Annotated in this window: 50 protein-coding genes and 2 tRNA genes (1 of these 52 running past the window's edge); 25 read left to right on the top strand and 27 right to left on the bottom strand. The window is 61.4% G+C overall.

All coding sequences use genetic code 11. The features are described 5' to 3' along the window. The 3 genes in view from pelG to AACZ55_RS00670 are tightly spaced (at most 9 nt apart) and all read right to left on the bottom strand, a layout consistent with a single transcriptional unit that may run on beyond the window. Positions 1–236: the 5' portion of an exopolysaccharide Pel transporter PelG gene (gene pelG / locus AACZ55_RS00680; protein ID WP_338609331.1), read on the bottom strand. The gene continues 1,159 nt to the left of window position 1, outside the view; 236 of the gene's 1,395 nt are visible here — the first part of the coding sequence; the start codon lies at positions 234–236; its stop codon lies beyond the left edge, outside the window. Position 237: 1 nt separating this feature from the next. Next, positions 238–1,770, bottom strand: coding sequence for a GT4 family glycosyltransferase PelF (gene pelF, locus AACZ55_RS00675; protein WP_338609329.1), 1,533 nt, complete (start codon positions 1,768–1,770; stop codon positions 238–240). A gap of 9 nt (positions 1,771–1,779) precedes the next feature. Then, positions 1,780–2,481: a hypothetical protein gene (locus AACZ55_RS00670; protein WP_338609328.1), complete on the bottom strand. Its 702-nt coding sequence runs from the start codon at positions 2,479–2,481 to the stop codon at positions 1,780–1,782. A 172-nt stretch (positions 2,482–2,653) separates the two neighbouring features. On the opposite strand from AACZ55_RS00670, the gene AACZ55_RS00665 reads away from it, so the two are divergent. Genes AACZ55_RS00665 through AACZ55_RS00655 form a run of 3 tightly spaced genes read left to right on the top strand, consistent with a single transcriptional unit; the run spans position 2,654 to position 9,925 of the window. Then, positions 2,654–3,565 (top strand): MJ1477/TM1410 family putative glycoside hydrolase, encoded by a 912-nt coding sequence (locus AACZ55_RS00665; protein ID WP_339641929.1) that lies wholly within the window; start codon positions 2,654–2,656, stop codon positions 3,563–3,565. Further along, positions 3,549–4,226 (top strand): hypothetical protein, encoded by a 678-nt coding sequence (locus AACZ55_RS00660; RefSeq protein WP_338609326.1) that lies wholly within the window; start codon positions 3,549–3,551, stop codon positions 4,224–4,226. Before AACZ55_RS00665 ends, AACZ55_RS00660 begins: the two co-directional genes overlap by 17 nt. Further along, positions 4,223–9,925 (top strand): M10 family metallopeptidase C-terminal domain-containing protein, encoded by a 5,703-nt coding sequence (locus AACZ55_RS00655; protein WP_339641927.1) that lies wholly within the window; start codon positions 4,223–4,225, stop codon positions 9,923–9,925. The genes AACZ55_RS00660 and AACZ55_RS00655 overlap by 4 nt, the downstream gene beginning before the upstream one ends. A gap of 87 nt (positions 9,926–10,012) precedes the next feature. On the opposite strand, the gene AACZ55_RS00650 is transcribed toward AACZ55_RS00655, so the two are convergent. Together AACZ55_RS00650 and AACZ55_RS00645 are read right to left on the bottom strand one after the other, a co-directional pair. Then, positions 10,013–11,329 carry an HlyD family type I secretion periplasmic adaptor subunit gene (locus AACZ55_RS00650; RefSeq protein ID WP_339641924.1) on the bottom strand — a complete coding sequence of 439 codons (1,317 nt, stop codon included), beginning with the start codon at positions 11,327–11,329 and terminating at the stop codon, positions 10,013–10,015. Further along, on the bottom strand, positions 11,326–13,047 hold the full coding sequence (locus tag AACZ55_RS00645) for a type I secretion system permease/ATPase (RefSeq protein ID WP_339641921.1): 1,722 nt from the start codon (positions 13,045–13,047) through the stop codon (positions 11,326–11,328). The genes AACZ55_RS00650 and AACZ55_RS00645 overlap by 4 nt, the downstream gene beginning before the upstream one ends. Before the next feature lie 139 nt (positions 13,048–13,186). Between AACZ55_RS00645 and AACZ55_RS00640 the strand changes: the two genes are divergently transcribed. Beyond that, entirely contained in the window at positions 13,187–13,351 is a 165-nt protein-coding gene (locus tag AACZ55_RS00640; protein WP_339641919.1) for a hypothetical protein, read from the top strand. A 45-nt stretch (positions 13,352–13,396) separates the two neighbouring features. Here the strand turns inward: AACZ55_RS00640 and AACZ55_RS00635 are convergent, their stop codons facing one another. The 12 genes from AACZ55_RS00635 to AACZ55_RS00580 form a co-directional block, all read right to left on the bottom strand. Next, positions 13,397–14,248: a fumarylacetoacetate hydrolase family protein gene (locus AACZ55_RS00635; protein WP_339641916.1), complete on the bottom strand. Its 852-nt coding sequence runs from the start codon at positions 14,246–14,248 to the stop codon at positions 13,397–13,399. Positions 14,249–14,390: 142 nt separating this feature from the next. After that, a complete protein-coding gene (locus AACZ55_RS00630; RefSeq protein ID WP_339641913.1) occupies positions 14,391–15,122 on the bottom strand; it encodes an SDR family oxidoreductase in 732 nt (243 codons plus the stop codon). Between the two features lie 108 nt (positions 15,123–15,230). After that, complete coding sequence (locus AACZ55_RS00625; RefSeq protein ID WP_339641910.1) at positions 15,231–16,172, bottom strand: 2-hydroxyacid dehydrogenase; 942 nt, start codon at positions 16,170–16,172, stop codon at positions 15,231–15,233. Positions 16,173–16,222: 50 nt separating this feature from the next. Beyond that, positions 16,223–16,984, bottom strand: coding sequence for an amino acid ABC transporter ATP-binding protein (locus AACZ55_RS00620; RefSeq protein WP_339641907.1), 762 nt, complete (start codon positions 16,982–16,984; stop codon positions 16,223–16,225). A gap of 23 nt (positions 16,985–17,007) precedes the next feature. Beyond that, entirely contained in the window at positions 17,008–17,805 is a 798-nt protein-coding gene (locus AACZ55_RS00615; protein ID WP_339641904.1) for a transporter substrate-binding domain-containing protein, read from the bottom strand. A 37-nt stretch (positions 17,806–17,842) separates the two neighbouring features. Further along, positions 17,843–18,499, bottom strand: a complete 657-nt coding sequence (locus AACZ55_RS00610) for an amino acid ABC transporter permease (RefSeq protein WP_339641901.1) — start codon at positions 18,497–18,499, stop codon at positions 17,843–17,845. A 9-nt stretch (positions 18,500–18,508) separates the two neighbouring features. Then, on the bottom strand, positions 18,509–19,180 hold the full coding sequence (locus tag AACZ55_RS00605) for an amino acid ABC transporter permease (protein ID WP_338609313.1): 672 nt from the start codon (positions 19,178–19,180) through the stop codon (positions 18,509–18,511). 196 nt (positions 19,181–19,376) lie between these two features. After that, positions 19,377–20,408: a LacI family DNA-binding transcriptional regulator gene (locus AACZ55_RS00600; protein WP_339641897.1), complete on the bottom strand. Its 1,032-nt coding sequence runs from the start codon at positions 20,406–20,408 to the stop codon at positions 19,377–19,379. 322 nt (positions 20,409–20,730) lie between these two features. Next, the gene (locus AACZ55_RS00595; protein WP_339641894.1) at positions 20,731–21,864 is read right to left on the bottom strand and encodes a fumarylacetoacetate hydrolase family protein; all 1,134 of its coding nucleotides are present in this window, start codon (positions 21,862–21,864) and stop codon (positions 20,731–20,733) included. A gap of 161 nt (positions 21,865–22,025) precedes the next feature. Next, the gene (locus AACZ55_RS00590; protein WP_338609309.1) at positions 22,026–22,772 is read right to left on the bottom strand and encodes an SDR family oxidoreductase; all 747 of its coding nucleotides are present in this window, start codon (positions 22,770–22,772) and stop codon (positions 22,026–22,028) included. Continuing rightward, entirely contained in the window at positions 22,769–23,758 is a 990-nt protein-coding gene (gene denD / locus AACZ55_RS00585) for a D-erythronate dehydrogenase (protein ID WP_339641892.1), read from the bottom strand. Before denD ends, AACZ55_RS00590 begins: the two co-directional genes overlap by 4 nt. A gap of 31 nt (positions 23,759–23,789) precedes the next feature. Next, a complete protein-coding gene (locus AACZ55_RS00580; RefSeq protein ID WP_339641889.1) occupies positions 23,790–24,815 on the bottom strand; it encodes a LacI family DNA-binding transcriptional regulator in 1,026 nt (341 codons plus the stop codon). Positions 24,816–25,024: 209 nt separating this feature from the next. On the opposite strand from AACZ55_RS00580, the gene AACZ55_RS00575 reads away from it, so the two are divergent. From AACZ55_RS00575 to AACZ55_RS00545, 7 genes are all read left to right on the top strand, one after another. Next, on the top strand, positions 25,025–25,558 hold the full coding sequence (locus AACZ55_RS00575; protein WP_338609304.1) for a TRAP transporter small permease: 534 nt from the start codon (positions 25,025–25,027) through the stop codon (positions 25,556–25,558). After that, complete coding sequence (locus tag AACZ55_RS00570) at positions 25,555–26,832, top strand: TRAP transporter large permease subunit (RefSeq protein ID WP_339641886.1); 1,278 nt, start codon at positions 25,555–25,557, stop codon at positions 26,830–26,832. Before AACZ55_RS00575 ends, AACZ55_RS00570 begins: the two co-directional genes overlap by 4 nt. Before the next feature lie 38 nt (positions 26,833–26,870). Then, the gene (locus AACZ55_RS00565; RefSeq protein WP_339641883.1) at positions 26,871–27,878 is read left to right on the top strand and encodes a TRAP transporter substrate-binding protein; all 1,008 of its coding nucleotides are present in this window, start codon (positions 26,871–26,873) and stop codon (positions 27,876–27,878) included. A gap of 117 nt (positions 27,879–27,995) precedes the next feature. Then, positions 27,996–29,207, top strand: coding sequence for a mandelate racemase/muconate lactonizing enzyme family protein (locus AACZ55_RS00560; RefSeq protein WP_339641881.1), 1,212 nt, complete (start codon positions 27,996–27,998; stop codon positions 29,205–29,207). Next, positions 29,208–30,134 carry a DMT family transporter gene (locus AACZ55_RS00555; RefSeq protein ID WP_339641878.1) on the top strand — a complete coding sequence of 309 codons (927 nt, stop codon included), beginning with the start codon at positions 29,208–29,210 and terminating at the stop codon, positions 30,132–30,134. It begins immediately after the preceding gene. Continuing rightward, complete coding sequence (locus AACZ55_RS00550) at positions 30,131–31,912, top strand: IlvD/Edd family dehydratase (RefSeq protein WP_339641875.1); 1,782 nt, start codon at positions 30,131–30,133, stop codon at positions 31,910–31,912. The genes AACZ55_RS00555 and AACZ55_RS00550 overlap by 4 nt, the downstream gene beginning before the upstream one ends. 44 nt (positions 31,913–31,956) lie before the next feature. After that, positions 31,957–32,721, top strand: a complete 765-nt coding sequence (locus tag AACZ55_RS00545; RefSeq protein ID WP_338609293.1) for an SDR family oxidoreductase — start codon at positions 31,957–31,959, stop codon at positions 32,719–32,721. A 92-nt stretch (positions 32,722–32,813) separates the two neighbouring features. On the opposite strand, the gene AACZ55_RS00540 is transcribed toward AACZ55_RS00545, so the two are convergent. Next, complete coding sequence (locus AACZ55_RS00540) at positions 32,814–33,488, bottom strand: GntR family transcriptional regulator (protein ID WP_338609292.1); 675 nt, start codon at positions 33,486–33,488, stop codon at positions 32,814–32,816. A 122-nt stretch (positions 33,489–33,610) separates the two neighbouring features. Here AACZ55_RS00540 and AACZ55_RS00535 point away from each other — a divergent pair, with 122 nt between their 5' ends. Genes AACZ55_RS00535 through AACZ55_RS00520 form a run of 4 tightly spaced genes read left to right on the top strand, consistent with a single transcriptional unit; the run spans position 33,611 to position 37,692 of the window. Beyond that, complete coding sequence (locus tag AACZ55_RS00535; RefSeq protein WP_338609291.1) at positions 33,611–34,633, top strand: DctP family TRAP transporter solute-binding subunit; 1,023 nt, start codon at positions 33,611–33,613, stop codon at positions 34,631–34,633. A 57-nt stretch (positions 34,634–34,690) separates the two neighbouring features. Beyond that, the gene (locus AACZ55_RS00530) at positions 34,691–35,182 is read left to right on the top strand and encodes a TRAP transporter small permease (protein ID WP_338609289.1); all 492 of its coding nucleotides are present in this window, start codon (positions 34,691–34,693) and stop codon (positions 35,180–35,182) included. Between the two features lie 34 nt (positions 35,183–35,216). Continuing rightward, positions 35,217–36,488 (top strand): TRAP transporter large permease, encoded by a 1,272-nt coding sequence (locus AACZ55_RS00525; protein ID WP_338609287.1) that lies wholly within the window; start codon positions 35,217–35,219, stop codon positions 36,486–36,488. Between the two features lie 52 nt (positions 36,489–36,540). After that, positions 36,541–37,692: a mandelate racemase/muconate lactonizing enzyme family protein gene (locus AACZ55_RS00520; RefSeq protein WP_339641871.1), complete on the top strand. Its 1,152-nt coding sequence runs from the start codon at positions 36,541–36,543 to the stop codon at positions 37,690–37,692. A gap of 42 nt (positions 37,693–37,734) precedes the next feature. On the opposite strand, the gene AACZ55_RS00515 is transcribed toward AACZ55_RS00520, so the two are convergent. From AACZ55_RS00515 to AACZ55_RS00500, 4 genes are read right to left on the bottom strand one after another with little or no spacing between them, the layout of a single operon-like run. Continuing rightward, a complete protein-coding gene (locus AACZ55_RS00515) occupies positions 37,735–38,547 on the bottom strand; it encodes an alpha/beta hydrolase (RefSeq protein WP_339641868.1) in 813 nt (270 codons plus the stop codon). Continuing rightward, entirely contained in the window at positions 38,547–39,980 is a 1,434-nt protein-coding gene (locus AACZ55_RS00510; protein WP_339641983.1) for an NAD-dependent succinate-semialdehyde dehydrogenase, read from the bottom strand. Before AACZ55_RS00510 ends, AACZ55_RS00515 begins: the two co-directional genes overlap by 1 nt. Before the next feature lie 46 nt (positions 39,981–40,026). Then, on the bottom strand, positions 40,027–41,256 hold the full coding sequence (locus tag AACZ55_RS00505) for an iron-containing alcohol dehydrogenase (RefSeq protein ID WP_339641865.1): 1,230 nt from the start codon (positions 41,254–41,256) through the stop codon (positions 40,027–40,029). Further along, positions 41,243–42,277 (bottom strand): Ldh family oxidoreductase, encoded by a 1,035-nt coding sequence (locus AACZ55_RS00500; RefSeq protein WP_339641862.1) that lies wholly within the window; start codon positions 42,275–42,277, stop codon positions 41,243–41,245. Before AACZ55_RS00500 ends, AACZ55_RS00505 begins: the two co-directional genes overlap by 14 nt. Before the next feature lie 77 nt (positions 42,278–42,354). Here AACZ55_RS00500 and AACZ55_RS00495 point away from each other — a divergent pair, with 77 nt between their 5' ends. From AACZ55_RS00495 to AACZ55_RS00475, 5 genes are all read left to right on the top strand, one after another. After that, positions 42,355–43,059 (top strand): GntR family transcriptional regulator, encoded by a 705-nt coding sequence (locus AACZ55_RS00495; RefSeq protein WP_339641859.1) that lies wholly within the window; start codon positions 42,355–42,357, stop codon positions 43,057–43,059. Next, positions 43,056–44,627 carry a sugar ABC transporter ATP-binding protein gene (locus AACZ55_RS00490; protein ID WP_339641856.1) on the top strand — a complete coding sequence of 524 codons (1,572 nt, stop codon included), beginning with the start codon at positions 43,056–43,058 and terminating at the stop codon, positions 44,625–44,627. Before AACZ55_RS00495 ends, AACZ55_RS00490 begins: the two co-directional genes overlap by 4 nt. 1 nt (position 44,628) lies before the next feature. Continuing rightward, complete coding sequence (locus AACZ55_RS00485) at positions 44,629–45,615, top strand: ABC transporter permease (protein ID WP_339641980.1); 987 nt, start codon at positions 44,629–44,631, stop codon at positions 45,613–45,615. A gap of 56 nt (positions 45,616–45,671) precedes the next feature. After that, on the top strand, positions 45,672–46,625 hold the full coding sequence (locus tag AACZ55_RS00480) for a substrate-binding domain-containing protein (RefSeq protein WP_338609277.1): 954 nt from the start codon (positions 45,672–45,674) through the stop codon (positions 46,623–46,625). 62 nt (positions 46,626–46,687) lie between these two features. Continuing rightward, on the top strand, positions 46,688–47,275 hold the full coding sequence (locus tag AACZ55_RS00475; RefSeq protein ID WP_338609275.1) for a DJ-1/PfpI family protein: 588 nt from the start codon (positions 46,688–46,690) through the stop codon (positions 47,273–47,275). A 185-nt stretch (positions 47,276–47,460) separates the two neighbouring features. Here the strand turns inward: AACZ55_RS00475 and AACZ55_RS00470 are convergent. From AACZ55_RS00470 to AACZ55_RS00460, 3 genes are all read right to left on the bottom strand, one after another. Then, positions 47,461–47,535: transfer RNA gene (locus AACZ55_RS00470), tRNA-Val, on the bottom strand. Between the two features lie 88 nt (positions 47,536–47,623). After that, positions 47,624–47,698: transfer RNA gene (locus tag AACZ55_RS00465), tRNA-Val, on the bottom strand. Positions 47,699–48,058: 360 nt separating this feature from the next. Beyond that, positions 48,059–48,430 carry a response regulator gene (locus AACZ55_RS00460; RefSeq protein ID WP_014131860.1) on the bottom strand — a complete coding sequence of 124 codons (372 nt, stop codon included), beginning with the start codon at positions 48,428–48,430 and terminating at the stop codon, positions 48,059–48,061. A gap of 172 nt (positions 48,431–48,602) precedes the next feature. On the opposite strand from AACZ55_RS00460, the gene AACZ55_RS00455 reads away from it, so the two are divergent. Both AACZ55_RS00455 and hisN read left to right on the top strand, forming a co-directional pair. Then, positions 48,603–49,484 carry an N-formylglutamate amidohydrolase gene (locus tag AACZ55_RS00455; protein ID WP_339641853.1) on the top strand — a complete coding sequence of 294 codons (882 nt, stop codon included), beginning with the start codon at positions 48,603–48,605 and terminating at the stop codon, positions 49,482–49,484. A gap of 314 nt (positions 49,485–49,798) precedes the next feature. After that, a complete protein-coding gene (gene hisN, locus AACZ55_RS00450) occupies positions 49,799–50,620 on the top strand; it encodes a histidinol-phosphatase (protein WP_339641850.1) in 822 nt (273 codons plus the stop codon). 54 nt (positions 50,621–50,674) lie between these two features. Here hisN and AACZ55_RS00445 read toward each other — a convergent pair whose 3' ends face one another. Beyond that, positions 50,675–51,094 carry a GFA family protein gene (locus tag AACZ55_RS00445; protein ID WP_339641847.1) on the bottom strand — a complete coding sequence of 140 codons (420 nt, stop codon included), beginning with the start codon at positions 51,092–51,094 and terminating at the stop codon, positions 50,675–50,677. Beyond that, positions 51,091–52,068, bottom strand: a complete 978-nt coding sequence (locus AACZ55_RS00440; protein WP_339641844.1) for an alpha/beta hydrolase — start codon at positions 52,066–52,068, stop codon at positions 51,091–51,093. The genes AACZ55_RS00445 and AACZ55_RS00440 overlap by 4 nt, the downstream gene beginning before the upstream one ends. A gap of 456 nt (positions 52,069–52,524) precedes the next feature. On the opposite strand from AACZ55_RS00440, the gene AACZ55_RS00435 reads away from it, so the two are divergent. The 3 genes from AACZ55_RS00435 to gltB all read left to right on the top strand — a co-directional run. Beyond that, positions 52,525–52,977 (top strand): Hsp20 family protein, encoded by a 453-nt coding sequence (locus tag AACZ55_RS00435; RefSeq protein ID WP_338609264.1) that lies wholly within the window; start codon positions 52,525–52,527, stop codon positions 52,975–52,977. Positions 52,978–53,104: 127 nt separating this feature from the next. Next, complete coding sequence (gene dps, locus AACZ55_RS00430) at positions 53,105–53,584, top strand: DNA starvation/stationary phase protection protein Dps (RefSeq protein WP_339641840.1); 480 nt, start codon at positions 53,105–53,107, stop codon at positions 53,582–53,584. A gap of 477 nt (positions 53,585–54,061) precedes the next feature. Further along, positions 54,062–57,671 (top strand): glutamate synthase large subunit (gene gltB, locus AACZ55_RS00425; protein ID WP_339641837.1); only part of this gene is annotated, 3,610 nt, incomplete at its 3' end.

Here is a 57,671-nt window from a genome sequence, read left to right as displayed (position 1 = left end):
ATGGGAGCGGTCACGACAAGAGAAAGGGCAAAGCAATAGATGACGAGGACGCGAAACGTCGTCGTCATCTCCACGCCCACCAGCGGCCCCCCGAGCCAGGAAATCAGCGCCAGCCCGATCATGATGACGATCCATGGCCCCGCCGTGATCATGATGGCATGACCGGTCGCGATGGAATGCCCGGCCAGGTTGTTCTGGTTGCGAAGCTTCGATAGGGCAAACCCGATGCCAGCCATCTTAGACCTCACTTTTGGCGGTTGGGGAAAGATGCCGGCCATAGAGCTTGGTATAGGCCGCGGCGATGGTGTCCGAGCGGTACTGGATCCGGACCTTGGACCGCAGCGCCGCGCCCATGCGCTGGCGCGCAATGGGATTGTTGAGCAGATGGACGGCCGCTGAAACCAGTGCCCCCACATCGCCCACCGGGGCGACCATCCCCCCGATCCCCGCGACTGCGGCCTGTCCCGGACTGCCCGGGCATCCCAGGATTTCCCTGCAAGCACCGACATCGGTCGCAATGCACGGAACACCTGCCGCACCCGCTTCGAGAATGACCAGCGGCAGCGCCTCGGAAATCGAGGTGAGCATGAGAACATCTATTTCGGCCATGTAGTCGCGCACATCGACCGGACCGGTAAACGTGATAATATGGTCGAGCCCACGCTCGTTGACCGCATCGATACAACTCTGGGCATAGTCGGGATCCTCATCCATCGGCCCGATCACAAACGCCCGGAAGTCGGCCACTTTCGACGCCACTCTCTCGGCCACATCGATAAATGTCTGGATGTCCTTGATCGGCGTGATGCGGCCGATGAACGCCAGCGTGGGGCGATCTGAAACCCGGTCGGGAAGCGTGCTGAAACGGTCCACATCCACACCGTTGGGAACCACGGTGAGCTTGCGGCTGTCGGCACCCAGTGCCTGCTGAAAGGCGTTATTGTCGCCATAAAGCGCGATAACGTCGTCGGCTGCGCTATAGGCGAGACGCGCAAAGCTCTCGAAAGCATCGGCCCAGAAGTCACGGACATCCTGGCGCTCGTCTGTAAAATCGAGCCCGGTGTCGATGCTGTTGTTGATCCAGTCGGCCATCAGGATTTCGACGCGCCGCTCGTTGGAATAGATCCCGTGTTCGGTAACGATCACCGGACGGCCGGTATCATGGGCGGCACGCGCGGCAACCAGTCCCGCATAGCCCGTGGAAACCGAATGGTAGATCCGGGCCCTGGGCAGCGGGCTGACCAGGGTGCGCAACAACCCGCCGACCAACGCCCGCCACGCCCAAAAGTACGAAATGAACGCCGTTTGCGGCATGCGTCCATAGCCCTCCGAAAGCGCCTGCCAGGCCTGAGGAGAATCGAGCAGCGCCGCCACCGTGGGTCGACGTTTGGTCGGCCCGAGCTTGTCGAGCAGCGCATGAAACGCGCTGGGATCGCCATGATCGAGAATTGCTGAAAGCGTATCGGCGTACCATTGGGGCGTCATTGCCGGCCAGGCGCCGCGCTGCCCCTTGCCCTTGTCGTCAAGATACAGATGATCGATGGCGATCAGATTGGCCGGACGCCCATAGCGCGGCTCGGTCAGGGGTATGCCCGGCAAGATGGCCAGCACCGAAAAGGTCAGATCCGGATGGCTCCTGATGAGCCAGTCGATCCAGGTGGAGACCCCACCCGCCACATAGGGGTAGCACCCCTCGGCGATAAGGCATACATCGGCTTCAGGCTGGGGGTCGCGCCATGCGGGCGCAAACCAGGAGGGCATCTCCATCATCGTCAGCCCCTATGCCGCAGGCGGTGTGGCGTCATTGGCAGCAATGCCAATGCCCGGCCGATGGCGCTGGCCCGCACTGGTGCGGATCTTGGAGCGAAACAGGGCGGAAACGGCAGCAGCCTGGACGCGGACCCGCTGATCGCGGCTGCGCAGCGCCTTTTCGATCAGACTGACACCTTCTGCCGGACCATCCGCGACGATAGAGGCAAAAACCGCCTGCTTTTCGCGCATTGAGCCCGATGTGATCAGCCTGTCGACCGATTTCGGCAGCCGCGCCGCCGGCCGGACGACCTGATCGTCGCGGATCCGGTCAGCCAGGGTCACCGCCTGCTTGAGCGGCGGCGCAATGGTGTCGTACCAGCTTTGAAGATGCTCGGCGCGGACCCGGGAGGAAAGTTGCTCGTCGATCATCGCCGAGGCGGCACCGAACGGGCCGGCCACCAGCACCTGGAGCGCAAAGGACTGCATATCTCCCGAATAGATGCCACTCCGCTCGGCCACCAGGATGGTCACAAGCAGCAAGGCGCAATAGCCCAGATGCAGCAACAATGCGGTCCCCAGTTCCATATGGCCGAGCACGAGCAGGATGATTCCAACCAGCTCGGTCGCAAAAACCAGGATTTTGAGCCCGGCAAACACGGCCCGAACGACCGGACTTTCCGGTGGGGTCGCAGGTTTTGCCAGGGACGAAGTCTTGTTGGTTTGTTCCATGATGGTCACCCTGTTTCGTGTTCGGGATTCCCGAACGTCTTGGGACAGCTGAGCCGATAATGTCGTGTCCCGGCGGGCCACGAGTTGATGAATGTCAACATGGAGAGCGTCTCGCCCGCCTAGTGTCCGGTTCGCCGCGATCGGCAGATCGGGCGTATGGGAGACCTTTGACATGGGGATACGCATGGCCGGACTGGCCGCTGTCCTGGCCGCATTTCCGCTTATGCTTTCGCCGCACGCGATGGGCGGAACGGCTTCGGCACTGGCCGGGGTTCGATCCTGGACATACCAGCTCCAGGGGATCGATCTGCGTGTCCTCGCCGCCACCGATTATGATCTGGTGGTCATCGATTATTCGCGCGACGGGACGGCGGCGGGTGCGTTTTCCGCGTCCGAAATCGCCACCCTCAAGACCAAGCCCGACGGCTCACAGCGCTTCGTCCTCTCCTATCTCTCGATAGGAGAAGCTGAAGATTACCGGTTCTACTGGCAGAACGATTGGGCCCGAAATCGCCCGTCATGGCTGTTCGGCGAAAACCCCGAATGGGAAGGCAATTACGACATCCGTTACTGGGACCCGGCATGGCAGGCGACCATTTTCGGCCAGCCCACGAGCTATCTCGACCGGATCGTCGCCGCCGGCTTCGATGGGGTCTATCTGGACCGCGTCGATGCGTTCGAGCGCGACGATCCCCAACTCGGTGCCGCCGCCCGCAAGGCGGCAATGACCGCTTTCGTCAATAGCCTTGCTGCCTATGCCCGCGCCGGCAGGCCCCGGTTTCTGGTCGTGCCTCAGAATGGCGAAGAGCTCCTCAGCGATCCGTCATACCGTAGCGCCATTGACGGGCTGGCCAAGGAAGACCTGCTGTTTGGTGCCCAAGAGGACCAGCAGCCAAACAGCCTGGGGATGCTGCGCTCATCGTTGCGGCTGATCTCGCGCCTCACGGCTGAAGGCAAGCCGGTGTTTCTGGCCGAATATCTCAACTCCGCTTCCGACATTGCCCAGGTCCGCCACAACGCCGAAACGCTTGGGGTGGTATTGTTTATTGGGGACAGGGAACTCGATGATGCCCACTCTCGCTGATACCCACGCCCCCTACAGACCAGGCAGGTTTTCGGCCATTGGCCCGCTGGCCTTCATGTCGCGTATGGATCCGGCCGAGAGGACCAATATCTTCGTTGCGACAATTGTGCTCGTAACGATCGTTGCGGCGATCGCCATGCTCCCCAACACCGAGGAAAAGGCCCAGGTGCTCCTGTCCCAGGGGCGGATCGAGGAGGCAATCAGCCTTTACGAGACCAGGCGCGAAACGGCCCAGCTTAACCCTTTCGAGGCCTATTCCCTGGCCGGGCTGTATCGGGATCAGGGCAAAGCCGGCCTGCTCATCCGCCTGCTCGAAGACGAAATCGCCATCCGTCCGCAAAGCGACTGGGCGCGGCCCATGTTGGTCGATCTCTATCGGGGAGACAACACCTACGGCAATGAGGCCCGCATCCTCGCACAGATCTTCGCCCGGGCACCCACGGCCGCCGCCTATCGTCGGCTGATCGCACTGTACCGGCTCGAGGGCGACAGGACCGGTGAGCGCGCCACCATCGAACTGGGTCGCGCGAACGGGCTGGCCAGCCAGCACGATCTCGCGCGACTCGATCGGCTGAAATCAGCACTTGCGATGGATGAAACCGCCGAGTGGCGGTCGTCGGCGCGGGTTGACAACACTTCTTCTCAGGAGACAGTCCAATGACCATCACCCTTGACGGATCCCTTGCGGACTGGTCGCCCTCCGACCGGCTCGAGCGCCCCGAAACCCTTGTCGAGGGCTATGCGCTCTTTGGACGCTACGAGGACGGGGCTTACCTCATTGCACTTGAAAGCGCGGTGCCGATCGGTCCCACCACGACATTCTGGCTCAACACCGATGCCGACAGTGAAACCGGACACCAGGTCTTCGATTGGGCGGTCGGCGCCGAGTTCAACATCAATTTCGGCGACGATGGGGTCGCCCGGCTCTATTCGGGTTCGGAAGGGGCAACCCTTGTTGCCGAAATCGAGTATGTCATTGGCGCCGGGGGGATGACGCTGGAAATGAGACTGCCTCATGCGCTGGTCGGGCTCGCCGTGACCTCGCTCACGGTTTATGCGGACATAAACAATTCGGTCTTTCTGCCATCGTCATACGCAGAAGGCGGATATCTCGTCACCCAGCCCCCCGAAAGCACGTTTGACGGGCTCTTGACCGAATGGACAGGGGATCAGCGCCTCGATACCCAATCGACCCTGGTCGAAGGATACGAAATGTACGGCCGGGTCGAGCCCGAGCAATTCGTGTTCGCACTCTCGAGCGCGCAGCCGATCGGCCCGGGATCGACCTTCTGGCTCAACACCGATGGCGATGCTGCCACCGGATACCAGATCTGGGGTTGGGCTGGCGGAGCCGAGTTCAACATCAATATCGGAGCCGACGGATTTGCCCGGCTCTATTCCGGCGCCGCCGGCGAGATATTTGTCGCAGAGATCGACCATGCCTTCGGCCCTGGGGCGGCGAGCATCGAATTTACCGTTTCCAGGCAGGACCTCGGAGCGGTTCAGTCAGTGCAGATCCTGGCCGACATCAATGGCTCGGTGTTCCTGCCGCCGAATTACAGCACCGGCGGATATACGCTGGCCGAGCCGCAGACGACGAGTTTTGACGGGCTGTTGACCGAATGGACCGAGGATCAGCGTCTTGAGGCAGCCGGCACCGGCGTCGATGGCTATGAGCTGTATGGTCGGGTCGACAGTGACGACTTTGTCGTCGCCCTCAAGAGCGCCCAGCCGATCGGTCCCAACACGACCTTCTGGATCAATACCGATGGCGACGCCGCCACAGGCCACCAGATCTGGGGTTGGGCTGGCGGAGCCGAGTTCAACATCAATATCGGAGCCGACGGCATCGCCCGGCTCTATTCCGGAGCCGCCGGTGAAACATTCGTCGCCGAGATCGATCACGCCTTCGGCCAGGATGGAACCACGCTTGAGTTTGCGGTTCCAAAATCCCTGCTCGGGCCAGGCATCGAGCAGATCGCCGTGCTCGCCGATATCAACGACTCGGTGTTTCTCCCCAACAATTACGGCTTTGGCGGCTATACCATAGCGTTGCCGCCGGTCAGCGCTTTCGACGGCATCTTGAACGAATGGACCGAGAACCAGCGCCTTGAAACCCCCACCACGCACGTCGCAGGCTATGAACTCTATGGCACTGTGACCGATGACGCCTTTGTCATCGCGCTCAAGAGCGCGGTCGACATCGGACCAAACACCACATTCTGGATCGACACCGACGGTGATACGTCCACCGGCCATTTGGTCTTTGGCTGGGCGACGGGCGCCGAATTCAACGTCAATATCGGCAGCGACGGCGTCGCGCGGCTCTACACCGGCAGTGCCGGCCAGACCCTTGTCGCCGAAATCGACTTCGCGCTGGGTCCCGATTCCAGGACCATCGAGCTGGCCATTCCCAAGGCGCTCCTGGGCGAAGACATCAACAAGATCGGGCTGATGGCCGACGTCAACGATTCCGTGCACCTGCCCGCCGATTATACCCAGCCAGCCTATACGATCAGTTCACCCGTGCCGCCGGCCGGCGGAGCAAACCACAAGATCGCCATCGTCTATTCGGAGACCACCGCCGGCGCCTATTTCTCCGAAACGGCCTATTCCCAGCTGGTCATGGCGGCCCAGAGCCAGGCCATGAGCGCGGGTATTCCATTCGATCTTATCGGAGAGGCAGATCTCACAAATCTCGAATTGCTCTCGCAATACAAGGGCCTGGTGTTCCCCTCTTTCCGTAACGCTCCCGACAACTACGCCGATATTGCGGCAACGCTGAACCAGCTCGTCTACGATTATGACATGCCCATCATCACCGCCGGCGACTTCATGACAAATGCCGCCGATGGAGAGGCCCTCTCGGCCAACCCCTACGAACGCATGCAAACGCTTCTGGGGTTGACGCGTACGGGCGGCGAAAGCGGCGTCGATGTAAATCTGGTCGCCTCGGGAGACCACGAGATCACTGCCGGTTATGCCGGCGGCGCCATCCACACCTATGCCGGTGCCTCGACCTCCTATTTTTCGGCCATAGCGGCCGGCACCGTGATCGCCGAACAAATCATCAATGGCACCAGCCACGACGCGGTTATTTCCACCACCACCGGTGGGCGCAATGTCCATTTTGCGACCGAAGGCATGCTCGCTGACCACAATCTGCTCGGCCAGTCGATCGACTGGGTGACCCAGAGCCTGGACGGGCCAAAGGTTTCGCTGTCGATGAGCCGCGACAACGCACTCGTCGCCTCGCGCAATGACATGGACCAGTCCCAGGAAACCTACGATGTGGACAACGGCATCTATGACGCCATGCTGCCCATTCTCGAACAGTGGAAAGCCGACTACAACTTCGTCGGCTCCTACTACGTCAATGTCGGACTTTACGGTCCCGACCAGGAAACCAACTGGTTCATCTCGTCCTCCTACTACCAGCAGCTTCTGGCAATGGGCAACGAAATCGGATCGCACTCCTACTCTCACCCATCAGACACCAATCTCTTGCTGCCCGACGAAGTCACCCAGGAGATTCTCGATCAGCGTATCGCCGGCTATGCGGCCATGCTCGACAATCCTTCGGCTTGCTTCTGCCCCTACTGCATGCGAGACGACGCGGATCAGGCCGTCATCGATGCCCTTGCCGGCATGAGCGTCGCCCAGATCAACGCTACGTTGCAGGCCGCCCTTGGAGCTCCAGATCCGATGGCGCTCGATCCGGTTTCCAAGGCCATTCTCGAAGCCTCGTTCAAATTCCAGTTCGAAACATCCCGCCACGTGATCGAGGACAACCTCGGAATCGTCGTCGGCGGCGCAGCCGTGCCGGGCATGCCTGAGTCGATTGAGACGGCGCGTCAGATCATTCAGTACTATGACTATTTGACGGGCGGAGCCTCCCTGGTCGGCGCCGGATATCCCGGCGCTTTCGGCTATCTCTCGCCCAGCGATACCGGCAAGGTCTATCTCGCTCCCAATATGAGCTTCGATTTCACCTTGCTTGGCTGGCTGGGCCTGACGGCCGCACAGGCCGCGGCAAAATGGATCGCTGAATTTGAAGATCTGGCGATCAATTCCGACCTTCCTATCGTGGTCTGGCCCTGGCACGACTATGGCGTCACCGCTTGGGATGTCGACAACATAGGGTCATCGCCCTATGAGCTTTTCATGTTCACCGAATTCCTCAGTACCGCCCAAGCGGCCGGTTCCGAATTCGTGACGCTCGCCGATCTGGCCGCCCGTATTGCGACATTCGAGAAAACCGATCTCGCCTACGCCGTCAATGGAGATACGATCACCGTCACAGCGACGCCCCAAGCCGGAACGCTCGGAACATTTGCCGTCAATCTCGATTCCCTGGGCACCCAGACCATCCAGGCCGTCACCAACTGGTACGCCTATGACGGCAGCTCGGTCTTCCTCGATGCCGACGGCGGCACCTTCGAGATCAAGCTGGGCACGACGCGGGACGACGTAACCCACATCACCTCGATCGGTGCCCGCATGCAATTGGTCACCCTTGAAGGGGATGGCATCAACCTTGCCTTTACAATGTATGGCGAGGGGCTGGTCTCCATCGATCTGGCCAGCGTCTCCAACAGCGACTTCACTGTCTCGGGCGCTGAAGTGGTCAGTGTCATTGATGGCATCATGACCATTCGGCTCGTCGGTCTGGGCAACCACACAGTCAGTCTCACTCGGGTCGATGCCGAAAATCTCGCCCCCACTGACATCGTGCTGTCCAACATGGTCGCGATTCCCGAAATCATGCTCGATCGGGTAAAAGTTGCCGATCTGCTTGTCATCGACCCCAATCTTGATCCCGACAAACGCGACAACGTCCTCACGGTTTCCGACGATCGGTTCGAGATCGACGCGGTGGATGGCGCGCTCTACCGCAAAGCCGGTGTCGCTATCGACTTCGAAACCGAACCCGCAATCGACCTCACCATCACCGCCACCGATGGCTCGCTGGTCTTTGACAAGCAGGTTTCGATCGCGGTCTCCAATGCCAACGACACACCCCAAGGCGGCGTATTAGTAATCGGCGAGGCTGCCGAAAACCAGACGCTCAGCGCCGACACCAGCACCCTTGGCGACCCCGACGGATTAGGGGAGCTCAGCTATCAATGGCAACGCGATACAGGATCGGGATTTGGAGATATCGCCGGCGCGACGGCAGCGACCTACACGCTCACCGATGACGATGCGCAGGCTCTGGTGCGTGTTGTGGTGAGCTACATCGACCTCGGCGGCACATCCGAAAGCGTTGCCTCGGCAGCCACCGCCCCCGTGATCGACATCACGCCGTCGGTAATTCTGCCGCCCCTTACCGAAGATACCACACGCACGATCACGCCCCGTGATCTTGTTGGGTCGGCCTATACGGGCATGACCTTTGCCATCGTGGGCCTCGCCGCATCCTCGGGCACTCTGAGCGAAAACGCCGACGGATCGTGGCTGTTCATCCCCGACCTCAACGACGATACCGACGTGATCTTCACCTATTCGATCACCACCGACAGCGGAACCACCGGCTCCAGCGCCACACTTGATCTGATCGGCATGAACGACATCATGGGCACCGAAGCGGCCGACGTCTTCCCATCCCTTGGTACATCCGACCAATATCATGGTGGCGAAGGAAACGACACCATACGAGCCGCTGGGGGCAACGACATTCTGTTTGGCGATGGCGGCAACGACACAGTCTTCGGCGGTCGGGGGGACGACACCATTATCGCAACACTCGATGATGGTGATGACAGGTATAACGGCAGTGACGGCAACGACACGCTGGACTTCTCGCGCATTTCGGCCGATGTCACTGCCAAGCTCGGTGTGGGCACAGCCTTCAGCGCCCAGACAGGAACCGATAGCCTCAATACAATCGAAAACATCATCGGGGGTTCTGGAAACGACGCCCTTATCGGATCGGGTCAAGCCAATCTGCTATCGGGCGGAGACGGAAACGACATTCTGGATGGCAGAGGCGGTAAAGACATCCTCACCGGAGGCACCGGCGAGGACGTCTTCATCTTCCGCAAGATCGGCCACTCGTCGCCCGCAATCGCCACTCGCGATGTCATTACCGATTTTACCCAAGGCGACGACACGATCGATCTCACCATCATCGATGCCAATGCCACATCTTCGGGAAACCAGGCTTTCATATTCCTTGCCTCGGTCGGCGCAGCCTTTACCGGCGTCGCGGGGGAACTCAACTTCAGCTTCGAGGACTCCGAAGGCACCGAAAATGACAGGACCATCGTCGCCGGAGACGTCAACGGGGACCAGGTGGCCGATTTCAACATAGAGCTGACAGGCCTGGTCGATCTCGCGGCCGTAGACTTCATCCTCTAAACCGAAGCGGCGCCTTCTCTTCACCACCTGCTCAAGAAAAAGGGAGCTTTGAGCTCCCTTTTTCATTCCGACCGATTGCTGTTGGCCTCAATCTTCGCGGAACGCCAGATTGAGCTGATCCATCACCGGTTTGGTCAGATAGCTCAGCACCGTCTTCTCCCCTGTAGCAAAGAAGGCCTCGACCGGCATACCGGGGATAAGCCTGGCCGTTTCGGGCAATTTGTGGAGTTCGTCCGTTGGCAGACGGACTCGCACGAGATAAAACTGCGTGCCCGACGCACTATCGCGGGTCAGATCGGGAGAAATCCTGTCCACCAGCCCCAACAGCTCGGGCGTCGAACGCGAATTGAAGCTCGAAAGCCGCAGCGTCACGCTTTGCTCGGCGGCAAGCTTGTCGATGTCGAGCGGGTTGATCCGAACATCGACCATGATCTCGTCATCCTGCGGCACGATCTGCATGAGCGTGTCCCCCGCCGCGGCAATACCGCCCAGGGTGGCAACCTGCATCTGGTGCACCACCCCCGCGATGGGGGCGCGTATGACGAGCCTGTCAAACCGGTCCTGGGCGGCGACCCTTTGCTGTTCGAGCTCGGCAATCTGCTGGCCGGTTTCCTGCAACTGTCCCAGCACCTCGCTCTGATAGGATTCCTCGACCTGGGAAATCTGCAGCCTGCGTTCTGCAGTCGCCGCATTGCCCCGCGCGATCTCGGTGGTGATGCGCGCACGCTCGCCATCGAGTTGGGCGATCTGGCGGCGCAGGTCGCTCACCCGGCTCGCTTCGACCAACCCCTGGGACAACAGGGCCGAAAGCCTGTCGAGTTGCTCGGTCAGGATTTCGGTCTGAGCGACCACCGCATCACGCTGAGCATGGAGCCCGGCAACCTGGTTTTCCAGTTGGACGATCTGCTCGCCCAGTTGTGCCACCTGGGTCGAAAGCCCGGCGGCGCGGGATTGGCGAAGGCGATCTTCGGCAGCAAACAGCACGCGGTTGTGCTCCATATTGGGCAAGGCATCGAGCTCGGACGTCCACTCCATCTCGGTGGCGCCGCCCGCTTCGGCCAGAAGCCGGGCCTGGCGTACATAGGCCTCGCCCAATTGCGCATCGATGACCGCCATATTGGCCGCGACCGACGTTCCGTCGAGTACGACCAAAGTCTGACCGGCCTCGACCGCGGCATCGTTGCGCACGAGGATTTCCCGCACGATCCCACCTTCCTGATGCTGAACACGCCGCACGCCCCCATCGACAACGACGCTTCCGCCGGCCACCACCGCCCCCGATATCGGGGTGATGGCCGCCCACAGGGCAAGCCCACCCAAAAGAGCGATCATGGCGGCCGAGCCGAGCAATCCATGCCGATCAAGGCTGCGCGCCGTTGCATATTCAATGTCTATGGCGCTCATTTCCGTCTCGCTTTGCGGGCAATATCGAGAGAAGCGGGCTGGGCGGTAATCGATGCCAGCACCGCGTCCTTGGGACCGAAGGCCGCCTGACGGCCATCCTGAAGGAACAAGATCGTATCGACTGCAGCAATGGCGGTCGGCCGATGCGCGACGATGATGACGATAGCGCCCCGGGCCTTGGCCCCGGCGATCGCCGCATTACACGCCGCATCCCCCGCGGCGTCGAGATTGGAATTGGGCTCATCGAGAATAATGAGAAAGGGATCGCCATACAGCGCCCGCGCCAGCCCGATACGCTGACGCTGACCGGCCGAAAGCATAGCCCCCTGCGGTCCGATCGGCGTGTCGTAGCCGTGGGGCAAGGACGCAATCAGTTCATGGACGCCCGCCGCCTGAGCGGCCTTGAGAACGTCTTCGAACTCGCCATCGTTTCGGAAGCGGGCGATATTTTGCGCGACGGTTCCGGCAAACAGCTCCACCGTCTGGGGCAGATAGCCCAATGCCATGCCCAACCGGTCGGGGTCGTAGTGGCAAAGTTCGGAGCCATCGAGACGCACAACGCCGGCCCGCGCCGGCCATATTCCCATCAATGTGCGGACAAGGGACGATTTCCCGCACCCCGACGTGCCCAGAACCCCCATCGCCTCGCCCGATTTGAGCCCGAAACTGACCCCGCACACCAGCGCCGGCCCATCGGACAATGGCGAAATGGCGAGATCGGAAACCGCAAGGCTTGCTTTGGGCAGCGGCAGAGCGACCCGCTCGGGCTTGCCTTTTGCATCGGCAAGCACGGTCTTGAGGCGGGCCCTGGCCTGCCGCGCCGCCACAAACCCGCGCCAGTTCGTAACGGCCTGCTCGACCGGCGAGAGCGCGCGCGCCGTAACGATCGACGCGGCAATCATCAGACCCGCTGAAATCTCGCCGCCGATGGCAAGAAAGGCGCCCATTGCCAGTACGGCCGATTGCAACAGCAGGCGGAATCCCTTGGTCAGCGCCGAAAAAACCGTCGCACGGTCCGCAGCGCGAGCCTGTGTCATGAGCATCTTGGTATTGGCCGCCTCCCAGCGGTTTGCGAGCGTTTCGCTCATCCCCATGGCCAGCACCGCTTCGGCGTTTGCGGCGATATCGGACTGCTGGCTCTGGCGGGCATTTGCCGCCGCATTGGCATCGCGCGAGGGTCCGCGCGACGACCATTCGTTGACGATCATGAGAACCGTAACGACACCGGCGCCCGCCATCGCCAGCCAGCCCAGCATGGGATGGAAGGCAAAGACGATGAAGAGATAGATCGGCACCCAGGGCAGATCGAGCAGTGCCATCGGTCCGGCCCCGGCCAGAAACTGGCGCAGGGTTTCAACGTCGCGGATAGGATCGCCCTCGCCCCCTCTACGGGACGACGCACTCGAGGCGACGACCTGCGCGAAGACTGGACGGGTCAGCCGCGCTGCGGCCAGCACCGAATAGCGCGTCGCCATGCGGCTGCGCACAATCTCGACGACGCTGTAAAACCCGTAGAGCCCGACAACCAAGCCGGTCAGCGCCATGAGCGTAGGAACAGATTTGCTCGCCAGCACCCGGTCATAGACCTGCAGCATGAAAAGCGGCCCGGTCAGCAGCAGCAGATTGGAGATTATGCTGAGCAGCCCCAACCCCAGCACCGAGCCCCGGCCCGAGGGCTTGCGGACCTTGCGCCCACCATTCTCGCTTGATGCCATCATCGTGGTCCCGGAAAACGCGCGTAGCATCGTTTTCCCACAGCCCGGCCCCGACACCTTGACGATTGTCAATAATGGGCGTGCCCGCCTCGCTGTCGGACCAGCCGCGAACGGGAAGGCCGACGGGCATAGAGCAGATGCGATGAGTGGCGGCGCCCCGGCCGCATCCAATACCTATCCCACGGGGCCGACGGCCAAATGCCGGTTCGAGGACTACGCCGCCCTGTCCTCTGACATCGATATCGCGTCCGAATTCCGCTACCGTCGCCAGTGCATGGCGGGACTCAACGCGCCCCTGCCCCGATGATCTCCGGTCTGGCGGCGTCGGTGACCGCATCGGTCGGACAGGGGCCTAACCCTGCCAGGCCACAGTCTTTTGCATTTGCTCGCCCAGCCCTTCAACACTCAGCCGCATGGTCTGGCCGGGCCGCAGATACACCGGGTCGGGCTTGATCCCCATGCCCACCCCCGGCGGCGTGCCGGTGGTGATGATGTCGCCGGGCTGCAGGCTCATGAATTGGGAGATATAGCTCACCACATGTGCGACTCCGTACACCATGGTTCTGGTTGACCCGTTCTGGTAGCGATGCCCGTCGACCTCGAGCCACATGCCAAGGTTCTGCGGATCGGCAATCTCGTCTTTGGTCACCAGCCATGGCCCGATCGGCCCGAACGTATCGGCCGACTTGCCCTTGACCCATTGCCCCGAGCGCTTGGCCTGAAATTCGCGCTCGGACACATCGTTGACCACGCAATAGCCCGCCACATGATCGAGCGCGTCGGCCTCGTCCACATAGCGCGCTTCCTTGCCGATCACCACACCAAGCTCGACCTCCCAATCGGTCTGGCTCGAATTTTTCGGAATGATGACATCGTCATTGGGACCGCAGATCGCGCTGGTCGCCTTCATGAACAGCACCGGCTCTTTGGGTACGTCAAGGCCGCTTTCGGCGGCATGGTCGGCATAATTGAGCCCCACGCAGATGAACTTGCCCACCCGCCCCACACAGGGCCCGATCCGCTCATTCTTGTCCAGTTCGGGCAATCCCGACAGATCAGCGCCGGAAAGCTCTTTCAACCCCTCGGGCGTCAGCACGCTTCCGGCGATATCGTCAACGATCCCGCTCAGATCGCGGATCGTCCCATCCGAATGCAAGACCGCCGGCCTTTCGGCGCCTCGGGCTCCAATGCGCATAAGCTTCATGGTCTTGTTGTCTCCTTATCGTGTGATAGTGCAAGGGTGGAGCGAGCGCGGTGGCTGTCGAGAACCGGACCGGAGCGTATTAGAAATACGTGAGGACCGGAAGGGCAGGCAGACGCCGTGCGCAGCCCGCCCTCACCTGAATTTAAGTGGTCCAGCCGCCGTCGATGGCGTAAACCTGCCCCGTGGTATAGGTGGCCCCCGCCAGATAAACGGCCAGATCGGCGATCTCCTCGGGCGTCCCCAACCGCCCCACCGGCTGCCGCGCCTCGAAGGCAGCCCGCGCCGCTTGATAATCCCCTGTTGCCCGCAACCGCTCCTGCAGCGACGGGCTGTCCACCGTCCCCGGCGCGATCGCATTGCAGCGAATGCCCTGCCCCACGAAATCGGCGGCCACCGATTTGGTCAAACCGATCACTGCGGCTTTCGACGCCGTATAGGCGAACCGGTTGGGCACACCTGTTACCGAAGACGCGACCGAACTCATATTGATGATCGCTCCGTCGCCGCGTGCGATCATCCCCGGCAGCACCGCCCTTATCGTGCGTGCCTGCGCCTTGAAATTGAGCTCGAGCGCAAGGTCGATGTCGGCTTCACTCGCGTCGAGCACCGTGCCGCCATGGACGATGCCTGCACAATTGAACACAATGTCGATAGCCCCGATCTCGGCAACCAGAGCCTCGATCGCCGTCGTCGAAAGCACGTCGAGCACCCGCGTTTCGACACCCGCAACGTCATCGAGTTCACGCAGAAGCTTCTCGTTGATGTCGGTGGCAAAAACGCGCGCGCCTGCTGCGGCGAAGGCCAGCGCCGAGGCCCGTCCGATTCCCTGCGCCGCCGCCGTGACAAGACAGACCTTTCCCGAAATATCGGCCATGCGGCCCTCCATTTCATGATCCTGCCGCCACCGACAGTGACGATCCGGCCCTGGTAAACTCCACGCCGTCCCGAGCCGGACCTGCCCGGCCCGCCCGCTCAGGAGCGATCAGCTAAAGCGGCTTGCCGTGATCGAGGTCGGCGGCACCGTGCCGGAATAGAACGCATCGATATTGTCCTTGACCGTCTGAGCCATCCCCGTGCGCGTTTCGACGGTCGCGCTGCCCTGATGGGGGATAAGAAACACATTATCGAGCGCCAGAAAACGTGCATCGATATTGGGCTCGTTCAAGAACACATCTAGCCCGGCCCCCGCGATGGATTTCGCCTCCAGCGCATCGAGCAGCGTCGCCTCATCGATCACGCTGCCGCGCGCGATGTTGACCACGAACCCGTTCGGCCCCAATCCATCGAGAACCTCTTTGTCAATCATCCCCTGGGTTTCAGCCGTCGCCGCCACCGCGACCACCAGCACATCGGCCCATTGGGCCAGCGCCGCCGGCGTATCGAACGCACTCCAGCCAGCGACCGACTTTTCCGAACGGTTCCAGAACCCGATATCGAACTTGAAGGCTTCTGCCCGTTCACCAATCGCCCGCCCGATGGCGCCCAGCCCGACAACGCCGAGTTTTTTGCCCTTGAGCGCCCGGGCCAGTCCCATCTTCTTGCCCTGCGCCCAGTCGCCCGAACGCACGAAGGCCTGGCCCTGCCCGAACGCACGCATCGAGGCGATCACCAGCCCCACCGCCATATCGGCCACATCGTCGGTCAAAACCCCCAGTGTCGTTGCCACATGAATCGACCGCGACACACAAAGATCGAGATCGATCCGGTCGGTACCCACCCCGTTGACCGCGATCAATTCGAGATTGGGCAGTTTCTCGATCCATTCGCTTTCCATCCCCAGCCCGCCATTGGTCATCGCCACGCGGAACTCGGAAAGCCGCTCCTGCGCTTTGGGATCATCGGCGGAAACCAGTTCGTACTGCGCCGCAAGTTGCGAACCGATCGGCTCGAGCAAACTATCAAATGTCAGGATGGGTTCGGCCATGTCTGCCTCTTTGCGCAATTTCGGAGTGCCCGGTCCGTATCAGGATAAGGCTAGTGAGCGATTTGACCCAGGAACGTCTTTGTCCGCTCATTCTGCGGATTGGAAAAAAAGCTCTCGGGCTCACCCACTTCGACGATCTCACCCTTGTCCATGAAGATCACCCGATCGGCAACCTTGCGGGCGAAACCCATCTCGTGGGTCACCACCAGCATCGTCATCCCCTCGCTCGCCAGATCGATCATGGTGTCGAGCACCTCGTTGACCATTTCCGGGTCGAGCGCCGAGGTCGGCTCGTCGAACAGCATGATTTTCGGCTTCATGCACAGCGCCCGCGCGATCGCCACGCGCTGCTGCTGGCCGCCCGACAATTGGGCCGGATATTTGTCCGCCTGTTCGGGAATACGTACCCGTTCGAGATATTTGCGCGCCGTGGCTTCAGCGTCTTCTCTGGTCACGCCCCGCACCTTTCTGGGCGCCAGCATGCAGTTTTCCAGCACTGTCATGTGCGGAAACAGATTGAATTGCTGGAACACCATTCCAACGTCGCGGCGCACTGCTTCGACGTTTTTCGCTCCCGCAGTCAATTCGATCCCATCGACTGTGATCGTGCCTTTCTGCACGATCTCAAGCTGGTTGATGCAGCGAATGAGCGTCGATTTCCCCGACCCCGACGGGCCGCACACGACGATCTTCTCGCCGCGCGCGACCGTTAAGTCGATGGAATTGAGCGCATGAAAGGAGCCATACCATTTATCGACGCCGACCATTTCGACGGCGGCATTGCCGGCATTGTGTTCAGCATTGGTGGTCATGGCGTCTCCTTTCGCGCGATCTGTTACTGCCCGGAAATGACAAATTCGGGCAGCGGACCGCCAACCCATTCTTCATGCAGGGCGTTGAGGCTGCCGTCCTCTTTCACGCGACCGAGAAAGTCGTTGATATAGGCAAGCAATTCATCGCTTCCCGGACGCACGGCAATCGCCTGGCTCTGCTGGCGCAGCGAGAACTTGGTGTCGAACTGATCGGGCGCCATGGCATTGATCTGGGAAATCACAACGTTGGACGCTCCCATCAGCGGAGTCTGGCCCGAAAGCAGCGCCTGCACCGCACTTGCGTCGTCATCGAACCGCTGGATGTTGGCATCGTCCGGCGCGATTTCGGTAATCGATGTGTCCTGTGTCGACGCCCGGGCCACCGCGATGTTCTGCCCCGAAAGCCCTTCGGGACCGGTGACCTCGAGATCGGCATCACCAAAAACGAAGATCTCGATGCCCGCATAAGGGTCGGAAAAATCGACCTGCTCGGCCCGTTCCGGCGTGATTCCCAGCGAGGCGACGAGAATATCGACCTGGTTGGAAACCAGATAGGGAATGCGATTGGGCCCGGTCACCGGCACGAGGTTGAGCTCGACCCCCATGTCCTCGGCCAGAAGACGCGCCACGTCGGCGTCATAGCCATCGGGATTGCCCGCTTCATCGAGAATACCGAACGGCGGAAAATCGACGAGCAGCCCGATATTGACCGTCCCGCGGTCCTGGATTTCGCTCGGCGTCTGCGCCGCAACAGGCCCAGCCAGGCCCACGGTCAGCGCCGCAGCGGCACCCAGCCCGATCAGTGTCTTGTTCAGTCTCATTTGCTCTCTCCCTTGGGTTGAACTCTTGTTGGACAGTCTAGCGGGCTGTTGCCACGGCGAACCGCCCTTCCAGGTGCCGGGCCCACAACGAGAGCGGCCAGCACAAGATGAAATAAAGCGCCGCGACCAGCGAAAACACGGTCAGCGGCTGGAATGTCGCATTATTGATGATCTGGCCCGCCCGCGTCAGCTCAACGAACCCGATGATCGACGCGAGCGAGGTGCCCTTGATGAGCTGCACCAGAAACCCCACGGTCGGCGCCACGGAAATCTTGGCCGCCTGCGGCAAGACGATATGGGTCATACGGTCGCGATAGCCCAGGCCCAAAGCCCAGCTCGCTTCGCTCTGCCCCGAAGGGACCGCCTCGATGCAGCCGCGCCAGATTTCGCCCAGATAGGCGCTGGCATGCAGCGTCAGTGCCACGGCAGCTGCCACCCAGGGATTGATCCCCACCCCGAAAATGTTGAGCCCGAAAAACACAAGGAACAGCTGCATCAGCAACGGCGTGCCCTGAAACACCCGGATGAAGGCCAGGGCGCCATAGCGCAGCGGCTTGACAGGCGACACCCGCCCCAGCGCGATGGCGATCCCGCCCAACGCGCCACCGGCAAAGGCAACGGCGGACAGCAACAGCGTCCATTGCGCCGCCAAAACGATATACCAGAATTCGTTGGGCCCGAAGGTTCTGAACATGACCGTCCCCTACCGGGCCAACGGATAGCGGAACGCCGACCGTCCGATGGCTGAAAACAGCCCCGAAAAGCCCAGCGACAAAATGAAATACATCACCGTAATCACCAGATAGACCTCGAACGCCGCAAAGGTCGTCGCCTGGATGTTGTTGCCCGCCGCTGCCAGGTCGGTCGCCGAAATCGCCGAAACCACCGACGAGGTCAGCATCAGATAGATGAACTGGCTGGTCAGTGCCGGATAGATGGTGCGGATCGCCGGTTTGAAGATGATGTAGCGAAAGATCTGGTATCCCTTGAGCCCCAGAGCCTTGCCAGCTTCCACCTGCCCGCGATTGATCGATTCGATCCCCGCCCGCACGATTTCGGTGGCATACGCCCCCACATTGACCGACAACGCCACCAGCGCGGCGGTATTGGGATCGAACCGGATCCCCAGCGCGGGCAGCGAGAAATAGATAAAGAAGATTTGCACGAGGAACGGGGTGTTGCGGATCACCTCGATATAGATATTGACCAGCCAGGCCAGGGGCCGAATGCCGGCTGTTTTGGCGGCGGCGCACGGAACCGCAATCAGCGTCCCGATCAGGATGGCGCCGAAGCTCAGTTGTATCGTGATGAGCGCGCCATAGATCAACTGATCGAAATTGTTGATCACTGGCGCGAAGTTGAACTGATAGTCCAAGCGCTCACTCCTCCCGCTGCAATGCCCGCATTCAAAGAGCCCGATTCACGGGCCGCCAGCGCTACAGATTAAGTTCCGAAGCTGCGTTTCCGATCCAATAGGAAACGGACGACGCCCCGGCCTCCTTCAATTTAGATCGATCTAAAAGCCTTAATGGCCCCGAGTCAACCCCACGATCCGAACCCGCCAGACCCCATTATCCTCGGGCAGCGCCAACCGATCCGCGTTCGACGAAATGGGACGGTACCCTGCGAATCTCCACCTCCGCCTCGGGCGTCTCGATCCGCCGCAGCAGCAATTGCGCCGCCAGCACCCCGATCTCGACCGGCTCGGTCGCAACCGAGGCCAGCCCTGGCCGCACCAGATCGGTTTCGGCAACATTGTCGAACCCGATCAGTGACATGTCGCGTCCCGGAACCAGCCCACAATCGGAAAACCCTCGATGCATGCCCAGCCCGATAACGTCGTTGTGGCAGACCCACGCGGTTGGTGCATCCGGTGTTCCGGCCATTTGCCGCGCCAGCGCCATGGCCTCGCCATGTGTGGGATCGATTTCGATCTCGATGGCGGAAGCAACCCCGTGCCGAGCCATTGCTGCCCGAAAAGCGGCAAGCCTTTCGTCATGGGCCGAATGGTTCAGATTGGCGGTCACGAACCCGATCCGCGAATGGCCGAGATCCACAAGCCGCGCCACGGCTCCTTCCATGCCCCCGCTCTGATCCATGCCCACATAATCGACAACGCCGGCGCCCACCGTTCGCAGCGCCTCGACGACCGGCATCCCCCAATCGGTCAGCCTTTCGATAAAGCGTGGCGCGGTGCCTGCCGCCGGGCACACGATCAGCCCGTCCACCCCGTGCTCGCGCATCCTTGTGACGAACCCGTCCTGCTTGCCCGCCGATTCGGACGAATGGGCGATGAAAGTCGCAAGCCCCGCTCCATCGACCACCTGGTCGATCCCCGCCAGCAAAACGCCGAAAAACGGATTGGAAAGATTGGGGATGATCACTCCGATCGTGCGGCTGCGCGCAGCACGCATCCCGGCCGCGCCCAGATTATAGACATAGCCGATCTCGGCCATCGCCGCTTCCACGCTTGCCCGGGTTTCGGCCCCCACCAGCGGGCTCTTGCGCACCACAAGGGATGCCGTGGCCCGCGACACCCCCGCCTTGCGGGCAACGTCCATAAGGGTGGGGCGCGGCTTGCGCACCGGTTTTTCGCCCATCATCCTCCCCCGACCTTGCGATTATTAGATCGATCTAAGATCAAGATGACAAGCCCGGCCCCAATTGGCAACACTCGGCATCGCAAAGGGAACCGCTCACCGTCCCGACCATTGCCTAAAAAGAGATAAGGAGCCCGCCATGCCCGACAGTCAGAACCCCCGTCCGCCGCTCGGCGACACCCCGCCGCCTCGACCCCATCCGCGCCCCGGTCGGCCGGTCACACCGCGGCCGCCACAAGAGCCCGAAAACGACGTCCCCGGCACCCCGCCAAGTCCGGAACCCGACGTCCAGTTTCCGGACCCACCCCAGCGCTAGGGTCGGACCCTAAAGCAATCCCGCCCTGGCCAGATCGCCCATCAATGCCCTTGGCCCATAGGTCCAGGGCGCACATTCGGTGCACAAACCAACGGTATTGACCAGCGCCCCCAGCGCCGGCGTCGAAATCGTCACCACATCGCCCCGCTTGTGGGTAAAGCCCTTGCCCTCCCCGTCACGGTCCTGCACCGGCGCAAACATCGTCCCCAGATAAAGCGCCAGCCCGTCGGGATATTGGTGATGGGTCCCCAACGCGGCGGCCACAAGCGATTCCGGCGTCCGCGAAATCTGGCTCATCGACGAATGTCCGCTGAGCCTGAAACCGTCTTCGCCCACGACCTCGAGCGCAATCTCCATCTGCTTGACGTCGTCCAGTGAGAAATCCCCATCGAACAATCGGATGAACGGCCCCAAAGCCGCCGACGCGTTATTGTCCTTGGCCTTGCCCAGCAGCAGCGCCGAACGGCCTTCAACGTCGCGCAGATTGACGTCATTGCCCAGCGTCGCTCCGAGGATTTCGCCAGTCGACGAAACGATCAGCGCCACTTCGGGCTCGGGATTGTTCCAGGTCGAGATCGGATGCAGCCCCACACTGGCCCCATGCCCGACGCTGGCCATCGGCTGGCATTTGGTAAAGATTTCCGCGTCCGGCCCGATCCCCACTTCGAGATACTGGCTCCACACGCCCTTTTCGATCAGCTTGGCCTTGACCGCCATCGCCGCGTCCGAGCCCGGCACCAGTTGCGACAGATCCTCCCCGATCAGCGCGAGCATTTCCCCGCGCAACTGGTCGGCGCGCCCCGCATCGCCCTTGGCCTGTTCCTCGATCACCCGCTCGAGCAGGCTCACCACAAACGTGACCCCCGACGCCTTGATCGCCTGCAGATCGACCGGCGAAAGCAGCGTTACGCCATCCGCCCGGCCTTCCAGCACTGCGTCAAGATCGGCGACCACATTGCCCTGCGCGCTCCTCACATAACCTGCCGGATCGTCCATCTCGCAGATATCGCGCACGGTCGGCGCGGCCTTGGCGGTGATGTCGACGACCTTGCCGTCCCGCACCGTCACAATGCGCGGATGCCCACCGCCATCCAGCCGCACTCGACCCAGAAAAATGCCCTCATCAAAAACGCTCATTGCCATCTCCAATTTTCTTGCTCCAAGGATGTGCCGAGGTTCAGGTCAGGACGGAGCGAGAAGGGTGGTTTGCGAGAACCGGAACGGAGCGTACAGTGAGTACGTGAGTACCGGAAGCGCAGCAAATCGCCCTTCGCAGCCCTTCATGGCCTGAAGATCGGTGCATCCTAGCCCCTGCCGACAAACGGCATCTGTGTCGCCATCACGGTCATCGTCAAGGTGTTGGCCTCCAACGGCAGCGCCGCCATATAGCTCACTGCGCCGGCGACATGCCCCGCATCGATGGTCGGCTCGATCGCCATCGACCCGTCGGCCTGCAGAACGCCAGACGACATTCGCGTTGTCATGTCCGTTGACGCATTGCCGATATCGATCTGCCCCACTGCAATGTTAAACGCCCGCCCATCGAGCGCCGAAGCCTTTGTCAGCCCCGAAATAGCGTGCTTGGTCGCCGCATAGGGCGCCGATTGCGGTCGCGGTGTCGTTGCCGAAATCGACCCGTTGTTGATGATCCGCCCGCCCTGTGGGCTCTGCGCCTTGAACTGGCGGAACGCGAACTGCGTGCAGAAAAACGCGCCCGACAAATTCGCCCCTACAATCTGGTTCCACTGTGCCGCCGTAACATCTTCGAGCGCCACCGAAGGCGCATTCATCCCGGCATTGTTGACCAGAAGATCAAGACGGCCCCAGCGCCCGATCACCGTTTTGAACGCGGCCTCGACCGCTGCCTGGTCCCCGATATCGACCGAAACCGCCAGCACCCGTTCGCCGCCAGCGTCGATCTCACCGGCCGTCGCCTCGAGCACGTCCAGCCGACGCCCGAACAGCGCCAACGCAAACCCGTCGGCATAAAGCGCCTTGGCAATGGCCTTGCCCACCCCGGTGCCGCCGCCGGTCACGATTGCAATTTTCATTTCGGCAGCTCCCCGCCCAGTTCATCCTCGATATGGATCGCAATGATCTCGTCGAACGAGGATTCGGCCCTAAACCCCAGCGAGAGCGCCCGCGAGGCGTCGAAATCCTTGGCCCAGCCTTCGACCATCTCGGTGGTCATGGCATCGGGCTCGCGCCGGATCAAGGCCACCGCCTTGTCCCCGGCCACGCGCCGCAGCGCCTCGATCTGTTCGCCCACTGTCGCCGAAAGCCCCGGCATGTTCAGACTCCGCCGCGCCCCGAGGCTGGCCGTATCCATCTGTGCCGCATGGATCAGAAACCCAACCGCCGCCCGCGGGCTGGCGTGCCAGTGCCTGGCGTCCTCGCTGACCGGCAATACGGCCTCAAGCCCCACCAGTGGCTCGCGCAGGATCGAGGAAAAGAACCCCGAGGCTGCCTTGTTGGGCTTGCCCGGACGGATGCAGATGGTCGGCAGGCGAATGCCCACTCCGTCGAGAAAGCCGCGCCGCGAATAGTCCGCCAGCAGCAGTTCCCCGATCGCCTTCTGCGTCCCGTAGCTGGTACGAGGCGTCTGGAAAAATTCGTCCCCGATCTTGTCGGGAAACGGCGCGCCGAATACCGCAATCGAGGAGGTAAAGACAAAGCGCGGGCAATAGGGCGCGCTCTGTCCCGCCTGCCGGATCGCCTCGAACAGATTCCGCGTTCCGTCAAGATTGATCGCGTAGCCCTTTTCGAAATCGAGTTCGGCTTCACCTGAAACAATGGCCGCCAGGTGAAAGATCACATCGGGCCGCTCGGCAATCAGCGTCGCCGCCACGCCCGCATCGGCAATGTCGACCGCCCGCGTCCTGATGGTCATCCCCGCCGCCTGCGGCATTGCGGGCTCGACCACATCGACCAGCGTGAGCCCATCAATCTGCTTGCCCGCCAATGTGCCCGATGCGACAAGCGCATCGGTAAGCTTGCGGCCGACCATGCCGGCGGCCCCGATAATCACGATATTCATAATTTGATTCTGTCCTCCCCAAACCTCGGTTCTATTTGCGATCCGTGCTCTGACGGGCCTTGAGCTCATATCCCACATCGACAACAGCCGGCTCGGGCCGCTCGCCCTTGGAGGCGGCGATGATCATTTCGATGGCCCGATACCCCATGTCGTAGCGCAGCGTGCGGATCGACGAGATGGTGGGATTGCTGGCGGCTGTATAATCGAGATCGTTATACCCCATGATTCCGAACTGGCCGGGCACGCGGATATGGCGCCTCTGGCACTCGAACAGCGCGCCCAGCGCCATGTCGTCATTGTTGCAGAACACGGCGTCCGCATCGGGCGCCATCCCGAGAAAATCGGCAAACATCTCGCTCCCGCGCGTCACCGAGGACGCCTGCGGCGAGGTCAGGATCAGCCGCTCGTCATAAAGGCCCTCGGCATGGAGCACTTCGCTATAGCCGTCGAGCCGTCTTTGCGCCCGCGGGTCCATGCGCGCCCCGATAAACCCGATTCGACGATAGCCGTTTTCGATCAGGTGCCGCACCGCCGCCCGTCCGCCCTCGCGATGATCGAACCCGATCATCATGTCGATGGGATCGGGCCCGATATCCATGATCTGGACCACCGGGCAGCCAAAACTGTCCAGCAGCGCCCGCGCAGCTTGGGACTGGTCGATCCCCGAAACGATCAGTCCGACCGGTCGCTGCGCCGCAAACACCTTGAGCAGTTCTTCTTCCTTGCGGTTGGTGTAGCGCGTATTGCCCAACTGCACCTGATAGGGCGTGCCTTCAACGGCATCGTAGATCCCGCGCATTACATCGGAAAACACCAGATTGGTCACCGAGGGAATCAGCACCCCGATTGTCGATGTGGTCGCCGATGCAAGCGCTCTAGCCGCCTGATTGGGCGCATAGCCCAGCGCATCCACGGCCGCATGAATGCGCTCGCGAACCTTGTCGGAAACGATCTCGGGCGTGCGCAGCGCGCGCGATGCTGTGATAACGCTGACATTCGCGGCGGCGGCAACGTCCTTTAGCGTTACCGCCTTGTATATATTATCTTTTTTTCCCACTATCTCCCTCCAGCGCACTCATTGCATTGCGGCGCGCCGTTGACAATGACATACGCTATCATTTAAGCCTCTGTCCAGACGGCTCGTGACTGGCAGGAAAAACTGCCGCCTTGCCGACGCGATTGCAGCGCCTTTTACCAAGTGCGCTATGGGAGGAGACCTGAACATGCGCAATGCGCAATTTTGGGCATGGACGGGACACCCCGCTCATGACTAGGGCCATCGAAACCATCGTCAGGCTGGTCGAGTTCGTGCTGGCCGCGCTCCTGTTCGGCATGGTCATCATGGTCGCGACCAATGTCGTGCTCCGCTACGGATTTAACAGCGGGCTGACCTTTTCCGAAGAGATGAGCCGGTACTTTTTCGTCTGGCTCACCTTCATCGGCGCGGTTCTCGCCTTCAAGGATCACGGTCATATCGGGGTGGAAACCCTGGTCCGGCGCTTCAACCGCACCGGCAGGCTCATTTGCATGGCGATCAGCAACGCCCTGATCATCTTTGCGGCGGGCGTCTTTTTCTACGGCACATGGATGCAGCACCCGATCAACGCATCGATGACCGCAGCGGTCATCAACATGTCGATGATCTGGGTCTATGGCATCGGCTACTTCACCTCCCTGGGCATCGGGCTCATTGCCCTTTATCGCCTCTTCGAAATCGTGACGGGCCGCGTGTCCGACACCGAGATCGCGCGCTTCGCCGGCGAGTATGAGGAAAATAAAGTCGTGGAGCGCGCCATATGATCATCCTGGTCTTCCTGGGATCGCTGTTTTCGACCTTGGCCATCGGGCTTCCGGTCGCCTTTGCGCTTCTGACCACCGGCATCGTGCTCATGACCTTCATGGGCATGTTCAACCCCCAGATCATCGCCCAGCAGATGATCACCGGCGCCAACACCTTCACCCTTCTGGCCATCCCGTTTTTTCTTCTGGCCGGCGAGTTGATGAATGCGGGCGGGCTTTCGCGCCGCATCGTCCATTTCGCCGTCACCTGCGTGGGTCACATTCGCGGCGGGCTGGGCTTTGTCGCTGTGATGGCCGCGGTCATCATGGCGTCGATGTCGGGTTCGGCTGCCGCCGATTCCGCCGCGCTTGCCGCCATCCTCGTGCCCATGATGCGCGATGCAGGCTATAACGTGCCGCGAGCTGCCGGCCTGATGGCCGCAGGCGGCATCGTTGCTCCGGTCATTCCCCCCTCACTCGCCTACATCATCTTCGGCGTTGCCGCCAACGTCTCGATCACCGGCCTGTTCCTGGGCGGCATCGTGCCGGGCCTGATGATGGCCGTCTCGCTGGCGCTGATGTGGGGCTTCGTCGCCCGCAAGGAAAAGGTCGAGACCCTGCCCAAAAGCTCGGGCAGTGAACGCTTCAAGGCCGCAGGCGCTGCCGTCTGGGCCCTGTTCATGCCCGTCATTATCCTGGCCGGCATAAGGTTCGGCATCTTTACACCCACCGAGGCTGCAGTGGTTGCTGCCGTCTATGCCCTGTTCGTGGGCGGCGTCGTCTATCGCGAACTCACCTGGTCAAGCCTTTACCGTGTGTTCGTCAACGCGGCAAAGACCACCTCCATCGTGATGTTCCTTGTTGCTGCGGCACTGGTTACGTCCTGGCTGATCACCTCGGCCAACATTCCAAACCAGCTCATCGGTCTGGTCGAACCCTTCATCGACAACCCCAGGCTCTTGATGTTCTGCATCGTGCTCCTGCTGCTTGTCGTTGGCATGGTCCTCGACCTGGCCCCGACCATCCTGATCTTCGGTCCCGTGCTCATGCCCATGATCCGGGCGGCAGAGATCGATCCCATCTATTTCGGCATCATCTTTGTGATGTCCACCTGCATCTCGCTGATCACCCCGCCGGTTGGCGTCGTGCTCAACGTGGTCAGCGGGGTCTCGCGCGTGCCCATGGGCAAGGTGGTGTATGGCGTTCTGCCATTCATCCTGTCCCAGATCATCGTGCTGGCCCTGCTCGTTATGTTCCCCGAGATCGTGCTCACGCCGCTCAATTGGCTGCGCTGATTTCGGGTTCACCAAAAACCAATGGAGGAGTTCTCAAAATGAAAACCATCGTCACAACCTCGCTGGCCGCAGCTCTGGCCATGAGCGTGGCTCTGCCCGCCCATGCCCAGTTCACCGACCGCACCATCCGCATCGCCAACGGCATTGCCGAAGATCACCCTGTCGCCGATGGCGTCGATACCTTCACCCAATGCGTCGATGAAACCTCGGGTGGCGCCTGGACGGTCAACGCCTTCTGGTCTTCGGCCCTGGGCGACGATCTGCAGTCGGCTCAGTCCCTGCGCTCGGGCACGCTCGAAATGGTCATTTCCTCGACCTCCCCGCTCGTTGCCATCGAGCCGGCCCTGGGTGTTTTCGACCTGCCCTTCCTGATCTCGAGCGATGAAGAAGCCGATGCGCTTCTCGACGGCGAGTTCGGCCAGTACATTTCCGACATGATGCCCGAAGTTGGCCTCGTGAATCTCTCCTTCTGGGAAAACGGCTTCCGCAACCTTTCCAACTCGGTGCGCCCGGTCCAATCGCTTGCCGATTTCGAGGGCATGCGCGTCCGCGTCATGCAGAACAACATCTTCCTCGACACCTTCCAGACCCTTGGCACCAACGCAACGCCCATGGCCTTCGGTGAAGTGTTTACGGCTCTGGAAACCGGTGCCATCGACGCCCAGGAAAACCCCTATGTGACGATCGACACCTCGCGCTTTTATGAAGTGCAGGATTATGTCTCCAACACCCGTCACGCCTATACCCCGTTCATGGTCCTGTTCTCGGGCCCGATCTTTGACACGCTGTCGGAACAAGAGCAGCAGATGCTCTTCGATTGCGCCGCTGAAGGTCAGACCGTGCAGCGTGAATCGAGCCGTGCCCTGTCCGATGAATCGCTGCAGCGCATTATCGATGCCGGTCTCGAAGTCAACGACATCTCGGACGAAGCCATGGCCGAAATCCGCGAAGCCGTTGCAGGCGTTTACGAGCGCAGCGCCGATTCCATCGGTGCCGACGTTGTCGAACGCGCCCAGGCCGAGCTCGCCGCCATCCGCGGCGAATAATCGTCTCCTCCCTGACGATTCAGGTCACGCGCCACACTCATGGGCGCATGACCGACCAGAAGGGCGGAGCCTCGGCTCCGCCCTTTTCTTGAACCACTGTCCGACACGGATCCGCCCATGAAGATCACAGCCGTCGAAACCCTGCGCCTTGGACAGTTCGGCAATGTCGTCTGGGTTCTGATCAAAACCGATGAGAACATTACGGGCCTTGGGGAAACCTTCCTCGGCGCCGCTGCCGTCGAAGCCTATATTCACGAAACCGTCGCCCCAAAGCTTGTGGGCCGCGATCCCCTGCAGATCGAAGCGATCAACCGGGACCTCATCGGTTATCTGGGCTGGCGCGGAGCCGGGGTCGAAACTCGCGGCAATTCGGCCATCGACATCGCGCTGTGGGACATTTTCGGCAAGGCGCTCGGCGTCCCCGTTTCGGTCGCGCTTGGTGGCAAGTCCCGCGATACGATCCGCACCTACAACACCTGCGCGGGCTATTCCTATATCCGCGACAACCGCGCCCAGTCGGTCGACAATTGGGGCCTCGATGCCAGGCCCATCGGCCCCTACGAAGACCTCGACGCCTTTTTGAACCGCGCCGACGAGCTCGCGCTCTCCCTTCTCGATGAAGGGATCACAGCCATGAAGATCTGGCCCTTCGATATCGCCGCCGAGCGCACCCATGGTCTCGACATCTCGGCCGCTGAGCTCAAGATCGCGCTCGAACCTTTTGAAAAGATCAGGAAGGCCGTCGGCGACAGGATGGACATCATGGTCGAGTTCCATTCCCTTTGGCGCCTGCCCGCCGCCCAGCGCATCGCGCGCGCTTTAAAGCCCTACGATACCTATTGGCACGAAGATCCCGTGCGCATGGACAGCCTCGATACCCTCAAGGCCTACGCCCCCCACACCGATGCCATGATCTGCGCCTCCGAGACACTGGCCTATCCCCACGCCTTCCGCGATTATCTCGCCACCGGCGTCGCGGGGGTCGCCATGCTCGATCTCTCCTGGTGTGGCGGGCTGTCCGAAGCAAGAAAGATCGCCGGCATGGCCGAAGCCCAGCAAATCCCCGTCGCGCCGCACGATTGCACCGGGCCAGTGGTCTTTATGGCCTCCTGCCAGTTTTCGCTCCACGCCCGCAACGCCTTGATCCAGGAATCGGTGCGCGCCCTTTATACCGGCTGGTACACCGAAGTCGTCGATGCCCTCCCGATCGTTGGCGACGGCCAGATCACCCTGCCCGATACCCCGGGGTTGGGCATCGAACTCCTCCCCGAACTCTTTACCCGCCCCGATGCCATCCATCGGCGCTCCAATGCCGAGGGAGAACTCTAGATGAGCAGCGTCAAGGCAACACCGGTCCCGATGTCCCCCGCCCGCATGGGCGTGCTCATCATGCTGCTGGCCATGTTCCTGTTTTCACTCAACGATGCCATGGGCAAATGGCTGGTCGCCACCTATTCGGTCGGCCAGGTGCTCTTGCTGCGCTCCGCCGTCGCTCTGGTCATCCTGTTGCCATTCCTCTGGAAATCGGGCCTTAAACCCATTCTCTCCGCCGAGCGGCCGAAGCTTCAGTTCGCCCGCGTGGTGTTTTCCACCGCCGAAGTGTTCTGCTTTTACTGGGCCGTCTATTTCCTGCCGCTGGCCGATGTGATGACCTATTGGCTCGCCGCCCCCATCTATGTGGCCGCCATGTCGCCGTTCCTTTTGAAGGAAAAGGTCGGCCCCATCCGCTGGGCCGCCATCGGCCTTGGCTTTGTCGGCGTGCTCGTGGCCCTTACCCCCTCGGGGGAAGTCAATCCCCTCGCCATCCTCGTTTCGGTCGTCGGCACTCTGGCCTTTGCCTTGATGGTCATCACCGGTCGCACCCTGCGCGGCACGCCCGACAAGACGCTTGTTTTCTTCCAGATCACCGGCGCCCTCATCGCCGGTCTGATCCTCACCCCATTCGGCTGGGTTACCCCCACCGTGCCCGATTTCCTGCTGCTCGGCACGCTCGGCGTGGTCGCCATGCTCGCCCATATCTGCGTCAACCGCGCCGTCAAACTCGCCGATGCCGCCGCCGTTGCCCCGCTACAATATACGCTCCTGCCCTGGGCGATCATTCTGGGCTATCTCTTCTTCGGCGACCTGCCGCGCCCCCTCACGCTGGTCGGCGCCGCCATCATCATCACCTCGAGCTTCATCATCTACCTCCGCGAACAACGGACGCGGCGCACCTCCCCCGCGCCAGCCGTCAGCGGAACAGGAGAAACCCTATGAAAAAACTTCGCTCCCGCGCCTGGTTCGACAACCCCGAAAACCCCGACATGACCGCGCTCTATCTCGAACGCTACATGAATTACGGGATCACCCGCGAAGAACTTCAATCCGGCAAACCCATCATCGGCATCGCCCAGACCGGATCGGACCTCTCTCCCTGCAACCGCCACCACATGGTCCTCGCCCAGCGCGTGCGCGAAGGCATCCGCGAGGCCGGCGGCATCGCATTCGAATTCCCGGTCCACCCCATTCAGGAAACCGGCAAGCGTCCCACCGCGGGCCTTGACCGCAACCTCTCATACCTCGGCCTCGTCGAAGTGCTCTATGGCTACCCACTCGATGGCGTGGTCCTCACCATCGGCTGCGACAAGACCACCCCCGCCATGCTCATGGGTGCCGCCACCGTCGATATCCCCGCCATCGCGCTCTCGGTCGGCCCCATGCTCAACGGCTGGTTCAAGGGTGAACGCACCGGCTCGGGCACCATCATCTGGAAGGCCCGCCAGATGATGGCCGCCGGCGAAATCGGCTATGAGGAATTTATCGAGCTTGTCGCCTCCTCGGCCCCCTCGGTGGGCTATTGCAACACCATGGGCACCGCCACCACCATGAATTCGCTCGCCGAAGCACTTGGCATGCAACTGCCCGGCTCGGCCGCCATCCCCGCCCCCCACAAGGATCGCGCGGCGATCGCCTGGCGCACCGGCAAGCGCATCGTCGATATGGTCCACGAGGATCTCAAACCCTCCGACATTCTCACCCGCGAGAACTTTCTAAACGCCATCGCCGTCAATTCGGCCATCGGCGGCTCGACCAATGCGCCGGTCCACATCAATGCCATCGCCCGCCATATCGGCGTGGACCTCTCCATCAGGGATTGGCAGACCCACGGCCACCACATCCCCCTGCTGGTCAATCTCCAGCCGGCCGGCGAATATCTGGGCGAGGATTTCCACCGCGCCGGCGGTGTCCCCGCTGTCGTCAACGAGCTGATGAAAAAGGGTCTGATCTACGAGAACGCCCCCACCGCCAACGGCCAGACCATCGGCGAGAACTGCCGCGCCACCCCCATCCTCGATCCTGACGTCATTCGCCCCTTCGACACACCTCTGACCGAGGATGCCGGATTTATCATCCTTTCGGGCAATCTGTTCGATAACGCCATAATGAAGACCTCGGTCATCTCGCCCGAATTCCGCCAGCGCTATCTCTCCAATCCCGATGATCCCGAAGCCTTCGAGGGCAAGGCCGTCGTCTTTGATGGCCCCGAGGATTATCACCACCGCATCGACGACCCGGCCCTCGAAATCGACGAGTTTACCCTGCTGTTCATGCGCGGCGCCGGCCCCATCGGCTATCCGGGCGCCGCCGAAGTGGTCAATATGCGCCCGCCCTCCTATCTCATCAAACGCGGCATCCATGCCCTGCCCTGCATCGGCGATGGCCGCCAGTCGGGCACTTCGGGCTCCCCCTCGATCCTCAACGCTTCCCCCGAAGCCGCCGCTGGCGGCGGTCTGGCCCTGGTCCGGACCGGAGACCGCGTGCGCATCGATCTCAAATTGGGCATCGCCGACATGCTGGTCAGCGATGAGGAACTGGCCCGCCGCCGCGCCGAGCTCGACGCAAAGGGCGGATACCCCTTCCCCGATCACCAGACCCCCTGGCAGGAAATCCAGCGCGGGTTGGTCGATCAACTCGGTGACGGTGCCGTCCTCAAACCCGCCGTCAACTACCAGCGCATCGCCCATGCCAAAGGCCTGCCCAGAGACAATCACTAGTCGTCGCAGGGCCCTCGACTTTATCTGCCTGCAAGGAGCCACCCATGAAAGACCTCTTCGACCTCACTGGAAAAACCGCCCTTGTCACCGGCTCCTCCCAGGGCATCGGCCACGCCCTTGCCCAAGGCCTCGCTTCGCACGGCGCCCGCGTTGTCCTCAATGGCCGCAACCCTGAAAAGCTCCAGACCGCAGCCAAAACCCTCAAGGCACAGGGCCACGACGCCCACATCGCGCCCTTCGATGTCACCGATCCCGCCGCCGTCCACGCCGCCGTCAGCAAGATCGAAGCCGAGATCGGCCCCATCGATATCCTCATCAACAATGCCGGCATGCAGCACCGCGCCCCGCTCGAAGATTTCCCCCACGACAAATGGGACGAGCTGATGAAAACCAACCTCAACTCGGTCTTTTACGTCGCCCAGGCTGTCGCGCGGTTCATGCTCGGGCGCGGGCACGGCAAGATCATCAACATCGCCTCGGCCATGTCGGAACTGGCCCGTACCTCGGTCGCGCCCTATACGGCCGCCAAAGGCGCCGTCCGCAATCTGACCCGGGGCATGGCCACCGATTGGGCCGCAAAGGGTCTGCAGGTCAATGCCATAGCGCCGGGCTATTTCAAGACGCCACTCAACAAGGCATTGATCGAAGACGAAAAATTCACAGCCTGGCTCGAGGCCCGCACTCCGGCCGGTCGCTGGGGCGATCTCGACGAACTCAAAGGCGCCGCCATCTTCCTCGCATCCGACGCGGCCAGCTTTGTCAATGGTCACACCCTCTATGTCGATGGTGGTCTGACCATTTCAGTCTGAGCGGCAGCCGCCTACCCTGCCGGGGCCCAGGCTTGCCGTCGGTGCGAATGGTCGTCACTGGCGATGATGATTACCGGCCGCAGTCTTGGCGATCAACGCCCTTCCTGCATGCGAAGCAGCAAATGACGCTCGGCACCCCGGGCGTGGCGTTCGACGATCCTGGCCGCACTGTCGGCATCATGGGCGGCGACGGCCTCGATAATATCCCAGTGATCCTTGAGAACGGCCGCGCGGCGGGCCGAGCTGATCGGATAGCGGCGCGCCAGGGCTCTGACCACTTCACCATGACGCTGACGAATGGCGCGTGCCTCTCCATTGAAGTGGCGCTTGTACATGATGCCGTGAAATTCCTCGTCGAGGCTGTCCCATTCGACCTGATCGCCCTGCGACTGCTCGAGGCGAAGCTGTACGGCGCGGGCGCGTTCGAGGTCGTCCTCATGGGCCTGCTCGACAAATACCCGGATCAGATACGGCTCGATAAGGGTACGGATGTCGAAGATATTGCGCACGAAGCTCTCATCGAGGCTGCGCACCTGCGCGCTACGATTGCGCGACAAGACCACGAATCCCTCTCCGCTCAATTGGTGCAGGGCCTCGCGAACCGGATTGGTACTGACCCCGTATCGCTTTGACAGCTCGATGGTTTTCAACCGGCTTCCGGCCGGCAGCGCGCCCGAAACGATGTCTTCGCGCATCAATTCGGCCAACCCCATGCGGGGCCGGGGCCGAACCACTCTGCGTTCGCTCGATGCCAGAACCTCAGTCACCAGCGCACTCCTTTTCCAAGCTCGCCCGAGTCTACCCGCAAAGCCGTTACCACACAATCGGACATTGACTTTGTATAATTTCGATGTTTGTTTCCACAATCTGCAGAATATAGGAGGAGAATATGTCTGTAATCCGTGCGCTATCCGCTGGCCTTTTGGCTGCGGCATCGTTTGCTGTCGCCCCGGTTGCCTTGAGTGAAGAGATTCGCTTTGCGCTGGAGATGTATGAAGGCGACAATCCCGAATTCAACGCGGTCACCGCATTCAAGGAATATGTCGAGAACAAGAGCGGCGGCGATCTCACCGTCCGCATCTTCCCGGGCAACCAGCTCGGCTCGGTCCGAGACACCACCGAGATGGTGCAGCAGGGCACCTTGCACATGACCCTGCCCTCCGATGGCGCCTTTGCCGGCTTTTACGCCCCCATCCAGGCCTGGTCCATGCCCTACCTTTTCCCTTCGGCTCCGGTCGCCTGGGAAGTGATGAGCGGTGAATTCGGCCAGTGGATGCTCGAAGATATCCGCGAACAGACCGGCATCCGCGCCTTGGCATTTTCCCAGAACGGCTTCCGCTCGTTCCTCAACAATGAGCGACTCATTCAGACGCCCCAGGACATGGAGGGGATGAAGATCCGCACCATGGAGAGCCCGGTCTATATGGAAATGGTCTCTGCGCTGGGCGCCGACCCCACCCCGATAGCCGGATCGGAAGCCACGATGGCCTTCCAGCAGGGCGTTGTCGATGGCCTTGAAAGCCCGCCATCGGTCCACCTGTCGGGCGGAGCTGCCGAGGTCGCCCAATACATGACCCTCAACGAGCATGTGTTCGGGCTGCACATCGTTGTGGCCAATGACGAATGGTTCACCTCGCTCACACCCGAGCATCAGCAGATCGTCGCCGATGGCGCGCGCGTGATGGCCGCTGTCGAGAACGTGGAAAAAACCACCGGCGACTGGGCCGCCATCGACGCAATCCGCGAGATGGGCGTCGAGGTTCACATTTCCTCGCCCGAGGAAAAGTCCATGTTCCGCGACGCCGTCTATCAGCCCGTGCGTGAGTTCATTCTCGGTCAGGTCGGCGAAGATGTTCTCAACCGCATCGAAGCGGCCGTTGAAACCGCAGAGGCCTCGGTCTACGGCCAGTAGCACGCAGGGCCGTCTCGTCCTGGCGAGGCGGCCCGCCATCGTTCAGCGGAGAATCCGATGCGGTTAAAGACCCTCTCGAAAGGCTTGGCCCTCGTCTGCCAGTGGAGCGCGGCAGCGATCTTCATCTTCGTGTGCGGCCTCAATTTCTCGCAGGTGTTCGGTCGCTATATCCTGGGATCATCGATCCCCTGGGGTGAGGAGATCATGCGCTATTCCATGATCTGGGTGATGATGCTGGGGGGTACCGCGTCCATCTATTATGCCGAGCACATGGCCGTCGAAAGCCTTGGTGAGCTTTTGGCACCGCATCGGCGCCATCTGGTTCTGACCACCACCTATCTGGTGGGCGGATTGTTCTGTGTGCTTCTGGTCTATTACGGCTGGCCCGCGACCATGGCCAACACGCGCCAGACCGCGGCCGCCTCGGGCATCTCGATGTTCTGGGTCTATCTCGCCATTCCTGCGGGCGCCCTTCTTATGCTCATTCAGATCGTCCTGTGCGCGATCTCGGGCTTTGCCTCGGCCAATGCCGAACCCGAGCGCCTCTAGCGCATGTCTTCAACGCCTTTGATGAGGTGATCCAATGGCCTGGGTTGCAACCATATCCTTTGTGCTGCTCATTTTCGGGATCCCGATCGCCTTCGCCCTTGGCCTGGCCGGCACGTTCGGCATCTGGCAGTTCGGCATTCCGCCCCAGGTGATCATCACGCGCTTTTTCGGCGGCGTGGACAGCTTCATATTCCTGGCCGTGCCGTTCTATATTCTGGCCGCCGAGCTTATGAACATCAGCGGCATCACCGACCGGATCGTGCGCGCGACCTCGCTCGTGATCGGACGCATACCCGGCGGCACCGCCTATACCAACATCACCGCATCAGTCCTGTTTGCCGGCGTATCGGGTTCGGCGGTCGCCGACGCCAGCGCCCTTGGGCGGTTCTTTTTAAAGGTGATGCCCGAAGAAGGCTACACCAAGGAGTACGCCGCTGCGGTCACGGCCTCGTCCTCGATCGTTGGGCCCATCATTCCCCCGTCCGGCCTCGCCATCATCATGGCAGCGGTCTCCGGGCTCTCGATCGTCGATCTGTTTCTCGCCGGTGTCATCCCGGGCCTGATCATGGGCCTTGCATGCGTCGCCGTGGTCTTTGTCACCGCCATGACCAGGGGCCTGCCCAAATCCGCGATCGTGGTCGAGCGCAAGCAGATGCCGCGGTTGCTGATCGAGAGCGCAATCGTTGCCATTCTGCCAGTGGTCATCGTCGGCGGCATGGTCACTGGCGCCTTTACCGCCACCGAGGGTGGCGGCATCGCGGTATTTGTGGCGCTCGTCCTGGGTCTTGTGATCTTCCGCTCGCTCTCGATCGCCGATGTCTGGCGCGCCGTCGTGGTCTCGGCGCGGGTCACTGCGACCATCTACTTTCTGGTCGCGGCGGCTGCCATCCTGTCCTACGCGCTGAACCTGTTGGGCATTTCGAGCTTCGTTTCGGCGATGGTGCCGTTCTTTGGCGGCGATCCGACCCTGTTTCTGATCGGGGTCGTCGTCCTGATGCTGATCCTGGGCATGTTCCTCGATATCGGCGCGGCACTCATCATTTTCGTGCCTCTGCTCATGCCCACGATAACCCAGCTCGGGATCGACCCGATTCAAGCCGCCATGGTCATTATCCTGACCCTCGCCATGGGGCTGATCACACCGCCCTTTGGAGTGGTTTTGTTCGTGCTCATGAAGATCGGCAATATCGGTCTCTCGCCACTCTTTAAAGCCCTTGTGCCGTTCCTGATCGCGCAGATCGCGGCCATTCTGCTTCTGGTTTTCGTCCCCGAACTCTCGACCTGGCTTCCGAACCTTCTCAACTAGGCCGCTCTCGGCCGTGCCAACCCAACCGACAAGAAGAATAGAAGACACATCAATGAAAATAACGGCAATCAAGGCGTATCCGGTCTGGGTAGGCGTTCGCAACCAACTGCTCGTCAAGATCGAAACCGACGAGGGCATCCATGGGTGGGGCGAATCCGGCCTTTCCTTCCGCGAAAAGGCCGTCGTCGGTGCCATCGAGCATTTCACCGAGTTCCTGATCGGCCGCGATCCCATGCAGACCGCAGGGATCTGGCAGGAGCTCTATCGCAGCCAGTATTTCGAAGGCGGGCGCGTCCTCGCAGCCGCCATCTCTGCCATCGACATTGCGTGCTACGACATCAAGGGCAAGGCGCTCGGCGTTCCGGTCTATCAGCTCCTGGGCGGGCGCGCGCGTCAGAGCGTTCCCGCCTTTGCAACGGTTCCGGCCGACCCCGGTCCCCAGATGGTGGAAAAGGCCAGGATCGCCTTTGATGCCGGCTGGCACTGCATTCGCCTGCTGGGCGGATTCCAGGAAGCCGAAACGGTCTATGAACCGCGTGAATCGATCGCCGCTACCGTCGATTGGGTCCGGGCCGTACGCGCCGAACTGGGCCACGCGGCCATTCTCGGTGTGGAATATCATCACCGCCTCAGCGTGGCCGAAGCCGCCTCGTTCTGCCAGAAACTCGGACAGGGCACGCTCGATTTCCTCGAAGAGCCAATCCGCGACGAGGCACCGGGGGCCTACGAATCGCTGCGCCGGATGACCGAGGTGCCCTTCGCAATCGGCGAAGAATTCTCGTCCAAATGGCAGTTCATGCCCTATCTCGAGCGCGACATTCTCCAGCATGCCCGCATCGACATCTGCAATGTGGGTGGGTTCACCGAGGCCATGAAAGTGGCAGGCTGGTGCGAGGCCCATTATGTCGACCTCATGCCGCACAATCCGCTCGGGCCGATCTGCACGGCAGCCTCGGTTCACATGGCCGCCGTCGTGCCGAACTTTTCCTGGCTCGAATGCCGCATGAGCCCGGTGGAAGATCTGGGGTTCGACAACAGGGATATCTTCCCTGTTCAGACCGAAATGGACGGCAGCCACTACATCGTGCCCGAGGCCCCCGGTCTGGGCGTCGAGGTCAACGAGGATTATCTCAAGGCCGCCGCGTTCGAATATTCCGAACCCCCGCATCTGCGCCGCAGGGATGGCTCCTTCACCAATTGGTAGGCCCTCTGGAAACGCGTTAGGCCCATGGCGTTTGAAGGCCGATCAACAAATCATCGCGGACAGGAACCGTCCCGGGCGCGTCCCGGGGCTTTCCAGTTGAGCCACAATGCTCATATGGTTCGCCGTCTCGACCGCTTCGAACGAGACGGCACATCCCTCATTCGATAATTTTGTCCTCAGCGCCTGGGCCTGCTCATGGAACGGTGGGGTCTCGGCGTCTCCAACCAGCAAGGTGATCTCTCCGGGCCCCGCGATATCCATACTGAGCGGTGAGAACCGGGCGATTTCGCTATCGGTAAACTTCAAATCCGGCTGAAGAAACGAGTGGCAAAGGGGCGCAAGATCGTAAATTCCGCTCAGCGCCAGAATGGCACTCGGGCGCACCGGACTGTCTTTGCTGACCAGAAAACAACTCAGATGTGCGCCGGCCGAATGGCCTGAGACGCTCAGACGCTTCGGATCGCCCCCGAACGAGCCCGCGTTTGCGACCAGCCAGGCCGCGCATGCTCGCACCTGCCCGACAATGGTCTCCAGCCGGATATGGGGCATCAGATCATAGTTCATGATGGCCGCGATCCCTCCGGCGCCACAAACTGTATTGGCAACGAACGAAAAATCGGACTTGTCGAACATGCGCCAATACCCGCCATGGATGAACAGGTGGATCGGCGCCGGTCCTCCCCTGTCCATCGGAAAGAAAAGATCGAGGCTGGCGTTCTCTCCTTGCCCGTATCTGACATCGCAGCGGTTTGGCAGACCAGCCCGCGTCTGCCTGCTGCGCGCACGATACCGGGCAACATGATCGTCGAAATCGGGTACGTGATCGCGCGTGCGGAAATAGTCGGGTTCCGCCATCAAAAGCTCGTGGCTATGTATTTTGCTTCCATGAACTCGATCACCCCATGGTGCGATCCTTCGCGCCCGAGCCCGCTTTGCTTGACGCCACCGAACGGCCCGGCCGGGTCTGAAACCAGCCCGCGGTTAAGCCCGATCATGCCCGATTCGATCCGTGACGAAACGGCCATGCCCCGCCGGATATCTTTTGTATAGATGTAGGCGGCCAGCCCATACTCGGTATCGTTGGCCATGGCGATGGCCTCGTCCTCGGTCTTGAACCGATAGACCGGCGCGACCGGGCCGAAAATCTCGTCCCTGGCCATTTCCGCATGGGGAGAAACATCGACCATGACCGTTGGCGGATAATAATAGCCCGGACGGTCGAGCCCCTTGCCGCCCAGCACCACCTTGGCGCCGCGCCCGACGGCTTCGGCGACCAGCGCCTCGATCTTGTCCACCGCCTTGCGCGTGATCATCGGCCCGCAGCCGGTGTCCGGGTCCGTTCCCGGACCGACCTTGAGCGCCTTCATGCGCGCGGTCAGCCTCTCGACGAACCGGTCATGGATACCCTCTTGAACGAGAAAACGGTTGGCTGCCGTGCATGCTTCACCCCCGTTGCGCATCTTGGCCAACATCGCGCCATCGAGCGCAGCTTCGAGATCGGCATCATCGAACACGATAAAGGGGGCGTTGCCGCCAAGCTCCATCGAACAGCTCAGCACGGTCTTTGAGGCTTGGGCAAGCAGCAGGCGACCGACCGGTGTCGAACCGGTAAAGGACAGTTTGCGCACCCGCGCATCCTCGAGCATTGCAGCGGTGACCGGCCCGGGATTGGTGGTGGTGATGACGTTGACGACGCCGTCGGGAATGCCCGCTTCGGAATAAAGAGCCGCCAGCGCGTAGGCGGTCAGCGGGGTTTCGCTGGCGGGTTTGAGCACCACTGTGCACCCGGCTGCAAGCGCCGGCGCAATCTTGCGCGTCGCCATGGCGGCGGGAAAGTTCCACGGCGTTATCAGAACCGCAATTCCGATGGGCTCGTAATCCACGATGATACGGTTGCCCCCGGCCGGCGCCGTCATGAACTCCCCGGAAATGCGCACGCCCTCTTCGGCGTACCAGCGGAAAAATTCCGCTGCATAGGCGACTTCCCCACGGGCATCGACGAGCGACTTTCCGTTCTCGAGCGCAATGAGATAGGCCAGCTCTTCCTGCCGCTGCATCATCAGCTCAAAGCATTTGATCAGGATCCCGGCGCGTTGGCGCGGCGGGGTGGCACGCCAACCGGCCGCAGCGCGCGCAGCGGCATCGACGGCCGCGCGTGCATCCCCGACCGTTGCATCGGACACCTCCGCGATGCTGTTGCCGGTCGAAGGATCGATGACGGTAATGCCCCCACCGGGCACCCATTTCCCGTCGATATAAAGGCCTTGCGCGTAGGCAGAGCAATCCATGCCCACGGGCGATGACTCAACGACTGCAGATGACATGAAGGGACTCCTAGGCGATGGCGTTTTGGAGCCGGATACGGTCGCCGCTATAGGCTGCCTGCAAAAGCGCGGCCATGGCGGGGGCGTCGATCCGGCGGGGGTTGTTGTCGATCAGGCGCGAAACTCCCAGCGCCTGGGTGCCGACCCATTCGAGCTTGTCGTGGGGCAGACCCAGCGCTTCGAGCGTGGGCGGAATGCCGATGGCTGAAAAAAGGCGCGCGACGGCATCTGCCGCCGCATTGCCAAGCGCGATTTCATCCGAACCCGGCAGCCCGAGCATCCGCCCGATTTCGGCCAGCGGTTCCGGATCCGCCTCGAGATTGAAGCGCATGACATAGGGCAGAACGCACGCCACCCCCTCGCCATGGGCCGTATGGGTAACCGCCCCTATGGGATATTGGATTGCATGTGCCGCGGCCGTGCCGGCCGTGCCGAAAGCCAGACCGGCCATGAGAGCGCCCAGCATGACCTGCTCGCGCGCCTCGATATCGTCGCCATGGGTGCAGGCGCGTTCAAGACTGGAAAAGATCGTCTGTATGGCCAGACGCGCGAAATGATCGGTGATCGCGGACTTACCGATAAACACGCGCTCTTGAGCCATGCCCGCGCTCGCAACGCGCCGGGTTGCACTGAAGGCCTCGATCGCATGGGTCAGCGCATCGGCCCCGGCAATTGCGGTCAATGACTTTGGACAGCTTGCCGTTAGATCCGGATCGCATAGGGCGGCGGTGGGAATGATGTGGGGGCTGGAAATGCCGACCTTCATTATGCGCTCGGCATCGGAAAGCACCGCCACAGGCGTCACCTCCGATCCGGTGCCCGCCGTTGTGGGAACCGCGATGATGGGCAGCACCGGCCCTGGAACCTTGAACTCGCCGTAGTAATCCTGGGGTTCGCCCCCGTGCGCGAGAAGGATTGCAACGCATTTGGCATGATCGATACAACTGCCACCGCCGATGCCCACCACCACATCGGGTGCAAAACCGCGCACGCGCTCGGCCGAGGCCAAGCAGGATTGGACCGGAACATCGGGCAGAACGCCGGCCTCGATCTCCACCGCCATTCCGGCGTCCTTGAGCGACGCCATGAGTTCGGCAAAGACCGGCTCGGCAGCAAAACGCGCGTCCGTACAGACAAGCACCCGCTCCCCCAATTGCCGGGCGATCCTGGCAAGACACGCTCTTTGTCCGGCGCCGAAGACGATCTCCCTTGGCGCTCTCAGAGCGCTAAACATATTCATGATACGATTTCCTGACTGAGGCCGGGATACCTGAACCCGCCGCAGCGAGTTCCTCCCAAACACGAGGGTCGACCTCAAAACCCTCGCTTATCGCGTGTTGCCGGCGCTGCCGCGAACGGTCGCCGGGAATTGTGACAGTGCCACCGTCCGATTTGCTGTCGCGCACCATGTCGAGATACCCCGACACAGCCGCTCCAACTCCTGCGCTGCCGGGCTTGACGATGATGATGACGTCGCCCTTGTTCGCGCGATGATCGGCATCGAGCGTGCCGCGAACTTCGGGAGCGGGAGGCGTGCCCGCAATGCCGGCCACAAGAAGCTCGAATCCCAGCCCCAGCCCGTAGCCCTTTGCGCCCCCGAAAGGGGCGATCGAGCCCGACTTGGCGCGTTGCGCATCAAGGGTCGGCGCGCCGTCAGGCCCCAGGGCCCAGCCTTGGGAAATTGGCTCTCCCTTGAGCGCATAATCATGGATCTTGCCCATCGAAACGACACTGGTTGCCATATCGAGAATATAGGGTTCGCCCGAGGTCGGCATGCCGATGGCAACCGGATTGGTTCCCATCATCGCCTTGTCACCGCCATGAGGGTGAACGAGCGCTTCGCTGCTGGTGAGCACGATACCGATCAGGCCCCTGCAGGCGATCGATTGCACGTAAACGGCCAGCATTCCCAGATGATTTGCATCCCGAATGCCGGCTATGGCGATGCCGGTCTGTTCGACCCGATCGACAAGCTGTTCGATTGCGGCATGGGCAACAACCGGGCCCAGCCCCGCCTCGCCATCGACCGCAAGAAAGGCCGATCCGGCCCAGGTCTGGCTGCCGGTTGCATTGGGAGCGATCAACCCTCGATCGATGCGCGCGAGAAGGCGCGGCAGCCTTTGCAGCCCGTGCGAAGGGTGGCCGCGCAATTCCGCCTCGACGAGCACCTCGGCTTGCAGCCGGGCATGAGAAGGCTCTGCGCCCCTGGCTTCGAGCAACGCTGTCGCAAGCGACAGGGCCTGAGCCGCCATTACCCTCATACTAAAAATCCTATAGGATATCTGATTGCATATCGCAGACTATCGTGTTAGCAGTCGCTCAATGTCAAGAGGCAAACATGGCGCAAGAACATCCATCCACCGCATCGACAACTGAGCCGGCGACATCGCCGATCCGCCGTCCGGCGGGGCTTGCCAGTGAAATCTACGACACCATTTTCTCTCAGCTGATGGCGCTCAAGATCCCCCCGGGATCGCGCATCACCGTGGACACGCTTGCCCGCGAGTTCGGCGTTTCCCAGACCCCGATCCGCGAGGCCCTTGGCCGTCTCGAGGGCGAGGGCCTGGTGATCAAGACCCACTTGATGGGCTATAGCGCCGCGCCCCAACTGACGCGCGGCCAGTTTTCCGAGCTCTACGAGCTTCGCCTGCTTCTTGAGCCTGACGCGGCCCGTCGGCTGGTTGCCAATCTCGACGGGTCAAATCTGGCCGAGCTTACAGAAGCGGCAGGCGTAATGGCCGGACGGAGCAACAAGACCGACGAGCGCGCCCGCTATTCGGAGTTCGCGCGCCAGGACGCGATCTTCCACGATCTTATTCTCAAGGAGGCGGGTAATCAGCTGGTGCGGGACATCCTTGCCCATCAGCATGTGCACTTTCACATCTTCCGGTTGTTATTCCATTCGCGCGTGACCGAAGAGGCGCTGGCCGAACACGAAGCGATCATTACCGCCTTCGAGCATCGCGATGCCGACGCCGCCGAACGCGCCATGCGCGTGCACATCGAACGCTCGCGCGACAGAATCCTTCCGGTGTTCGAATGACTGCCACAGCCAGCATCGATCAATCGGCACGCGATAGCGTACAGCCGACGCCCCTGATCGCGCTTTCAGGGCTGGGCAAGAGCTACGGCCCGATCAAGGTGCTGCGCGACGTCGATCTTGAGATCCGCGCCGGAGAGGTTCATGCAATCATCGGCGAGAACGGTGCCGGCAAATCGACCCTGATGCGCCTGATCTCGGGCTATATCCAACCCACCGCCGGTTCGATCAGCTATCTGGGCGATACCGCGAAATTCTCCAAACCCGCCGATGCCGAAGACGCGGGCATCGTGCTCGTTCACCAGGAAATCCTGCTCGCTGGCGACCTCACGGTCGCCGAGAACCTGTTCATGGGCCGCGAATTGACCCGGAACGGGATCATCGACAATGCGCGCATGGAGGCGATAGCGCGCGAAAAGCTTGCAGAGCTCGGCGCGACGGCGTCACCGCGCGACCCGGTCAACACCCTGCCCATTGCACAGCGGCAACTGGTCCAGATCGCCCGCGCGTTGCTTGAAGATCACCGGCTGGTGATTTTCGATGAACCCACGGCCGTACTCACGGCAAATGAAGTGGAAACCTTGCTCGACATCGTGCGCCGCCTGCGCCGGCAGGGCGTCGCCGTTCTTTACATCTCCCACCGCCTCGACGAGGTCCAGGCGCTGGCCGACACCATCACCGTTCTGCGTGATGGCGAGAAGGTCGGCACGCACCCGGCGTCCGAACTGACCCAGCAAGACATGGCCCGCATGATGGTCGGGCGCGAACTCTCGATGCTCTACCCGCCCAGGCGCGGTGTCTCCACCCAGCCTCCCCTGCTCGAGGTCGAGGGGCTGCAGGTTTCCACTATTGCCCATGACATTTCCTTTAGCGCCCGGCCCGGAGAAATTCTGGGCTTCGGCGGCATGATGGGCGCGGGACGAACCGAGGTTTTCGAAGGCCTTTTGGGGCTTCGCCCGGCTCATGTGAAAACCGTCAGGGTGCGCGGCAAGCCGGTCAGGATCGGCTCGGTCGCCGATGCGATGGAGCTGGGGGTCGGCTATCTCACCGAGGACCGCAAGGGCAAAGGCCTGCTGCTCGGTGAACGGCTTGCGCCCAACCTTGTCCTTTCGGCGCTCTCATGGCTCTACCGCACCATTTACACCGACGAGCGGCTGGAAGGCCAACAGCTCGATGGCGCCATCGAAAAATACGATATCCGGGTCCGCAGCAAGAAGCTTACGGCCGGGCAGCTTTCGGGCGGTAACCAGCAAAAGCTTCTGCTCGCCAAGATCATGATGCTCGATCCCGACGTCGTCATCATCGACGAGCCCACCCGCGGCATCGACATCGGCAACAAGGGGCAGATCTACGCCTTCATCGACAAGCTCGTTGGCGCCGGCAAAGCCTGCGTGGTGATCTCCTCGGAGCTTCAGGAACTCGTTGGCCTGTGTGACCGGGTGCTGGTCATGCGCAGCGGCCGGATCACAGCAGAACTCACCGGTGACCAGATTACAGAAGACGCAGTCGTTCTCGCCGCAACCAGCAACACCGGATCGGCGAAAACGGGGGAGGAAATACCAAGTGACTGATATTATTGCGGTTCCCGGGCAGGAACCGATACTCAAGCGCATCAACTGGTTCGATCTGGGCCCGTTCATCGCCCTTGTGGCTCTGGCTATAATCGGCGTGCTGATCAATCCCGATTTTCTCTCTGCCACCAACGTATCCAACGTTCTTACGCGCTCGACATTCGTCGCCATCATCGCCGTGGGTGCAACATTCGTCATCTCCTCGGGCGGGCTGGACCTTTCGGTCGGCGCCATGACGGCATTTGTCGCCGGCATCATGATCATGTTCATGAATGCCCTGGTGCCCAGCCTCGGCGCCAATGCCATTGTGGCCGGCATAGCCCTTGTGATCTGCGTGGGTGCGCTGTGCGGGCTTTTTAACGGCCTGATCGTCACGATCGGCAGGATCGAGCCGTTCATTGTCACCCTCGGCACAATGGGCATCTTCCGGGCCTTCATCACCTTCATGTCCAATGGCGGCACGATCCCGATCGACCGCTCTCTGCGCGATCCCTTCCGGCCCATCTATTTCGGCGATGTCCTGGGCATTCCCATCCCCATCGTCATCTGCGCGATCGTTGCCGGGATCGGGGCATTCATCCTCTACAAGACCAAATATGGTCGCCGATGTGCCGCCGTCGGCGCCAACGAAGAGGTCGCGCGGTTTTCAGGCATCTCGGTCGCAAAAATTCGCACCACGGCCTTCGTGATACAGGGCATCTGCGTGGCCATTGCCGCTGTGTGCTATGTGCCGCGCCTGGGGGCCGCAACCCCGACGACGGGGCTGCTGTGGGAGCTTCAGGTGATCACCGCCGTGGTCATTGGCGGCACTGCGCTCCGCGGCGGAAAGGGCCACATCTGGGGCACCATCGCCGGGGCCGTCATCCTCGAGATGATCGCCAACCTCATGGTGCTTTCCGACTTCATTTCCGAATACCTCGTGGCAGCCGTTCAGGGCGTCATCATCATCGTCGCCATGCTGATCCAGAGGTTTTCCAGGCGGTCATGATCGAGCCACATGACTTCCACCAATACGCTTGGCTCATCATTTAGGGAGGACAATCCATGAAATATTTGAGTATGTTCACGCTGCTCAGTGTCGCTGCGCTCGCCGCGGCGGCACCAGCCCTTGGCCAGGAGGAGCAAAAGGTCATGGCCGTTTCCATTCCGGCCGCGACACACGGCTGGACTGGCGGCGTTGTCTATCATGCCGAAGCGGCTGCCGCGGAAATCCGCGAGGCCTTTCCCAATATCGACGTCGTCGTGAACACCTCGCCCTCGGCCATCGCCCAGGTCGGTGCGCTCGAAGATCTGCAGGCCTCACGCGATCCCGATGCGCTGGTCATCCTGCCCTTCACGTCCGAGGAGCTCACCGGCCCCGTCGAAACGGTCAAGAACGCAGGCACCTTCATAACCGTCGTCGATCGTGGTCTGACCGATCCCAGCATACAGGATCTCTATGTCGCCGGTGACAATGTCGCCGTGGGCGCCAACACCGCCAACTGGCTCTCCGAACAACTGGGCGGAGAAGGCGACGTGGTCGTTCTTCGCGGCATTCCCACCGTCATCGATGACGAACGCATTCAGGGCTTCCAGGATGCCCTCGAGGGCACCAACATCAACATCCTCGACGTCCAGTACGCCAACTGGAATCGCGATGAAGCGTTCAATCTGATGCAGGACTACCTTGCCAAATATTCCCATATCGATGCGGTCTGGGCCAATGATGACGACATGCTGCTCGGCGTGCTCGAAGCCATCGACCAGGCCGGCCGCGACGACATCAAATTCGCGCTCGGTGCCAATGGTATGGTCGATATTGTCGAGATGGTCCGGGCCGGAGATCCGCGCACGCCGATCTCGACCCCTTATCCGCCCTCGATGATCAAGACGGCCATGTATCTGACCGCCGCCAATCTCAATGGCCAGGCACCGGTACGTGGGGAGGTCATCCTCGATGCCCCGCTGATCACCATCGACAATGCCGACGAGTTCTATTTCCCTGACTCGCCGTTCTGATCGATTTCGGGAGGGCCGCCACGCGGCCCTCCCCTGCACGCGTTTTTATCTGGAGACGGACAATGCCCGCCAAAAAAATCCTCATGCTCGTCGGCGAGTTCACCGAAGAGTACGAAATCTACGTTTACCAGCAGGCGATGGAAGCCGTTGGCCATATCGTCCATGTGGTCTGCCCCGACAAAAAGGCAGGCCAGATGATTGCCACCTCCCTCCACGATTTCGAGGGGCATCAGACCTATACCGAAAAGCTCGGGCACTATTTCCAGCTCAACAAGACGTTCGCCGAGGTCGATCTCAACGAGTATGACGCCGTCTATGCGGCCGGCGGGCGCGGTCCCGAGTACATCCGAACCGACAAGCGCGTTCAGGACATGGTTCGCCATTTTCACGAAACCGGCAAGCCCATCTTCACCATCTGCCACGGCGTCCAGATCCTGATCGCCGTCGATGGCGTGGTGCGCGGCAAACGTGTCGGTGCGCTGGGCGCTTGTGAGCCCGAAGTCATTCTGGCAGGCGGCACCTATGTGGACCTCTCTCCCACCGAAGCCCTTGTCGACGGCAACATGGTCTCGGCAAAAGGCTGGACGGCGCTTGCCGCATTCATCCGCGAATGCCTCAACGTTCTCGGCACAAAGATCGTGCTGGACTGAGCGCCTTACGGCTCGAGGCGCTTTTTGGCACCTCGAGCCCAATCTCCCAACCGCTCCGTGGCAACAGCACACCCTGCCCCCGCCTTCACTTTGTCATGGCCAGTAAAGAGCAATTTGCAGGAAGATCGGACACCGCACCATCTTGGCGCGACTCCGGCCACGAGCAATCGGATAGTCTGGAAAAATGGTGGGTGTAACTGGGATTGAACCAGTGACCCCTGCCGTGTGAAGGCAGTGCTCTCCCGCTGAGCTATACACCCGCTCGGCATATCCATCGGAAAACTGCGACGGTGCCCATAAAAATCGCCTTGCTTGCAAGGCAGTCCCGGACAGGCCGGTGAGAAAGAATGGTGGGCGTAACTGGGATTGAACCAGTGACCCCTACGATGTCAACGTAGTGCTCTCCCGCTGAGCTATACGCCCACTCTTTCTTTAAATCCGCGTCCCGCCAAAGGCGAAGCGCAGGGCGGATACACCACAAAACGCCAGTCGCGGTCAATAGGTTTTTGCCGTTATTTGAAGCTCTTGTGACGCACTTTGCCTAAGGCGCCATCGACTGAAATCGCCATTTGACCCAGCCTCAAAATACGTTCGCTGGAAAACGCATACAAAACCGGCCCTTCCCCAAGTCGTCATCCCGGGCGAAGACCCGGGATCCAGTAAGTGGCAGAGCCGACAGCTCCGTCCCGGACGCTGCGGATACCCGGCCCGGCTCGGCGGGGCCGGGGTGACAGCGCGGTGCATAGGGAAAAGGGAGGCGACCGCCAGAAGAAGTCGATGATCCTAAGCGGCGAGCAGCCGCTCCACTTCCCCCACCAGCTCGCGCAGATGGAAAGGCTTGGAGAGCACCGAGGCGCCCTTGGGGGCTTCGCTGTCGGGGTTGAGCGCCACGGCGGCAAAACCGGTGATGAACATCACCTTGAGATCCGGGTCGAGTTCGGTGGCGCGCCGCGCCAGTTCAATCCCGTCCATTTCCGGCATCACGATGTCGCTCAAAAGCAGCGTAAAGGGTTCCTCGCGCAGCCGCTCATAGGCCGATTTGCCATTGTCGAACGCCACCACGTCATAGCCGGCATTCTTGAGCGCCCGGGTCAAAAACCGACGCATGTCGGCGTCGTCTTCGGCCAGCAAAATCCGGTTCAACGATTGGCTCATGAAAGGTCCCAGTGTCTTTGTCCCAGCCGCAACTGGCTTGATTCGCATGTTTTACGAAAGCTAAGGCCCATGCAACAGTCACAATCGCCTCATCCCGCTTTGCTTTTGTGGACAAGCGCGTTGCCGCGTTGCAAACTTGCATTTCAACGACCGCGCCATCAAGGGGTTGGGTGTGCAATCAGACTATTCCGACAGACCTGCCTTTGAAACAATCCGCCCAAGGCGACAGGTTGCTCCCATAATCGTCAACTCGTCCCATTCGGGCCGCGATTATCCCGCCCGGTTCTTAAAACTCTCCCGGCTCAACGAAATGGCCATCCGCCAGTCCGAAGACGCTTGGGTCGACGAGATTTTTGGGCGCGCGCCCCATATGGGGCTACCGCTCTTGCGCGCCAATTTCCCCCGCGCCTATCTCGATGTGAACCGCGAGCCCTATGAACTCGATCCCAAGATGTTCCGCGATCCCCTGCCCGAACATTTCAACACGACCTCGCCGCGCATCGCGGCGGGTCTGGGCACCATTGCCCGCATCGTTTCGGAGAATCGCCCCATCTATCGTGAGCGCCTGGCGCTCGAAGACGCGCTTATGCGCATTGAGGGCATCTACAAGCCCTATCACAAGACCCTGCAAACCCTGTTGAGCGAAACGCTCGGCCATTTCGGCGTGGCCGTCCTGGTCGATTGCCATTCCATGCCGCGCCTCAATCGCGGCAATGACCGTCTGGCTCCCGACGTTGTGCTGGGCGACCGCTACGGCACAACCTGTGCGCCGGTCCTTATCGATACTGTGGAAGCAGTGTTCGCGGGCGCTGGCCTGAAAGTCGCCCGCAACCGCCCCTATGCCGGCGGACACACGACCCGCGCCTATGGCCGGCCCCAATATGGCATCCACGCCATCCAGATCGAATTTTCCCGCCACCTCTACATGCACGAATTGACCCTGCAAAAGCATCAGGGCTTTTCAGCCATGCAGCAGCTTGCCGAAACCCTTCTGGGAACGCTGGTGCGGTTCGATGCGGTTTCGCTGGCGCGCACGCAACTGGCCGCCGAATAAATCACGAAATATCTGGGGAAGGAAAAGGGTGTTCCGCGCCGGGCGGCCACAGAAGGAAAAGAGTGGGCCGCTCTGGGCGGCCCAAGTCAAGGGAGGAAACATTGGCGGTTCAAAACAAACGGCAAGAGCCGAAAGAACCACCAATCCATCATGCAATATCGTGTTTGAACCTTATTTCACCAAAGCGCAAGTCCGCCAAAGGGATGATGTATGCAATCGGCATGCGCTGTTGCAAAAAGGAATCACTTCTGTAAACCCACTGTTAAGGAAGCGGTTTTGCAACCGATTACACTCATTTTCCCGCAAGATTTTGGATGTCCATGACAATTTCGTCACCAGCCGGTCTCAGCGACGAGGCCATCGCCCAAACCCTGATCGCTGGCGCCGACGCCGCGCGAACCTCGACTTTAGGCCGGTTCCGAACCCAACTTGCTGTGGATAACAAGTTTTCATCCGGTTTCGACCCGGTCACCGAGGCTGACCGGGAAGCCGAAACCCGCATTCGCGAAGCGATTGCCGCCCGCTTCCCCGATCACGGCATCATCGGGGAAGAATGGGACACAAAAGACACCACGACCCGGTTCAACTGGATCATCGACCCCATAGACGGCACGAGAGCCTTCATTTCCGGCGTTCCCGTCTGGGGCACGTTGATCGGGCTCACCTATCAGGGCAAGGCCATTGCCGGGCTCATGGAACAGCCCTTTACCGGCGAACGCTGGCTGGCTGTCGGCGGCAGGCTCGAACACACCCATAACGGCGCGCGCGTTCCCGCCGCCGTCAGCGCCGTGACCAGGCTGTCACAGGCCCGCACCAGCACCACCAACCCCGACATGTTCACCGGGCCCCATCTTTCCGCCTGGACTGAGCTGAACGCCCGCGCCCTGCAGGTTCGCTACGGACTCGATTGCTACGCCTATTGCCTTTTGGCCTCCGGCCATATTGACCTCGTCGTCGAAGCGGGCCTCAAGGATGTCGACATCGCCCCCTTGATCCCCATCATCGAGGCAGCGGGGGGAATCGTCACCACCTGGGATGGCGGCCGCGCCGAAATGGGCGGCACCTGCATCGCCGCCGCAACCGAGCAGCTACACGAAGAAGCAATGCGCGTCCTGCGCGACGCGATGCTGGAGTAGGGAACAGTACACGCCCCTAGCCAAAAGGTGCCATTCAGACCGCCGAACAAAGGCCTAACCCGGCCCGGGTAGTCCGTCGAATCGTGGCGCTTGGGACAGTTGTTCGTCCCATTCCGCCGCATCGCCAACGCAAATATGACCAGTGGGCGCGATGGCGATCTCGGTATCGAGACTGCCCGCCGGCACAACCAGCAGTTGGCCGTTCATCTGGATAATGGGGACGGCAGCCCCGCAGCCGATGCAAAAACTCTTCTCATGCCCAGTGCCGGGCACACGATAGGTGCGAACACTGTCGGCCCCGCTCACCCATTCCAGAACCGCCGTTGAGGAAAACAGGTTCGCCGCATGGGACGAGCCCGTATCCTTGCGGCATCGGCTGCAATGGCACAAAAAGAAACTGTCGAAGGGACCGGAGACGGTAAATGTTATCGTGCCGCACTGACACGAGCCTCTCGCTCCGTTTGCACCATTCATCGCTCATCACCACTCTGTTCGGTCACAAAGGCATCGAACGCGGCAAAGACCTGCGCACGAATGGCGTCGGTCTCCATGAACAGTTCGTGCCGTGCGCCCGAAATTATCACATGATGCCCGGCCCGCAGCCGCAGCCCCAGAGCTTCGGTCGCGCCGGTATCGACCACCGTATCGAGCGCCGCCGCGCAGATGAACGCCGGGATCTTGAGCTGTGATGGAAAGTCGTCCCCATTGGCCCGGCGCATTGCGGCCAGCGAAGATCCGATCCAACCCAGCGTGGGAAGCCCGATAGAAAGATCGGGTCGTGCCTTCAATATTTCCACGCTGCGCATATAGCGGGCCTTGTCCGAAGTCAGCGGATTGCCCTCGAACCCCGCTTCGGTCTGCGCCTTGTCCTCGCGCCGCCCCACCGGCACCGTGGACAGTCCCATAAACCGTGCTGCATCGACCAGCCGCGACGACCATTTGAGCGAAAAGGGCAACCCCGGCAGGCTCACCATGGGTGAGGACAAAAACACCCGATCAAACATCAGCCGGTCGCGCGTTGCCGCCAGAAGCCCGACCAGTCCCCCCGTCGAATGCCCGACAAGATAATAGGGCGGCGGGCAGTCGGGCAGGACGATGCCCTTGTGAAAATCGTGAAGATCGGTCCAGTAGTCGTCGAAATTTTCCACATGCCCGTGGCGCCGATTACCAATCAACCGGTCCGACCCGCCCTGCCCGCGCAGATCGAATGTGGCGACGGCAAATCCGCGCTTCTGGAAATCGCCTATGGTCTCGAAATATTTCTCGATGAACTCGGTGCGCCCCTGCACCAGAACGATCGTGCCCCGCGCGCCACCACCCTGTTTTGGGAAAAGGCCGTAGCGCAGCCGAACCTTGTCGCTGGTCGAAAAAAAGCCCGACCGGGCGCCTTTGGGGATGGGATTGTTCTCAAGGTGGACAAACTCGTGTCCAGTGGGCGTCGCGTCCATATGCACCGATTGTCTGTTGGGCGTCTCAGCGACAATAGCGGGGCCGGGTAAACGAGGCACTACAAAGCGTGTCCAGAAAAAAGCCTGCCCCCGGCTTGAACGGGGGTGGTTGCCGGTTCTTCGGTTCGGACACGCGGGAATAATATGCATCGCGAGAGTGATGCGCAGACGCCGTTGCGGGGGGCGGTGAACGGCGCCTGCGCTTTGTTATGACACCGTTTCCGGCATCACATGCACCCTTCTAACCCGCCCCGCCTGACCGCTCCCTGAGTGGCCCGTTCATATTCAATTCAGCCGGGCATTTTTCCGCCTCTTGAACGGCAATTTTGCGGTTCCTATCTTTACGCTGTCCGCCGGATGACCCGGGGACGCCGCCGGAAACCGCTCGCCTCAAATGGGAGCTCCGACCCGGCAGCATAGCTAAACGTTCTTGCTACACTCAGGAGAACACTGAAAATGCAACGTCTTGATTTTTCGCCCTTTTACCGCTCCACCGTCGGGTTCGACCGCCTGTTCTCGCGCCTCGACACCCTGGTTGCCGAAGACGCGAAATCCTACCCGCCCTATAATATCGAGCGCACCGGTGAGGATACCTACCGCGTGACCATCGCGGTCGCCGGTTTCTCGTCTGGCGACATTGCCATCGAGACCAAGGAAAACAACCTGCAGGTCAAGGGTTCGCGTGCCTCGGGTGCCAGTGACAAGCGCGAATTCCTCCATCGCGGCATAGCCGAGCGCGCCTTCGAATTGCGCTTCCAGCTTGCCGAGCATGTCGAGGTCTCCGGCGCTTCGCTCGAAAACGGCCTGCTGCACATCGATCTCAAGCGCGAACTGCCCGAATCCAAGCGCCCGCGCCAGATCGAGATTTCCAGCGCACCCCAGACCATCGAGGACAAGACCGTCAACTAAACGGCCTTTCCCTCAGACATCAGGGCGCGGTTCCGAAAGGGACCGCGCCTTTCTTTTGCCCACGGAACCCGACACCACTCATCGGTGTTGATTAGCCGACAGTTTTCAGCAGAAGGAATTTTCAAAAATGGCCACTCCCTCAATTTCCCTGGGCAAGGATGGCAATGCCCGCAAAGTGGTGATCGACATCCTCAACGCCCGCCTCGCCGATGCCATCGATCTGGCGTTGATCACCAAGCAGGCCCACTGGAATCTCAAGGGCCCCGATTTCATTGCAATCCATGAAATGCTCGACCCCATGCGCGCCAGCCTCGACACTCATGTCGATGTGATCGCCGAGCGCGTTGCCCAGCTCGACGGCATTGCCCTGGGCACCTCCCAGATCGTCGCCAAACAGACAACGCTTGGTGCCTACCCCACCGATATCCGCAAAACCAATGACCACCTCACCGAACTGGCCAAACGCTACGCAGCGCTCGCCAATCAGGTCCGCGAGGATATCGACGCCACCGATGAAGCCGGTGACGCCGACGCCGCCGATATCCTGACCGCCTTCTCGCGCGATCTCGACAAGAATCTGTGGTTCATCAAATCCCACCTCGAATAGAGAAGGCGGGATTTTTCCATTGTGAGCGGGCGTGCCCCTGACCGGGCGCGCCCGTTTGCCATTTTAGTCTGCCCATCCTAAAATCGGCGGGCCGGACTTGCCGCTGCGCAAAAAATCTGCGAGTGTCGCGCAAATTTTAGGGCAGCATTGCTGTCCATTATTGACAAATGACAGGCAATCCTTCACACAGAGACTGTGCTAAGGAGTGTCTTGGCAGAAAATCGCAGCATCGACCGTCTCCCGGCCCGATCTGTGTCGCCGGTCAAAGCCCGCCCATCAAGAGGAGGAGCGGCCCGGCGGAACCCGATAGGGGTTCATTTGAGCGGCCATTTGGATGCAGCGCCGCTCCAGTGTAAATAAACCGGTCTGCTCACCCGAGCCGTACATTGATCCTTGTACGACCCGAACGAGCGACCTGCACGGACGGTGAATTGGCTTGCCTTCCGTTAACTTTGGCGAGGACCTGATATGGGCGAAATGGACAAGCATTTGATCGAGGCGGCTGCGGCACTTCCGGGCACCACTGCGACCAAACGCAACGCCGCCCAGGGTCTTTATGACCCGGCCAATGAGCACGATGCCTGCGGCATCGGCATGATCGCCAACATCAAGAACATCAGGAGCCACGAAGTGGTACAGAAGGGGCTCGAAATCCTCGAGAACCTCGAACACCGCGGCGCGGTCGGCGCCGACCCGCTCATGGGCGACGGCGCGGGCATTCTCGTCCAGATTCCGCATGCCTTTTTCAACAAGGTCGCCGATTTCGACCTGCCCGATGCGGGGCTCTATGCCCCGATCATGATCTTTTATCCCAACGATACCGCCCTGCGCGACCGTTGCGCCGATCTCGTACGCGAGACGATTGCCGCAGAGGGGCTCGAAATCCTCGGCGAGCGTGTCGTTCCCTTCGACAACTCGGCACTGTCCGAAGGCGTCATCGCCACCCAGCCCATCATCGAGCAGATGTTTGTCGCCCGTCCCGAAGGCCTCGAGGACATCGACGCCTTCGAGCGCAAGCTCCTGATAACGCGCAAGGTGATCTCCAACACGCTCTATAACGAAATCCCCGAAGTGCAGGGCGACAACGGCTTTTACATCGTCTCGATGTCGGCCCGCACCATCGTTTACAAGGGCATGTTCCTGGCCGACCAGCTCGGCAAGTTCTACCCCGACCTGCACGACACCCAGTTCGACAGCGCCATCGCGCTCGTTCACCAGCGTTTTTCGACCAACACCTTCCCGTCCTGGAAGCTGGCTCACCCCTACCGGATGACCATCCACAACGGGGAAATCAACACCATCCGCGGCAACGTCAACTGGATGGCGGCCCGTCAGGCCTCGGTGGCCTCGCCCAAGTTCGGCGACGACATCACCAAGATCTGGCCGATCTCCTATGAAGGCCAGTCCGACACCGCCTGTTTCGACAACGCGCTCGAATTCCTCGTGCGCGGCGGTTACCCGTTGCCCCATGCGGCCATGATGCTGATCCCCGAAGCCTGGGCCGGCAATTCGCTGATGGATGACGAGCGCCGCGCCTTTTACGAATACCACGCAGCCCTGATGGAGCCCTGGGACGGGCCCGCCGCCATGTCGCTTTCGGACGGCCGCTACGTCGTTGCCACCCTCGACCGCAACGGCCTGCGCCCGGCCCGCTATCTGGTGACAAAGGAAGGTCACGTCGTTCTCGCCTCGGAATCGGGCGTGCTCGATATCCCTGAAGAAGACGTCGTCGAGCGCTGGCGCCTGCAGCCGGGCCGCATGCTGTTCATCGATCTCGAAGAGGGCCGCATCGTCTCCGACGATGAGATCAAAAAGGCTCTGGCCGGCAAGAACCCTTATGCGAACTGGCTCGCCAAGACCCAGATCGTGCTCGAGGACCTGCCCGAAGCCGAACCCAAGGCACCAGCAACCACCGAGAGCCTTCTCGACCGTTTGCAGGCCTTCGGCTACAGCCAGGAAGACATCAAGGTCCTCAGGGCGCCCATGGCGACCACGGGCCAGGAAGCCGTCGGCTCGATGGGCACCGATACGCCCCTCTCGGCCCTCTCGGACAAGCCCAAGCTGCTCTATACCTATTTCAAGCAGAACTTTGCGCAGGTCACCAACCCGCCCATCGACCCGATTCGCGAGGAATCGGTGATGAGCCTTGTCTCGTTCATCGGCCCGCGCCCCAATCTGTTCGATCTGGAAGGTCTTTCGACCACCAAGCGCCTTGAAGTGCGTCAGCCCATCCTGACCAACGAGGATCTCGAAAAGATCCGCGCGCTCGGCGACATGGCCGATAACCAGTTCCATACCGCAACCCTCGACATCACCTACGATGCCGCAAAGGGCACCGCCGGTATGCAGGCCGCGCTCGACGCGCTGTGCGAACGCGCCGAATCCTCGGTCCAGAACGGCTACAACATCATCATCCTGTCCGACCGTCTGGTCGCTGCAAACCGGATCGCCATCCCTGCGCTGCTGGCCACTGCTGCCGTGCACCATCACCTGATCCGCAAGGGGCTGCGCACCTCCTCGGGCCTTGTGGTCGAAACCGGCGAAGCGCGTGAAGTGCACCACTTCGCCGTTCTGGCCGGCTATGGCGCCGAAGCCATCAACCCCTATCTGGCCTTCGAGGCCCTCGCTGCGCTGCACGCCGAAGGCGAATTTCCCGCCGAAGTCGATGCCGGCGAAGTCATCTACCGCTACATCAAATCGGTGGGTAAGGGTCTGCTCAAGATCATGTCCAAGATGGGCATTTCGACCTACCAGTCATATTGCGGCGCGCAGATTTTCGACGCGGTCGGGCTCTCCTCCGAATTCGTCAAGCGCTTCTTTTTCGGCACCGCCACCACCATCGAAGGTGTGGGCCTGGCACAAGTGGCCGAGGAAACCCTGCGCCGCCACACCCTCGCCTTTTCCGACGATGCCGTGTTGCGCAAGAGCCTTGAGGTCGGCGGCGAATACGCCTATCGCATGCGTGGGGAAGCCCATGCCTGGGGCCCCAACACCATCGCCGACCTCCAGCATGCAGTGCGGCTGAAGGACGATACGCCCGAAAGCGCCCAGGAGCGCTATGACGCGTTCGCCCGCGCCGCCAACGGCGAGAACGCCGAGCATCTGACCATCCGTTCGCTGTTCGAGATCAAGCCGCTCGGCGAACCGGTCGACATCTCCGAAGTCGAGCCCGCCGAAGCCATCGTGCAGCGCTTTGCCACCGGCGCCATGAGCTTCGGGTCGATTTCGCGCGAAGCCCACACAACGCTCGCCATGGCCATGAACAAGATCGGCGGCAAGTCCAACACCGGCGAGGGCGGAGAAGACCCCAAGCGCTTCAAGCCGCTGGCTGACGGCGCCATGAACCCTGAGCGCTCGGCCATCAAGCAGATCGCCTCGGGCCGGTTTGGCGTCACCACCGAATATCTGGTCAACGCCGACATGCTCCAGATCAAGGTCGCACAGGGTGCCAAGCCCGGCGAAGGCGGACAACTCCCCGGCCACAAGGTGGACTGGGTGATCGCCAAGATTCGCCATTCGACCCCGGGCGTGGCTCTGATTTCGCCGCCACCACACCACGATATCTATTCCATCGAGGATCTGGCCCAGCTCATCTACGACCTCAAGAACGTCAACCCCGACGCCGCCATTTCGGTCAAGCTGGTCTCTGAAGTGGGCGTGGGCACGGTAGCCGCCGGCGTCGCCAAGGCGCGTGCCGACCACATCACCATTGCCGGCTATGACGGGGGCACGGGCGCATCGCCGCTGACCTCGCTCAAGCATGCCGGCAGCCCATGGGAAATCGGTCTGGCCGAAACCCATCAGACCCTGGTTATCAACCGTCTGCGTTCACGCGTGGCCCTTCAGGTCGATGGCGGCTTCCGCACCGGCCGCGATGTTCTGATCGGCGCCATGCTCGGTGCCGATGAATACGGCTTTGCCACCGCCCCGCTGATCGCGGCTGGCTGCATCATGATGCGCAAGTGTCATCTCAACACCTGCCCGGTCGGCATCGCCACCCAGGACCCCGTGCTGCGTAAGCGCTTCAAGGGAACGCCCGAGCACGTCATCAACTATTTCTTCTTTGTCGCCGAAGAGTTGCGCAAGC

It is taken from the genome of uncultured Pelagibacterium sp., assembly GCF_963972885.1.
Taxonomy (GTDB): domain Bacteria; phylum Pseudomonadota; class Alphaproteobacteria; order Rhizobiales; family Devosiaceae; genus Pelagibacterium; species Pelagibacterium nitratireducens.
This window is presented reverse-complemented; position numbering and strand designations above follow the sequence as displayed.

Excerpts from the sequence above, each read along its gene's own strand:
- AACZ55_RS00645 (WP_339641921.1), bottom strand. The coding sequence starts at position 13,047 with ATGATGGCATCAAGCGAGAATGGTGGGCGCAAGGTCCGCAAGCCCTCG.
- AACZ55_RS00555 (WP_339641878.1), top strand. The coding sequence starts at position 29,208 with ATGAGCAGCGTCAAGGCAACACCGGTCCCGATGTCCCCCGCCCGCATG.
- AACZ55_RS00565 (WP_339641883.1), top strand. The coding sequence starts at position 26,871 with ATGAAAACCATCGTCACAACCTCGCTGGCCGCAGCTCTGGCCATGAGC.
- AACZ55_RS00600 (WP_339641897.1), bottom strand. The coding sequence starts at position 20,408 with ATGATGGGCGAAAAACCGGTGCGCAAGCCGCGCCCCACCCTTATGGAC.
- AACZ55_RS00665 (WP_339641929.1), top strand. The coding sequence starts at position 2,654 with ATGGGGATACGCATGGCCGGACTGGCCGCTGTCCTGGCCGCATTTCCG.
- AACZ55_RS00520 (WP_339641871.1), top strand. The coding sequence starts at position 36,541 with ATGAAAATAACGGCAATCAAGGCGTATCCGGTCTGGGTAGGCGTTCGC.
- AACZ55_RS00570 (WP_339641886.1), top strand. The coding sequence starts at position 25,555 with ATGATCATCCTGGTCTTCCTGGGATCGCTGTTTTCGACCTTGGCCATC.
- AACZ55_RS00480 (WP_338609277.1), top strand. The coding sequence starts at position 45,672 with ATGAAATATTTGAGTATGTTCACGCTGCTCAGTGTCGCTGCGCTCGCC.
- AACZ55_RS00575 (WP_338609304.1), top strand. The coding sequence starts at position 25,025 with ATGACTAGGGCCATCGAAACCATCGTCAGGCTGGTCGAGTTCGTGCTG.
- AACZ55_RS00435 (WP_338609264.1), top strand. The coding sequence starts at position 52,525 with ATGCAACGTCTTGATTTTTCGCCCTTTTACCGCTCCACCGTCGGGTTC.
- AACZ55_RS00560 (WP_339641881.1), top strand. The coding sequence starts at position 27,996 with ATGAAGATCACAGCCGTCGAAACCCTGCGCCTTGGACAGTTCGGCAAT.
- AACZ55_RS00650 (WP_339641924.1), bottom strand. The coding sequence starts at position 11,329 with ATGAGCGCCATAGACATTGAATATGCAACGGCGCGCAGCCTTGATCGG.
- denD (WP_339641892.1), bottom strand. The coding sequence starts at position 23,758 with ATGAATATCGTGATTATCGGGGCCGCCGGCATGGTCGGCCGCAAGCTT.
- pelF (WP_338609329.1), bottom strand. The coding sequence starts at position 1,770 with ATGATGGAGATGCCCTCCTGGTTTGCGCCCGCATGGCGCGACCCCCAG.
- AACZ55_RS00490 (WP_339641856.1), top strand. The coding sequence starts at position 43,056 with ATGACTGCCACAGCCAGCATCGATCAATCGGCACGCGATAGCGTACAG.
- hisN (WP_339641850.1), top strand. The coding sequence starts at position 49,799 with ATGTCCATGACAATTTCGTCACCAGCCGGTCTCAGCGACGAGGCCATC.
- AACZ55_RS00590 (WP_338609309.1), bottom strand. The coding sequence starts at position 22,772 with ATGAAAATTGCAATCGTGACCGGCGGCGGCACCGGGGTGGGCAAGGCC.
- AACZ55_RS00460 (WP_014131860.1), bottom strand. The coding sequence starts at position 48,430 with ATGAGCCAATCGTTGAACCGGATTTTGCTGGCCGAAGACGACGCCGAC.
- AACZ55_RS00500 (WP_339641862.1), bottom strand. The coding sequence starts at position 42,277 with ATGAGGGTAATGGCGGCTCAGGCCCTGTCGCTTGCGACAGCGTTGCTC.
- AACZ55_RS00515 (WP_339641868.1), bottom strand. The coding sequence starts at position 38,547 with ATGGCGGAACCCGACTATTTCCGCACGCGCGATCACGTACCCGATTTC.
- AACZ55_RS00525 (WP_338609287.1), top strand. The coding sequence starts at position 35,217 with ATGGCCTGGGTTGCAACCATATCCTTTGTGCTGCTCATTTTCGGGATC.
- AACZ55_RS00505 (WP_339641865.1), bottom strand. The coding sequence starts at position 41,256 with ATGAATATGTTTAGCGCTCTGAGAGCGCCAAGGGAGATCGTCTTCGGC.
- AACZ55_RS00495 (WP_339641859.1), top strand. The coding sequence starts at position 42,355 with ATGGCGCAAGAACATCCATCCACCGCATCGACAACTGAGCCGGCGACA.
- AACZ55_RS00620 (WP_339641907.1), bottom strand. The coding sequence starts at position 16,984 with ATGACCACCAATGCTGAACACAATGCCGGCAATGCCGCCGTCGAAATG.
- AACZ55_RS00670 (WP_338609328.1), bottom strand. The coding sequence starts at position 2,481 with ATGGAACAAACCAACAAGACTTCGTCCCTGGCAAAACCTGCGACCCCA.
- AACZ55_RS00615 (WP_339641904.1), bottom strand. The coding sequence starts at position 17,805 with ATGAGACTGAACAAGACACTGATCGGGCTGGGTGCCGCTGCGGCGCTG.
- AACZ55_RS00475 (WP_338609275.1), top strand. The coding sequence starts at position 46,688 with ATGCCCGCCAAAAAAATCCTCATGCTCGTCGGCGAGTTCACCGAAGAG.
- AACZ55_RS00610 (WP_339641901.1), bottom strand. The coding sequence starts at position 18,499 with ATGTTCAGAACCTTCGGGCCCAACGAATTCTGGTATATCGTTTTGGCG.
- AACZ55_RS00440 (WP_339641844.1), bottom strand. The coding sequence starts at position 52,068 with ATGGACGCGACGCCCACTGGACACGAGTTTGTCCACCTTGAGAACAAT.
- AACZ55_RS00545 (WP_338609293.1), top strand. The coding sequence starts at position 31,957 with ATGAAAGACCTCTTCGACCTCACTGGAAAAACCGCCCTTGTCACCGGC.
- AACZ55_RS00625 (WP_339641910.1), bottom strand. The coding sequence starts at position 16,172 with ATGGCCGAACCCATCCTGACATTTGATAGTTTGCTCGAGCCGATCGGT.
- AACZ55_RS00550 (WP_339641875.1), top strand. The coding sequence starts at position 30,131 with ATGAAAAAACTTCGCTCCCGCGCCTGGTTCGACAACCCCGAAAACCCC.
- dps (WP_339641840.1), top strand. The coding sequence starts at position 53,105 with ATGGCCACTCCCTCAATTTCCCTGGGCAAGGATGGCAATGCCCGCAAA.
- AACZ55_RS00530 (WP_338609289.1), top strand. The coding sequence starts at position 34,691 with ATGCGGTTAAAGACCCTCTCGAAAGGCTTGGCCCTCGTCTGCCAGTGG.
- AACZ55_RS00655 (WP_339641927.1), top strand. The coding sequence starts at position 4,223 with ATGACCATCACCCTTGACGGATCCCTTGCGGACTGGTCGCCCTCCGAC.
- AACZ55_RS00640 (WP_339641919.1), top strand. The coding sequence starts at position 13,187 with ATGAGTGGCGGCGCCCCGGCCGCATCCAATACCTATCCCACGGGGCCG.
- AACZ55_RS00510 (WP_339641983.1), bottom strand. The coding sequence starts at position 39,980 with ATGGATTGCTCTGCCTACGCGCAAGGCCTTTATATCGACGGGAAATGG.
- AACZ55_RS00635 (WP_339641916.1), bottom strand. The coding sequence starts at position 14,248 with ATGAAGCTTATGCGCATTGGAGCCCGAGGCGCCGAAAGGCCGGCGGTC.
- AACZ55_RS00630 (WP_339641913.1), bottom strand. The coding sequence starts at position 15,122 with ATGGCCGATATTTCGGGAAAGGTCTGTCTTGTCACGGCGGCGGCGCAG.
- AACZ55_RS00595 (WP_339641894.1), bottom strand. The coding sequence starts at position 21,864 with ATGGCAATGAGCGTTTTTGATGAGGGCATTTTTCTGGGTCGAGTGCGG.
- AACZ55_RS00445 (WP_339641847.1), bottom strand. The coding sequence starts at position 51,094 with ATGAATGGTGCAAACGGAGCGAGAGGCTCGTGTCAGTGCGGCACGATA.
- AACZ55_RS00660 (WP_338609326.1), top strand. The coding sequence starts at position 3,549 with ATGCCCACTCTCGCTGATACCCACGCCCCCTACAGACCAGGCAGGTTT.
- AACZ55_RS00535 (WP_338609291.1), top strand. The coding sequence starts at position 33,611 with ATGTCTGTAATCCGTGCGCTATCCGCTGGCCTTTTGGCTGCGGCATCG.